This window comes from Terracoccus sp. 273MFTsu3.1 (genome assembly GCF_000383675.1).
Taxonomy (GTDB): Bacteria; Actinomycetota; Actinomycetes; order Actinomycetales; family Dermatophilaceae; genus Terrabacter.
The window spans coordinates 1-57,671 of the sequence record NZ_KB911833.1 but is presented as its reverse complement, the minus strand read 5'-3'; the positions used below and the strand labels follow the sequence as shown (position 1 = coordinate 57,671).

Below are 57,671 nucleotides of genomic sequence, written 5' to 3'. Positions count from 1 at the left end.
CGCGTTTGAGCGCACCACGACGAGCTCTGCGAAGCCTGCGAAGTCGGAGGACAAGTACACCGCAACGATGAACCTGCACTGGCTCACCCCCGCAGGGAGCAACCCTGCTCCAGCGACCAAAGTGATCTTCTATCCGCAGTATCCCGAGACTCGGCTGTCAGGCTTCCTGTCCGATGCCGTCGACGCGCCCCGCCGCCTGCTAGACCGCGACCACGTGACCAGTCACGGCATTGAGGGGCGCTCTCTCGTGCTCGGCGCTGGACCCCATGACGTCGTCTTCGCCCTGGTCGTGCCATCGACAGCGCCGGCCGCTCGCGGCCTGCAGAACATGGCGCCCCCGACGAGGCTCGTCGAATGGGCGTTCACACCCCACGAGGTCCAGGTCACGGCGTCGGAGTTGCTGGGTGAGTTGCACGGCATCCACCTGCTCCCACCGGTGAAGGGCATCACGGTGAAGGCCGGGGTGGTCGTACCGAACGGAGCCCTGAACGCCGGCGGCACCACGCTCGAAACGCTGTTCGGAATCCCGCCGAATTCGAAGGCGGCGCCTGACTTTCGAGGATGGGAGCTCAAGTCCTACAGCAAATCCAGGATAACCCTGATGACCCCCGGACCGACTGGGGGTCGGCTCAGGAGCACGAGCATCGATGAGTTCTTCGACAACTTCGGTTACTGGAACGAGGCCAAGGCTAGGTACGACTTCACCGGGGCGCACACTGCGACACGTGCACCGCGTGGTCACGCCAGCACCGAAATGGTGGTGACCTCGGACGCCGTGAGGCTGGTCGACCGCAGGACGGGAGAAGTGGCGTTGGAGTGGTCGACCGCCAAACTGCTCGACAAGTGGCGAGAGAAGCACTCCTTGGCGGCCTATGTCCTTCGCAGGGGAAACGCGGCTACCGGCTTCATGTATGGACCCACGGTGCACTTGGGAGAAGGCGCGTCTTTCGCCCACTTCCAAGCAGCCCTAGAGGACGGGACAATAGTCTTCGACCCAGCCATCTGGTTCAGCCCTGGCACGAACGAGAGCAAGGTCCGGTGCCAAATCCGCGTCAAGCTGGCGGACCTCTCAAAGCTATACGCCGCACATTCAGTCCATGACGTGCGGGTGTACCCCCACAGCAGAACGTTGGCGGAGGCCGACATACTCGCCGCGGGCCTGACTTTGCCCTGATCAAGACCGCAAGATGCCGTGATCGGCGCAGGAGGACTGCCTCGCCACTGCGGGAGCCCCAGGACTCTTCAGACCCAATAGACGAGCCCATTGCGCGTGGGCACATACACTCCGAGGCACCATACCGACGGAGGGGCAAGGCATGAGATGGCACCTGGGATCCGATGTCGACGGCTTCCGTTGGTTTCTCATCGATTCGCCGGAAGACCTATCCGGGTGGTCCGCTGTGTGGGTAGACGCTGACGAAAAGACCCAGACGGAACCACTGGTTCTGGGCGCCTCCCCCAGTCTCACCGACCAGTTGCAGGCTGGATCGGTTTCCCGATGGATGGTCCCTTGCGACCAGCGGAATCCTCTACCCGACCACTTGGCGTCGGCTGACGGGAATCGAATACCCGTGAGAGAGGTCCGATCAGAGCTCGACGCGTCCTCACCATTCCTTCCTATTGACGGAGACGGCTCGTGAATCATCAGCCCTCACGTCGGCTACGCCTGACAACATCGTGGTGGATGGCAGGCGAGCTGGTGCGTCGGCACCCGCATCTTCGGCTCATCGAGACACATCCAGCGGGGGGCACCTACGACAGGGACTGCTGCACGAACGGGTGACAGGTTGGGTCAGGCTGCCTGAGTGGCAGGTGTGGTCATGATGGTCTCGAACTCGATAGGGGTCAATCGACCCAGAGCGTCCTGACGGCGCCGGCGATGGTAGGTCCGCTCGATCCAGGTCACGATCGCGATCCGCAGCTGTTGGCGGCTGTCCCAGCCTCGACGGTCGAGCACGTTCTTCTGCAGCAGCGCGAAGAAGCTCTCCATCGCGGCGTTGTCACCGGCTGCCCGACCTTGCCCATCGAGCCGACCATGTCGTGGCGGTGCAGGGCGTGGACGAACTTCCTTGACCTGAACTGCGATCCGCGATCGGTGTGCAGGATGCAGCCGGCGACCTGACCGCGGCGGGCGACCGCGCTGGCGAGGGCGTCGATGGCCAGCCGGGAGGTCATCCGGTCGCTGATGGAGTACCCCACGATGCGGTTGGAGTAGACGTCCTTGATCGCGCAGAGGTAGAGCTTGCCTTCGCCGGTGCGGTGCTCGGTGATGTCGGAGAGCCACAGCCGATTCGGCGCATCGGCGGTGAAGTCGCGGTTGACGAGGTCGTCATGGACCGGTGGCCCTGGCTTCTTGCCGTTCTTGCTGCGCTTCTTGCCGAACGAGATCCACCACCCGTTGGCCGAGCAGACCCGCCACATGGTCCGGTCGCAGGCCTGGTGGCCGGCGTCGCGGGCCTCGTCGGCGAGGTACCGGTAGCCGAACTCGGGGTCGTCCCGGTGGGCGTCGAACAACGCGTTGGCCAGGTGGGCCTCGGCCCGCTCGGCGTTCGTGACCGGCGCGGCCAGCCACCGGTAGTACGGCTGACGGGCGATCTTCAGGACCCGGCACGTCACCGCGACGGGGATCCCGTCGGCGGCGAGCTCACGGACGAGCGGGTACGTCATTTTCCCGGCAGGTTCGCCTGCGACAGGTAGGCCGCGGCCCGTCGGAGCACCTCGTTCTCCTGCTCGAGCAGACGGATGCGTTTCCTGGCTTCACGCAGCTCGGCATTCTCCGCCGCGGTGGTCCCCTGTTTGACGCCGTCCTCGACGTCGGCGTCACGCATCCAGTTGCGCAGGCAGGATTCGGCAATGCCGAAGTCCGCTGCGATCTGCTTGAGCGACTGGCCCGGCTCGCGGCCTCGGGCGACGTTCACGACGTCATCGCGGAACTCTTTGGGGTAGGGCTTGGGCACGGTGCACATCCTTCCAGCGACGCCTCGTGGCGCCACAGATCAGATGTCACCTATCCGTGCAGCAGTCCCACATCCTCTCTCTGCGGGACAGGCGCGCCGGCGACGGCCCCGTGTGCGACATCAACCGCAACGAGGGCGGGTCGATTCATGTGCTCGGCCAGAGCACGGGAATTCTTTCCTGGACCGAGGTTCTAGCCCTCAACGATCCGCATGAGGTCATCCGCATTGTGGAAGCGGCAGCCGGCCTACGTGCTCCCGAGAGAACGCCCCCGAGTGGCCGTTCTGCCCTCACCTTCAGAGTCATCAGCCGGTTTCTGGACGCACTTCTGCACGAGCGGCATCCATGGGACGCTCGCAACGCTTTTCTGGACGCGTCGGGATGGGAATCGACTCGACAATCGCTGGCGCGTTTCCCCTTTGCGGAGGCTGCCGCCACCCCGCACGAGGACGATCTGTTGGGCGAGCCGTACTACAGGTTCTGGATTCTGACACGCAACGGTGAGGCTCGCGCCGTCATTGACACCGGGGCCAACCTCTATCTGTCCGATCGCGTTCTTGACCTCTCCGAGAGGTATGCGCTGGCTCGTCGCTCGCTCAGCAGGCTGACGGGAGAAGTGGTCGACCTCGTGGCGTCCGACGGCTGACCTGCCCCCTGTGCAGGCCCTCGCACGAATCGTCACCCGGTCAGGTTGCGCGCCGGTGAAGCGTCACTGCTGGATGTCGAAGACCGTGAACGGCCGCCTCAACCATGTCCGCCGCCTCAGCGGTCGCGACGTGCTCCCAGACGCGCAGCACCGTCCACCCCTCCAAGCGCAGCCGTCGATCGGTGTCGGCGTCACGCTCTCGGTTGCTCCTGATCTTCTCGGCCCAAAAGTCGGCGTTCGCCTTGACCGGGACATGGTGCTCCGGGCATCCATGCCAGAAGCAGCCGTCGAGGAACACAGCCAACTTCAGGCGTGGAAAGACCATGTCAGCCGTGCGGCGCAGGGAGGGGATCGGCCGGCGGCTCACGAAGAACCTGAGTCCCTTGGCGTGGACAGCACGCCGAAGCGCGAGTTCAGGAGCGGTGTCTCGACCGCGATTGCCCTGCATGGTCGCTCGCGCAGCCGGTGAACTCGCCCATGACTCGACCATAGGCTCACCGTAACGCCGCGTACGGCGCCGATCGTGCCCCTGGCGGACCGTGCCCCTGCTCCTGAGTTACCTGGACGTCTGCGGGAGTCCACTGTCGGAGGTGGCACATACGTTCGAGTACGCTGCGGCGTGGCTTCCCCCGACCGGGTCGCCTTCCGGGCAATATGTCCACGAACAGTCCCCACGAAAGGCCCTCCGTGACCCCGAAGAGCTCCCACGACATGCTTCTCGAACTCCGCCGGAAGCAGACCCTGTCGGAGGTCGCCGCACTCCTATCGGTCAACGAGCGGACGGTCCGTCGCTGGGAGAACCACGAGTCAGCCTGCCCGGCCTACTTGGGCGACGCCATTCGGATGCATCTCACCGTCGACAACAGCGAGGGGTCCTTCAAGTTCGCGGACCTGTTCGCCGGCATCGGCGGCATCAGGCAGGCGTTCGAGGACATCGGTGGCAAGTGCTCGTTCACCTCGGAGTGGAACCCCTACGCGCAACAGACCTACGCCGCGAACTTCCCGCACCGGGAGGATCACGTCTTCAACGGTGACATCACGGAGTACGACGCCTCGGCAGTGCCGGACCATGACGTGCTGCTGGCGGGCTTCCCGTGCCAGCCCTTCTCCATCGCCGGCGTCTCGAAGAAGAACGCGCTCGGACGCGCCCACGGCTTCCTGGACCCGACCCAAGGAACTCTGTTCTTCGACGTCAAGCGGATTATTGAGGCAAAGCGCCCGGCCGCATTCCTGCTCGAGAACGTGAAGAACCTCCAGACTCACGATCGACGCAGGACCTTCGCAGTCATTCGACACACCTTGGAGAAAGAGCTGGGCTATCACGTTCGGTTCGAGGTGATCAACGGCATCCACTTCCGACCGCAGAACCGCGAACGCATCATGATCGTCGGCTTCCGCGAGGAGAACGACTTCAGCTTCGAGCAGCTCGACCTTCCCGCGACGAAGCCGAAGCTCGAGTCGGTCCTGCACCGCACAGACGGAACCGAGCCGGTCCTTCCCCACGACGAGGGCAGGTACTTCGACCACGAGCGCAACGTCGTGCCCGAGCGGTTCACCCTGACCGAGAAGCTTTGGGAGTACCTGAAGAACTACGCCGCCAAGCATCGCGCGGCCGGCAACGGATTCGGTTACGGCCTGGTGCGACCGGGCATGACGACCCGCACCCTGTCGGCCCGCTACTACAAGGACGGGTCCGAGATCCTCGTCGAGCAGGTGGGCCACCGGCCGCGACGGCTCACGCCCCGCGAGTGCGCCCGCCTGATGGGCTTCGACGACTCGTTCAGGATCCCGGTGAGCGACACCCAGGCGTACAAGCAGTTCGGCAACAGCGTGGTGGTTCCCGCGGTCGGCGCAGTGGCGAGGTTGATGGAGCCCTACATCTTGGACGCAGTGACGAGGGCTCGCGCCGCGTGATGGAATACCCCCGACTTCAATCAGGGGGACCACATGGACGGCAAGCTCCGCCAGCACTTCGTCGGTGTCGGCGCAAAGCGTCTCAGCGCCACCGAAGCGGCCAAGGCAGGGGTCTCCAACGGCCATGAGCTGAGCGCCAGCGGCCCCGTGCTGGACATGCTCGGCCGGCGTCGTTCGGAGTACCCGTGCGCCTACCTCTACTTCTCCGAGGAGTTCGGAGAAGGCGGATACATCGAGGACTCCTCGACCGTGACCCTCTATGACGCGAGGGAGTACGACTCGAAGCGCTCCCCCGAGTGGCGGTTGTACTACCCCGCTGGTTGCCTCCCAATGGAGTCGATGGAACCGGGCGACTACTGCTGGGTGGCGAAGCGGACTTCAGGTGAGGTAGTGGTCGTCGTGGCGGCCGTGTCCTCGCCCATCTCCCGTCGTCTCGACCGGCTCTTCGGAACCGACATGCGCCTCGGGGCTGACGTGATTCCGTCACGGGCTCGCCAGTTCGGCATGTTCGACCTCGAGCAAGCCGGTGACGACGACATCGACCTGGCCGACGCGGATGTACTGCTGGCGCTCGGCCTCACACCCGAGATCGAGACCGTCGACCGCCTGCCCGAGATGATCGCGGCCTTCGGCGGTAGATATCCCTTCCCCACCACTGCTGCATTCACCGCGTTCGCGCGGACGGTCTGCTCGATCGAGGATCCGAGTGATGACCCGGACTCGACGCTGTTTCAGTGGGTCTCGACGACGAACGATCTGTACTTCGCCTACGAGCGCCACGTTCTTCAACCGATCCTCGACGAAGACCTCGCAAATCGACCACACGTGGACATCGATCGCTTCTTCTCCCTCGCCACCCGCTTCAAGAACGCGCGCTTCTCGCGAGCCGGGTCGTCCTTCGAGAGCCACATAGCCGCGCTGCTGCACGCGGCCGGCCTCGGGTTCTCTCAGCCGCGTCGCCTGCCCGACGGCTCCAAACCTGACTTCCTGCTGCCTTCGCTCGCCGCCTATGGCGACGCCGACGTTCCGACTGAGCTGCTCACGTTCCTCGCCGCGAAGACCACCACGAAGGAGAGGTGGCGCCAGGTCGCGACGGAGGCCACCCTCATCAAGACCAAGCACCTCATCACCATGGACCGTGAACTCAACAGCGAAGTCCTCGACGCGATGGACGAGAACCTTGTGGTCCCGGTGGTCCCCGATCCCGTCGCAGTTGCCTATCCGGCAGTTCTCCACGAACGGCTGATGAGCGTCACCGACTTCCTCACAGTCGCCAAGGACCGACAGGCCCGATTCGCCACCCTCGGCTGAGGCAGTGCGCGCTAGTCCACTTCCGGGACCAAAGGTGGCCAGATCGCTGGCCCGAAACCGCGAGCATGCAACAGATCAGCGAGTCGCACCTTGGCCTTCGACTCGATCTGGCGAACGCGCTCTCGCGTCACGCCGAGGCGCTGACCGATCTCGTCGAGGGTGCTCGGCTCACCATCGTCGAGTCCGAACCGGAGGCGGATGATCAGCGCCTCCCGCTCGGGAAGCTCATCGATCGCGTCGAGAAGCTCCGCGTGTCCCTCCACAAGGAGCAGGATGGATGCGGGGTCGGGCAGTGCCGCACGATCGTTCTCGAACAGGGCCTCCAAGGTGGTCCCGCCGTCCTCGCCGACCGGAGCGTCCAGGCTGACTATCCCCATGTTCAGACGGAGGCACTCAAGCACCTGGTCCGGTCGTATCCCGGCCATGGTTGCCATGTCGAAGAGGGGAGCCCGTCCCAGTTCGACGAGCAGCCGTTCGCGAATCGCCCGCACCTTCTGGACGCGCTCGTACATGTGAACCGGTAGTCGGACAAGGCGCCCCTCATTCGCGACGGCGCGTGACATGGACTGGTTGATCCAGTGCGTGGCGTAGGTCGAGAATTTCCAGCCCTGACTTGCGTCGAACATCTCGACGGCGCGTCGTAGGCCCGAGTACCCACTCTGCTCGAGGTCCTCCGGCTCCAAGCCCTCACCCATGTGCCTCTTGACGAGCGACCAGACCAGGCCCCGGTTGTGGAGCATCAGGGCATCGAATGCGCGGGCTCGCTCATCCCTGTGCGACAGGGACAGACGGAATCCCACGGGCAGGGCCTCATTCAACGGCTCTCCCCCTTGGCGCATCAGGGCCGCGAGCCCGACCTCCTCGCTGGCCGTGAGCAGCCTCTTCCACGGCTTCGGGTTCCAGCGATCCTCATCGAGCAGAAGGCGCGCCGCGTTGATCGAATCGGACAGCCATCCATGATCGGGTCCCTCGACCGTCCGCACAGGAGGGCCTTGGGCCCGAACAGGCTTGGGATCCGGGGGCTCGGCCGCCTCCAGCGCCGGCGCCGAATCAGAGGACGAGGGCTGAGAAGTCAGGGCCGAGGTGAGCGGCCGGCCGACCGGCACGAACTCGGTCGGAGCGCTTGCGTCAAGCGGCGCGATCACGGCGACGCCTGTGGATCGCAGCGCCTGCCGAACAGCCGTTCGGTGCGCATGATCCGCACCGAACATCCCGAACACCTCGTTGAGCGAGTCCTCCTTGACGGCGCCGTCCTCGAGGTAGGCCCCGATACGCCTGACAAGTCGCCGCATCAGTTGAGGATCGAGGCAGTCCGCAGTCACGAGGGCAGTCTCTCCCGAGCCACTGACATTTCGGGTCACTTCACCTCAATCATTGCTCCGTACCGCACACAGACGTCACCTGCAGCAGGCAAGATGCGCGGGTGCGAATGATTCCCGAGCAAGTCGACCCCAAGACCAAGAGCGACGCAGAGAAGCAACTGTTTCGCCGCCTGAATCTGCTGGAGGACGACGCGTGGTCACACGCACTGCACAGCCTGAACCTCGCCGAACACCGTTGGAAGCGCGTCGGAGAGATCGATTTCCTCCTGATCGGCGAGAAGGGGATCTTCGTCCTCGAGGTGAAGGGCGGCAAGGTTGCGTGCGAGAACGGCACGTGGAAGTACACGAACCGCTACGGGAGGACCACCACGAAGCGGGCGAGCCCGTTCTCTCAGGCACGATCCGCGATGTTCGCGATGCAGGAGAGGCTTGAGAAGTCAGTCGACGGCCGTCTGGTCGACCGGACTGTGTTCGGTCACGCAGTGGTCTTCCCCGACCAGGAGTTCGACTTGGAGAGCGTCGAGTGGGACCCAGAGATGGTGATCGACAAGCGCCAGCTCGACCGGCCGGATGGGCTCGCTCGCTCCATCAACAGGCTCGCGGCCTACTGGCGCGAGAAGCCGGGGCGCCGAGACCGCAGGCTCGGCCCGGACGACATCGATCAGTATCTTCAGGCTCTGCGGCCCGACTATGACGTCGTCCCGACGCTCCAGCGCCTGGCGGAGTCGGCCGATGAGGAGATCGCAGCGCTGACGGAACGTCAGTACGCCGCACTCGACGCCGCAGGTCGCAATGAACGTGTCGTCTACGAAGGTGGAGCCGGCACCGGGAAGACCATGCTGGCGGCCGAACTCTGCAGACGATGGACTCGGGCAGGCGAGCGGGTTCTGTTCACCTGTCAGAGCCCGGTCATCGCCGCGCATGTGTCACGCCAGCCAGGTCTGGAAGGAGTGGTCGCGCTGCCGATGTCCACAGTGACGGAGGAGGACGGCCCGTTCGACGTCCTTGTCGTCGACGAGGCCCAGGATGTGGCGAACGTCGCGGACCTGCTCCAGTTGGATGCGGTTCTCAAGGGCGGCCTCCAGGACGGCCGGTGGTACCTCTTCCTCGACAGCAACAATCAGCGTGGGCTCATAGGCTCGTATGAGCAGGAGGGCATGGACCACCTCCTGGCGACCAGGCCTGCTCTCTTCACACTCAACGACAACTGCCGCAACACCGCCACCATCGTCTCCGAGGTAACGCGCATCACCGGAGCGGACATCGGGGTCTCCACGGCCGGCGTCGGTCCCCGGGTCGAAGTTCAACAGGTGGCCGACTCGAAGGTCGCGGGCAGGGAGGCGGGCAAGTTGTTGGACCGCCTCGTCCAAGAGGGCGTCTCCCCGGACGACATCATGTTGCTGTCACCGCTTCCGCTGGGCCAATCGAGTTTCGCCCACCTTCCGGGCAAGTGGAGTCAGCGCATCGAGGCTCTCGATGTCAACAGCTGGCTGAGCCGCCCTCAGAGTCGACTCGGCTTTGCCACGATCAGCTCCTTCAAGGGTCTCGAGAGCCGTTTCGTGGTTGTGGCCGATCTCGCGCCACCCAATGACGAGGCCTCACCCTCGCCCGAGTTGTACGTCGGCATGACCAGAGCGAGGGTGGGTCTCTTCGTCTTCATGAACGCCTCCGCCTCACCTCATTCGAGTCAAGGAGACGAGTGATGCCGGTGCCGGTGACGTCGGACGACCGCGCTGCCGTCGTCGGCTACCTCCGTCGGCAGGTCCTCGGCCCGGTGGACGGAGAGGCGGAGGTGCTCAGTGAGGTACCTCATCGGCGGTACCTCACCGGGATGTTGTTTCCCACTGAAGCGGCTGTGGATGAACAATTGGACGAGGACATCGTCGACGAGGCGGCCGGGGAGGCCGGGGACGAATCGACGGAGGACCCCATAGCTCTCTCGGCGCAACAGCTTCCGAGCTCTGTCGGGCTCAGTTTCGTCGTGCCCACGTGGGAGGGGTTCCGCGTGGAGGTCCATGCGGGTCGTTACCACCACGAGGGCAAGGACTGGCGCCGCGAGGCGATCGTGCTGACCGGTGAGGAGGCGCCAGAACTCGCGCCGCCCCACGTTCCGGGGTCCGGGGGCACGGTTGCGATCCTCGATGGGTGGGCGTCCTTGGAGACGACCTGGCGTCGCCTCGGCACCGGCGCGCTCGTGACCGTTGCCCTGGTGAATCGACGGAGCCTTCCCTCGGACGGCCGCATGGATCCCCAGGACTGCCTGCTGCAGGTCCGCATGCGCTGCATCGGGTCCCAGGGCTTCGTTCCCTACCCGTCACCGATGCGTCTGCAGACCGGCGACGAAGAGGCGGAGCTCGCCCTCCAGTATCGCGATGTTCCCACCTACGCCATCGGGCACGGCTGCGCTGCCGCCTGGGAGTCGACGGCCGGGGTGCCGGCATGGGTGGAGACGTCATACCTCCCGGAGCACACGGTTCCGGCGGTCGCCTTCACCCCTCACCGAGATGCGGAGCCTGCCGAGGGTGAGCCGGACCCGCTGTTGAAGAGTGGGACGGGGTCCGTTCTCAGGCTGAGCTTCCTCGCTGGCATCAGCGAGCGTCCCAGCGAGGTCATCGCCGCATTGGACGCATTCGTCGATCGCTACGACGACTGGACACGACTCCGGGAGGACGAGGCGGCCACACTGCCCAACCGGCACTCCGGCGCGGCCAAGCGGCTCCTGTCCCGAGTCGACGTCGCGCGGCGACGGATGCGGAGAGGGGTTCGACGGCTCGAGAGGGACGAGACTGCACGCCACGCCTTCCAGATGGCCAACGAGGCAATGCTGATGCAGATGGTCCGCGGAGGTTCAGACTATGCAGGACGCTCGCGACCTCTGGATGAGCCTCTGCCACCGGCGCCGAAGTACGACGAGGCCGAGCACGACTGGCGCCCCTTCCAGCTCGCCTTCCTCCTGTTGGCCTTGGAATCCACGATCGACGAATCCGCCGACGACAGGGATCTGATCGACCTCATCTGGTTTCCGACTGGCGGCGGAAAGACGGAGGCCTACCTGGGACTCATGGCGCTGAGCATCCTTCATCGCCGGCTGATGCTCCGCGATGATGGCGCCGGAACCACCGTGCTGACGCGATACACGCTTCGGCTGCTCACGAGCCAACAGTTCCAACGCGCGTCCACCTTGATCTGCGCTCTCGAGCTCCTTCGCCGCGGTATGCCGGATCGGCTTGGTACGACTCGCATCTCGATCGGAATCTGGCTGGGGCGCAACAACAGCCCGAACAGCTACGCGGACGCGGTCGAGCTTCTGCAGAAGCTTCAGAACTCGGAGTACACCAACATCAGCTTCCAGGTGGAGGCGTGCCCGTGGTGCGGCACCGAGCTGATCCCGTCCACGAGTCACTCGCCCGAAGCATGGGGAGTGACCGCCGCCAACGACGCCTTCCGGCTGAACTGCCCGAGGGGCGACTGCGACTTCCACGAAGAACTACCGGTGTCATCCGTGGACGAGGACCTCTACGACCGCCCTCCGACCTGTCTTATCGGGACTGTCGACAAGTTCGCGCGTCTGACGTGGGAGCCGCGGGCGGGGGTGTTCCTCGGCGCGGCGAACACACCGGGCCCTTCGCTCGTGATCCAGGACGAGTTCCATCTCATCTCGGGACCACTCGGCACCATGGTGGGTCTGTACGAGGCCGCCTTCGACGTCGTCATGTCCGAGGGAGGCGCACGGCCCAAGGTCGTCGCCTCCACTGCCACCATTCGGAGGGCGGAGGCCCAAGGGCGAGGGGTCTTCGGACGCGATACGGCGCTCTTCCCGCCAGCAGGGCTGTCGGCGGACGACTCCTTCTTCGTCCGTCACGATCCTTCGAAGCCCGGCCGACGCTACGTCGGAGTCATGGCACAGGGCCACACGCCGCTGACGTCGATGGTCCACGTATCGGCTTCTCTGCTCCAGTCGTCAGAGGAACTGACACTGCAGCCTCCCTCCGACGATGCCTACTGGACACTCGTGGCCTACCACAACAGCCTTCGCGAGCTGGGCAAGAGCGTCACGCTCGCCCACGATGACATCCCTGCCCGCCTCCAGGTCATCGCGACTGCAGAGGATGCAGTTCGGCGCCTGCAGGACGACGACATCGTCGAGTTGACGGGCAACGTTCCCGCCGCTGAGATACCACGCCACCTTGAACTCCTCAAACGTCCGAGGGGTGAGAAGGGTGCGGTCTCGTTCGTCGCGTCGACCAACATGCTGTCGGTCGGGGTCGATGTCCCTCGCCTCGGGCTCATGCTCATGGTGGGACAGCCGAAGACGACCTCGGAGTACATCCAGGCCACCAGTCGTGTCGGCCGGCGCACCCCGGGCCTCGTGGTCACCCTCTACTCAGCCACCAAGCCGCGCGATCGGTCGCACTACGAGTCGTTCGTGGCGTATCACTCCGCTCTCTACCGATACGTGGAACCCACGTCGGTGACGCCGTTCAGCGTCCCAGCCCGATCGCGGGCCCTGCACGCGGGCTTGGTGATCCTGCTTCGCCACGCACTCGGATTGAGCCAGAACCCCGACGCCTCCCGCTTCGACAGAGATGACCCCGAGTTCGTAGCGCTGGTCGAGGCGTTCCTGCGCCGGGTCGAGGTCGCCGACCCCTCGGAACGGGAGGACGTGGCCCGCCACCTCGCGGAGCTCGAAGGCGAATGGGAACACCTGGCGGAGCAGGCTCATCCATCGGGCGGGCTGCGCTATGCCGGCGGGGGAAAGGAGCGGGTAGCACTTCTCAAACGCTTCACGGAACCGGGACGCGGATGGGCCACTCTGGACTCGATGCGGAGCGTGGACACCGAGGTGCGTATGCGGATCAGGGGAGAGGAATCATGAGGAACGAGCGAACGGTTCGTCGATCGCAGAGCATCACGCCGTTCGGCGTGGGAGCGGTCATCGACATCCTCGGCGAGTCCTTCGTCGCCGAGGACATCTCGCGATGGCGAGGTCGCAGGGAGCTGCTCCAAGCGCCTCGTATCGCCGCCCACTTCGGCGTGGAAGAGCTCCGCACACCTCCCGCGGCGGATGTCAGGGGATCGGGTCTCCCCTACTTTCGTTTCCCGCAATGGCTCTTCTGCGGCAGGTGCCGCAGGATGACGCGCTGGAGCGTCAAGCAGGAGGAGCCGGGGAAGGCCGCCGGGTGCAGCGCCTGTCACGGCCATCCGCAGCTCGTACCGATGCGTTTCGTCTCCGTGTGCGGTAATGGCCACCTGGACGATGTGAACTGGGTTCGTTGGGCGCACTCGGATCCCGCACGGAGAGAGCAGCGCCAATGCGGGCGATCGAACGAGCTGAAGTTCGAGCACGTCAAGGGAGTCGGCGGCGGACTCGAGTCGGTCAGGGTGCGATGTGAGTGTGGCGCCTCACGCAGTCTCAAGGACCTTCCGGCGCCCGACTCGATGAAACGTCTGGGCATCACATGCCGGGGCCGCCAACCATGGCAGTTCGACGCAGAGGCGGAGAAGTGTGCTCACACCCCTGTCGTGCTCCAGAGGGGTGCATCCAGCGTGTACTTCTCCCGCCTCGGTTCGGCGATCGACATTCCGCCTGAGAGCAACTGGTCCGTGTGGGGCGGTGCGGCCAGTCGGATACGGAACAACGACAACTTCCGTCTCATGGAGTCGGACCCGGAGCACCCCCTCCTCGGCTCGCTCATCGACATGGTCGCCGAGCAGGAGGATGTCAGTACGGGACAGGTTCGGGCCGTCCTCGAGGACCGGCTGGGCGTCAAGCTCGCCGAGCCGGTCGAGGACGTCTCCATCGGCGACATCGAGACACGAGAGTGGGTCGCCCTCACACGACCCGCCGCAGCACACGACCCGCGTGACAACTTCATCTCCAAGGAGACGCCGTTCCCGCATCCGGCAGGGCACGACGAGCTGCAACCCGTCGCCGACGAGATCAGTCGTCTTGTGGATCAGGTCGTGCTCGTGAGCCGACTCCGCGAGGTGCGCGTCCTACAGGGCTTCCAGCGCCACACGATGGATCGCGTCGTGCCCCCCGACCTGGGCAAGGGGGAACGCTTCCTTCCCGCGATCGAGGTGTTCGGAGAAGGTGTCTTCCTGAGCTTCAACGAGAAGGCGCTCGCGGACTGGGAGGCGGGTGGCGAGGTTCGTGGACGGGCGACGACTCTGAGGTCACGCCTGGCAGGCAGCATGCACGCGCGTTGGCTGGACGCCGAGGTCACACCCCGATTCCTGATGCTGCACACACTGGCACACGTTCTCATGCGAGCCATGGCGTTCGAGGCGGGATACTCGTCCTCGTCGCTACGCGAGCGCCTCTACTGCAGCACGGGAGCGGAGGCGAAGGCCGGAATCCTCATCTACACAGCGGCCGGCGATTCCGAGGGAACTATGGGCGGCCTGGCGCGGCTCGGCGAAGCGGACCGACTGCTTCCCATCATCACGTCGGCCCTTGTCGCAAGCGACTGGTGCTCGCTCGACCCCGTGTGCAGGGAGTCGAGGGCGCAGGGGATCGACGGGCTCTCGTTGGCAGCCTGTCACGCCTGCTCGCTCGCCAGTGAGACGAGTTGCGTATACGGGAACGTGCTGTTGGACAGGATGATGCTTGTGGACCCCGGCCACGGCTTCTTCAGCGACTGCCTCGGAGCGCTACTCGATGTTCAGGGCCACGAGGTCGACGATGCTCCACCTGCCTGACTTCAGCGCGCTATCCGAGGAACAGGACGACGTCCTGGATCTCCCTTTGGACTCCTCCGTGATCGTCACGGGGCCGCCCGGCACCGGCAAGACCATCATCGCCATCTGGCGTGCCAACATGCTGCACCGCTCCGAACGTCCGACGTTGCTCCTCATGTACGGCAAGCTGCTCTCGAGCTATACCCAAGCTGCGGTCAAGACCTCCGGCACCGATGGAGTGGTCAGCACGTACCACCGCTGGTTTCCGCAGTTCTTCAAGGAGGCCTACGGGGTCAGTCCGCCCAAGGTTGACCGCTACAACTTCGACTGGGGCGAGTGCAAGAAGGTCATCATGACATCCCCGGTCCCGCCGGCCGAGCGCCGCCACATCATCGTTGACGAGGGACAGGACCTGCCTCAGGACTTCTTCCTCGTCCTGCGCTTGGTGAGTCGTTCGATGACCATCCTCGCCGACGAGAACCAACGGATAACGTCGGATCAGTCGACGATCGCCGAGATCAAGGCTGCGACCGGCATTCGAGAGGTGCGCTGCCTGACGACGAACTACAGGAACACGCGCGCCATCGCGGAGTTCGCGGCAGAGTTCTATACGGGGTTGGCGTCGGGCCGGCCGCGACTGCCTCCGCCGTCGCGGAACGGCGAACGGCCCTCCCTTCACGCCCATAGCAACCTGTACGACACGGTGTCCCAGATCGTCTCCTACGAACGCACCTTCCCGGACAAGAGCATCGGCGTGATGGTGCCCTACAGCGCGCAGGTGAAGAGCTTCTACAACAGGTTGAGTGGCAAGACTCGCGTCCCCGTTCAGGGCTACCTCAGCAGTCAGCCCGGCCTTGGCATGCCGCAACTCGACTTCTCCAAGCCGGGGGTCAAGCTCGTCACCTGGGCGAGCGCGAAGGGACTGGAGTTCGACACGGTCTTCCTTCCCGAACTCCAGACGTTCAAGGGCGACCCCCGCAGTGATGACTTCCGCATGAAGATGTACGTCCTCGCCTCACGCGCGAAGAGTCAGTTGTTCCTGCAGTACTCCGGCGAGGGAGTTCCCGCCATCGTCAACGAACTCCCCTCCAGCCTCTTCGAGGACCGGCGTTGAGCAGCCGTCGATTCCTCCCGGTGGACCGCCGCAATGCCGTCGCGTGGCTGAGCCGTGGCCTCATCACGCCGAGTTCGGTGATGCCGAAGTATCGGCACGATGTCCTCGAGTCGGCCCCCGACCTCCTTCCGCTCGCCTCCGAGGAGGCTGTGGGAGTGCTTGCCTCAAGCGCGCGTTTTCCACTGGCCGTGGAAGTGGACGCCGGCGTTGCGAGACAACTGGACGAATTGGAAACGACGCCGTCCGTCCTCTGGTTTCGAGGCGCCATTCCCGCCACCCGGATCCTCCGGATCCACGTGCCCTCGGCCGCGGATCTGGAGGAGCTTCTGGCGCGGGCGTATCGGGGTTTCGCGTGGACCGAGCTCAAGGCACACGTGAGTCCCGACCTCTTCGAGGCGCGCTCGGTGGTGGAACCACCACCAACCGTCACCCCACTTCCTGACGGGCGGAGGCTGCGGCTGCGTGAGGCCATTTCGGGCGCGCTGGTCTCTGCTGCTTCCGCAGAGCTCATCGATCGGTTTCTCGGAGTCCAGGGCGAGAGCGCCGAAGTCGATGAGCTTGCCCTGCTTGTGGACACGGCACTGTCGTTCGGCCTTGTAGAGGGGGGCGACGACCGGGCCCTTCTGAGTGCCTCTCTCGAGTGCATCTTCGATCAGACCGAGGCCGGCGACCTGGTGGCATCGCAACTTGTTGACCAGCTCGCGCAGAAGGCCGAATCCGCAGGGCAGGAGGCGTTGGCTCCCTACTTCGTGCGCATGCTGCAACTGCTGCACGGTGAGGACGAACTCCGCCCCTTCCATAGACGCGGGGGTCTTCTGACTCCCAAGGCGCTACTGCTCTACCTGCTGCGTCCGGATCCCAAGGCCGTCACCAGATGGTCGGACGAGGGCCTCAACGTGGAGCCGGAGGTGCAGCGCCTTGCACAACTGCTCGCCGGCTTCGGGAGTCGATACGGGGGATTGCCTACCGAGCTGAGAGGAACGGACCATTCAAACGGTCTGATGGACTGGACGGCTGATGGTCTTGTAGATCCGCATCTGGCAGCTCCCGGACACAGCACCCGAGACCTCGTGACAACTGATCTCGGACTCCGGGATGTCGCCAGCCGTTATCGGGAGTCCCTTCAGCGGGAACTCGCTGCAGAGGTTCTGGCTGGCGATAGTGCCCGAGCGCTCCGCATCTCTCAGGCTCTCCTTTGGAACGACTGCCTGACGCTGGCGGTAGTGTCGCGCTCCTTCGAGGCGTCACGCGAAGGCCATGAGATGCGCTTGACGTTTGCGCCGGGCGCCAAGGTCGAGTGGGAATTGATTCCACCAACATTCCTGGACCACTTGGCGGCCACCCACGATGCAGAACTCGCTCGCGCTCTACGTGAATGATGGGCCAGCAGCCGGCGGTCGACTCTGGGCCGACCTCGGTCCCGAAGTCAGTCCTAGGATGGGCCTCCCACCTGCCAAACCATCACCAATCCGGCGAACCGCCATCAGCGCGGTCGGCGACGAGACCGCCTCAGACACAGGAGCAGCAATGGCCCAACGGACCCAGATCATTCTCGAAGATGACATCGACGGCGGCCCAGCCGACGAGACCGTCAGGTTCAGCTTCCGAGGCGACGAGTACGAGATCGACCTCTCGAAGCAGAACGTGGCGCAACTGAGAGACGCCATGGAGCCATTCATGAGGAATGGGCGCAAGGTCTCCGGTCAGCGACGCAGCCGTTCCGACCGGCCCACTTCGACCAACAGTGACAAGGCCGCCGAGCTCCGAGCGATGCGTGAGTGGGCACGCGCGAACGGGCACACCGTCAGTGACAAGGGTCGAGTGAGCCAGTCGATTCAGGATGCCTACCGCGCTGCGCGCTGATGGACCGCGAGCCTCTCACCGGTCAGGGGGCCCACCCAGCTCGGACATCACCACGGAGCCTTCAGCGCGGTGCGCAAGGGCGACGAGTGCCTCGTCACGTAGCTGGTTGTCACGCACTGAAGCCGCGCGGCCGAGTGTCATGCACGGCATGACCCTGGGTCCGACACTGAAGCAGGCCCGCCTCACAACCGTGGCAGAGGGGCGGTGGTCGTGCGTCTCTCTGCGCCACGTCGAGCCCTCCCGAATGCCACGAGCGCGGCGCCCTCCGCCTCGATCCGTGCAGGATTCGTGCCGATGTTCCGTTCTCGAGCGCGAGTCTCAGTTGCACTCAGGTCGACGCCCGACTGCCCCAGCACCTGTTCGAGCACCGCAGCTGGGTCCACTCGTGTGGCTTTCTCATGCCCGGTGGATTCATCGGGGTCATATGCCGTGTCGACATAGAGCATGTTGCTCTCCCGGCCACGCGTGGCCATCACATACAACGGCTCGCGCATCGTCGTCGACGTGACGAACGCATGCGCGGTGTCCACCGTTCGTCCTTGAGCACGGTGCGCTGTCGTGGCGTACCCAAGTTCGACGTGGGCAGAGACGTACTCGACCGGCAGGTGCGCCACTCCCCGACCGGCCTCGCGCCGCAGGCACATCGATCCATCACGTCCAACCCCGGTGACGACCCACTGGTCGCCGTTCTTGACCCAGCCCGCCGAGCCCAGGTCACGCTGGTTCTGGCGCGTCACGACCACGTCCCCCACGCCGATCACTGAGCCGTTCGCGACCGTGACCCCTCCCTCCGCAACCCGTCCTTGAGAAACCGCGTGGGCACGGGCCCGGCGGTTCAGGTCGGCAACGGTCGTCGTATCGGCGGCGACCATCAGCGAGCGCCGGCCAGCCGAGACGTCGTCGGTCCAGTCGGCAAAGAGCTCGTCGAGCATCGACTCGCGGTCGCCACCTCGGACCCTCCCCTGCCGGGCGTACTCTCCCGCGACACCCTTGGCCCCGACCCGCAGCTTGAGCGAGGCCGCGCGCTCCCACTCGTGCCGGAACCGGCGCACATCATGCAGCTCGGGAGCGTCGTCGCGGTCGGTCGCAACCAGCTTGAACGCGCCGCCGGCCGCGACCGGGGACAGCTGCGCCCAGTCCCCGACGAGGAGCACCTTCGCGCCGGCCGTGCGGGCGTATGCCGTCAGCGAGTCGAGCTCGAACGTGCCGGACATGGACGCCTCGTCGACGATCACGAGCTGTCCCGGGCGCAGCCGCCACCGGTCGATGTCGGCGGAGAGTTGGCGCGCTCGGCTCATCAACGCGCGCGTCCGCAGCGACGGACTCGCGCGATCCAACGCAACGCGCAGCCCGTCCAGCTCGGCTAGACGAGACGGCTGACGGGCCGCCTCCGCGAGCCACTTCGCTGTGTTCTCCGTCGGCACCCCGACCGCCTCGGACAGCACCTCCGCGGCCGCCGCCGAGGGCGCCAGCCCCACCACCGACTCCGGCCCGTACTGCGACTCCCACACGGCTCGGACACCCGCCATCGCGGTCGATTTGCCTGCCCCTGCCGGTCCGACGAGCACATCGAGCGCACGCCCGGACGCAACCACACGGCATACGGCAGAGGCCTGTTCACCCGACAGCGGATGGTCCCGACCCGGCAGGTCCACCGCGCACACGGCCGCAGCCTCAGCCTCGCCCACGGCCGGCCCATCGACCGCACGGCCGGCCGCGAGGAGCCGCTCCTCCGCATCGAGCAACGGCTGGGTCGTGAAGGGCTCCGAGTCGCGAGGACGGAACCGCGACGACCCGTCCGAGCGACGCAGCTCGTCCGGGACGTAACCCATATCCGGCGGTGTCAGCACGACCGCATGGCCGATCCCGAGGGCCGCGATCCGCTCCGCCATTATGGTCCGCTCGTCTGGCGACGCGAACCGGACGCCTTGGATCTGACGCAGCGCCTCCGCGAAGACGTTGGCCCGGGTGAACGTCGAGCGCTTGCCCGACACAACGTCGAGGGACACCCGAGCGGCCTCCTCCAGCATCGCCTCGGCAAGGTCCCCGGCGCGCAGCAACGGCAGGTCGTTCCGGCCGGCCAGGGTCGCGACCCACGCCTGCGCGTCGTCCCCGACGAACGGCTGGGCCCTCGCCCGCCAGCTTGCAGCCAGCTCGCCGAGGGCCTTCAGCTCCTTCGGCGGACGGGTCTCCAGCGTGGCGCGCTGACGCATCTGCAGGACCTCCCGCGGCGTCGGCTGCCTCCCGTGGGCGGCGGCGAAGTCCGCGACCAGCACGTCCTTCGCGGCGTCGATCTCCGTCGTGCGCTGCGAGAACTCCGCCCGCAACGCCTCTCCCACGCCGGCGACCTCCCACTTCTCCACCGGAGAGTGGCGGCGCCGTCCGGGCTCCCAGCCGTACCCCAGATCGTGGGTCACGAGGTCCGCGAGGACCCCGTTGTACAGCTCCGACAGACCCACCGACGCCCGGAAGAGCGCCTTGCTATCCAGGGTCCGCCACCGCCCATCCGACACCGCCTGCACCCGGTTGAGGACCACGACATGGGTGTGCAGCTGCGGGTCACCAGCCCGCGAGTCCCAGTGGTCGAAAGCAGCTGCGACGACGCCACGGACGTCCTCCGACACCACGCCGCCACGGCCCGTCCGGGTGGCGAAGACGGTCCGTTCCGCGTAGTCGATGACGAACTCCGTCGCCGCGACGTGCGCGGCATAGATGCGCCGCCGAGTTTCCTCATCGGCCAGACCCCAGGCCACCGACACCGACTTCGGCGCACTGAACGTCAGGTCGAACCCCGCCACCGTCTTCGGCGCCTTCCGCACTCGCTTCAGCGCGTCGACGTATGCCGTCCGCTCGGCTCCCGGGACCCGGCCCAGCGGGCGCCCGGTGACCGGGTCCTGCAGCATCCCGAGCATCCGCCACAGGTGCTCCTGGCTGACCGTCGACCCCTCAGCGATGCCCCGTCCGTCGTCGAGGCCGGCGAGACCGGAGCCCACAAAGCGCCCCGGTGGGGTGCCCGGCTCGCTGTAGTACGCCGCCAGCGGCGACGACGTCGAGCGCGCGGCATCGCCTCGGGCGACGGAGGCCATGAGGTAGCGATACCCTGAGCCCAGCGTCATCCTGCGAATCGACATCGTCACCCGCTGCGAACCCGGCCAACGGGGCACCCGCGGGGCCGCGGCCACCTTGGTGCCAGACGTGTGGAGCGGAAAGGGGCGCAGTCGAGCCGGGGTGCGAATAGGGCTTCGGCGGCGTCAGGCGACATCGGGAGTCGAGTGGTCGAGGCGGAGCTAGGGGCCGATCAAGGGCGGGGAGGCGCGCCGATGGTGGCGACAACGTGCGACATCAGCGTGCCTGGTTGGCGATCGCAGACCGGAAGGGCGCCTGCGCACGGTTTGTAGTCGCCGGCGCCACGGACCCTATGCTCGTGGAGCCGGCGCTCGCTCCCCTGTGCGGGCGTGGCTTCTCCATCTGCGTCACCACCTGAAGTCGGGCGGAGTGATCGAACAGACGTTCGACAGTGCGGGATAATGGGCAGATGGCTGGTGGTTCGGGACGAGGGCATGACCACCCCATCCCGCTGCCGCCGCCGGCCCGCCGCCACTGCTGGGTCACCGGTCCCGAGGCGTCGCGCGGACCCCATCCAGGGCTGATCGTCGAGTGGTCCCGTCGCGACGACGGGTGGTGGGCGTTCGTCACCTATGTCATCGAGGCCGACGCCGCAGTCGTGCAGCAGTGGCTGCCGGCGAAACTGCTGACCCCGACCGTGTCGCACCGACGGTGACCCAATCGCTCCGTCATGCACGTACATCGAAGCGAACGGAAGGATCGCCCATGCGACACCCAGTGGACGCGGGAGCACGCCAACGCCTCCTTGAGGCTCAGCGCGCAGAGACCGAGGCGCTGCGGAAGGTCGAGACGGCTGGCAAGGGCTGTGCTCGGGCCCGAGACCGCCTTGCGGCGGCGGATGCCAAGTTGCTCGAGGCGCAGCGCAGCCTCGTGCATACGTCCGGCGTCACTCGCGCCGCACTGCTGCTCGGCACTGACGAGGCGACCCTACGGCGCGACCTTCGACGTGCCGATCAGGTCGACACCTCGGACACGCCGACTACCGCCTGACAGGCGAGCCGCTCAGACCGACGGCCACCGCACGGTCAACATCACCGAGTCCTCGATGGCGCGCCAGGCGTGCACGACGCCAGGGCCCCACATCACGTAGTCGCCTTGGCGGCTCAGCTCGACCTCACGGTCAGGCAAACGCTGGAGGAAACGTCCGGAGATCAGCAGCATCATCGAGGTGCGGGTCTCGCCCGTGGTCCAGTCGGGGCGCTCCTCCCCCGCAGCATGCGTGCCCCACTTGATCTCCACGTCACTCGTGTTTGCCACGCTGTCAGGAGGCGCGATGAAGTTCCCGACGAGCCACCCACGGTGCGCGGGGCCGTCATCGAACGCGTTGCCAGTAGCGATGCTCACGAGACTCCAATCTGAAAGGCCGGCAGTCTGACTCGCTCCGGATTGAGCTGGGCTAGCCGCTTCAAACCTAAGGCACATGCGACAAGCCCCTCATCCGTCCATTGCGGGTCGTGCAGCAGCGCAGCGAGTCCGTCAGCGTCGGCGCTCGAGTAGCGCAGCAGCCCGGAGGCCTCCCAGTTCGCCTCGATGTCGCCCCCAAAGCGCTGCCAGAAGGTCTCGTCGTGCACGGCGAGAAGGGCGGGGAACTCGAAGCTCCCAGCCACGAGGTTGTACGCGAAGCCGTTGAGGTGCACGTCGAGAGCCGAGGACTCCGTCAGCCAACGCATGGCCGGCGTCATGCGGCTCGGGTGCAGGAGGTCGGCGACCGATGACGGCCCGAGGCTGTTGTCCGTCTCCACCCGCCCAAACAGTTCCTCCTCCATCTCCCGCAGGAGAGTGAGTCGGACGTCTACTTCAGCGGCTGCCTCGTTGGTCGGCTGATGGAAGCACTTAGGGATCACGGCAATACGTCCAGCCCCGTTGAGCACTCTGCTGCTTCGCTGCTGGACGAGTAGGACATAGTCGGCCGGCCGGTTGCCCGAGGCCGGACGAGCAAAAGCCGACAGAGCGAGCGCTCCCCCGACACACTCCCTGGCGCTGGGTTCGAGCACCGCTCGTGCGGTGGGCAACAGCTGCTCTCGGAGTGGAAGCACAGAGGTACCGGCAGCGAGGGCCGTGAGGACCTCAGTCTCGAGCAGGTCCCACGTGAGCGCGTAGCGCGCGAACGTGGTCAAGGCGAACTGCGCTCGTATGCCGTCCCGCTCGGCCTCAATGTCCACGAGCCGATAGGTCGGTTGATCGGAAAAGCGCGTGCCGCCCAACAGGCAGTGCGCCAGACGTGTTTCGGCGACCGCGAGCAGGTCTGGTGAACCCAGCGTCCGCGGAGCCGCGGTACGACGAGCGAACCGGAAGGACGGCACTCCGGTCTTCGGATGGGCGAGGCCCCCCTTCGGGGTGACCAGACTCGTCATCATGTCGCCCTCGGTGGACCGAATACGCACCGCTCCCTCGAGGCCACTCTCGGTGCTGTAGAAGTCCAACAGCCGATCAGCGACCGCCCCTCTGTCGACATGACCCGTCGGCTCGTGGCCATTCAACGCGGCCGAGCGATTGGCAACTGCCGCAAGCGATATACCAGGAGCGGACCCACGCAGTTCGTCGAGGAACTCCAGAGCGGAGTGAAGGTGCGTCGCGCCGTACAGCGCAACCACGGATTCAGCCACCTGGGACGAATCCCCGGCGCCGGCAGAACGAAGCTCAGCGAAGCGTTGGCGTGCATCCTCGGTGGCTCGGCTGAGGAGCGTGTCCAGCGCGGCCTGCATCTCCGTCGTGAGCTTCATGGCTGGGTTCGCGTGCCACTTCGCGACCGTGCGAGCGGCTGAGCCCAGGGTCTCGGCAAAGGACTCGTTCGTCAGCCTCAGGGCCTGCTGGAGACAGACCGCGTCGGCAGGCTGCCAGGTCGGCACCACGACAGACGTCATGAGCTACCACCCGAGCGTCGCGGGACTCGGCTGTTCACCTGAGTGCATCGCGAGTGCATCCGCGGGTCATGGGGCGACGCCTCCCGCGCTGGCTGACTGGATCGCATGAGGACATCACCGCAAGCGGGCCCAAACACGGCCGACGTCAAGGCGATCCGCGTCTCCCGGCGGGCGCATTGTGCGCCGATCTCGACGGACCGCAACTCGTCCGCGTCACCCATGTGGACAACGTGTCGCCTTCTGAGACTTGTCCACAACTGGGTGAGACCGGGCCAGCGCCGGGTGGCGACAAGCGGGACAAATGGTAAGGAGCGGGCTGCTGCAGGGGCCCCGCTGATCTCACGAAGGAGCAGGGCATGACCACTCGCGATGTCAAGGCCGAGCAGCTCGCTGAGAGCCTGCGCCAGTGCGGGCCATTGGCCCGGGAGTCTGATGGAAGAGATGAGCTGTGGCTCACGGTTCAAGACGTGGTCTGCACCCGCAGCACGTGTCACATCGTGCCGATGGGGTCCACCTCCCCCGTGTCGGTGACGCCGGAGCACTCCACCGACGAGCTCCTTGCGGCCATGGAGTGGCTCGTTGCCCACGAGGCTCACGCGAGAGCGATGGCGCCTCGAGAGCTCTTCATCATGCTCCGCGGCGTCGCCACCCGCGGCGCGCTCGGTTCGGCACGCGCAGCGCAGGCCGACGCGCTTCACGGGATGACCCACGTGAGCCCGGGTGAACCGGTCGTGTTCGCCGACCTCGAGATGTCGGAAGTGGCGTGACCAGCATGCAGACCCCCTTCAACGACTGGACGGCGGCTCAGCTCCACCTCACGGCGGAGGAGCTCGCCGACATCAACCTGACCCCCGTCTTCGACCTCTTCATCTCCAGGATCGAGGAAGCCAGACGACGTGGCGCAGCAGACCCACTGACCACGATCACGACCAAGCGCGCCGGCGGAAACTCGCGCGCATGCACCAAGCGGATGCTCGAGCAGCTCGGCTTCACCGCCGCTCAGCGGCGCGCCGTCCACCGGCTCCTCGCCGGCTCCCCTTCGGGGTGGCCCGGACTGCTCCGGCTGTATGCCCTGTCGCAAGACCTCACGTGTGGGCAGCGCCAGTACGCGCGCCGTCAGGTGCAGACGCTGCGCAGTCACGTCGCGTCTCGCAGCTTGGCCAACGCCGGGTGCTCGACGAGTCCGGCGGTGCCGTAGAGCGCAGCGATGCCGGCCACGGCGATCGATGCCATGGCACGACTCGACATGAGCCGAGCGACTCCGTCGCCGTAGTCGAATACCGCATAGCCGTCTTCGACGCACGGCCGGAACCCGACCAGGGATCCCCACCAGAACGAAACCGACTGTCCTGTATCGAGATTGAGCAGAACGCGGCGGTCGGTCAGCAGACCCACCCCTCGCGATTCCCCCGTCCAGCGGGCCCGGTCAGCGTGACGAACCTCGACCGGAACCTGGCGCAGCGCGCGTTCGCCGGGCTCCAGGACGAGGCCCACCGACATGACATCGACATTCAGCGGCGGCGCCAGCCCAGCCAGCTCGAGCGCAAGTTGTCGAGCGTCCGCCCACTCGTCCGACATCACGTGAACGCGACGTGGCCGTGATCTCAGTCGGTTCATACGGCATACCTCCTCGACGAGGACAACTTGCCGCCGAGGGGCACCATCGGCGCACGGCGTGCCGGTAGTGCCCCGATCCCGCGGTTCGCGCAGCATGTCGCTCACTCTTGCAGCCACCGTCGTTGCCGCGGGCGGAGTCGCAGTGCTCGGTGGCCTGGGCGTCGTGACGATCGCCGCCACGCAGAGCGGTGCGCTCCCGTCCCGCCCTCCCGCCTGCGTGTCGAGCGGCCCGGTGCCAGGACTCTCGCCGACCCAGGCGCAGAACGCCCGCACGATCGTCGCGGCTGCCGAACAGCGGGCTGGCAGGGCCGGTGCCCTCATCGCTCTCACGGCTGCTCTGGCCGAGTCGGACTTGCGTGTCCTCGCCAACCCGAATGACCCGACGGGCTCAGCGTTCCCGAGCCAGGGCGTGGGCTTCGACCACGACTCCTTGGGCCTCTTCCAGCAGCGTCCGGGGTGGGGCAGCGCGGCCAAACGCATGGACGCGGCCGAGTCGACTCACCTCTTCGTCGACGCGCTCCTCCGCCTTGAGGACTGGCAGTCCATGACGCCTTGGTATGCCGCCCAGATGGTCCAGCGGTCAGCCTTCACCGGGCGCCCCAGCAGTGCGAACGGTGGCTCGAGCGTCGTCGGAGGCAACTACCAGCGGCAGACCGCACGCTCATCAGCGGTCCTCGCCTTCATCGAACGTGATGCTGCGAACCTCGACTGCGGAGGTGCGCCGCCTGACGCCCTCGCGCCGGGCGGATCCGGCACGCACGGGCTCCCAGCAGGGTTCGGGCTGCCGCCCAACAAATCTCCAGGGGCGCGTGCGGCAGTGGCCTTTGCGCTCGCCCAGCTCGGGAAGCCATACCTATGGGGTGGCAACGGACCTGGGGCCTTCGACTGTTCTGGGCTCACGCAACAGGCGTGGCGCCGCGCCGGGATCTCCATCGGACGCGTCGTCAGCCAGCAGTTGCGCGACGGCACGGCCACGACCTCGGGCGCTCTGGCCCCGGGCGACCTCGTGATGATCCCGGGGTCATCCGGGACGCTCGCTTCCCCCGGCCACGTCGGCATGTACATCGGGCGTGGACTCGTAGTGAATGCTCCTCGAACTGGCGACGTCGTGCGCGTTGTCTCCTACAAGTCCTTTGTCTCGCAGGGCGTTTCAGGTCTTCGGCACATCTCCTGACGTCGCAACCTGGGCCTCATCTGCGGTGCTTCGACCAATAGTGCCCCGACCGGTCCTCTATCGCTGCCATGTGCGGAACCGGTCCGCACGAGCTGCGAAAGGCACCACCATGAAGACTTGGATGATCCCCTCCGTCGACGTCCCACCCAACCAGAACGGCCTCCCCGGCATCGCCGCCATCGAGAAGATCGTCGGCGCGCTGCTCACCTTCGGTCTCATCGCGTCCGTGGCAGGTATCGCCATCTCGGCGATCGCCTGGGCCATCGGTTCGCACTCGTCAAACCCGCACGTGGCCGGCCGCGGCAAGACCGGCGTCCTCGTCTCCGCGGGGGCGGCGATGCTCATCGGCGCGGCGAACACACTCGTGACCTTCTTCAGCGCTGCGGGCTCTGCGGTCCAGTGACATGGACTGGAGAGCTCTCCGCCCGTACCTGGCTGCTGCGAGCGTCGTCGTCCTGCTCTTCGTGGCTGGAGTCGTCGCGCTGTCACACTCAGAGGCGCCCGTCGGTGGCTCGCCTCAGGTCTCGGGCTCGCCGACGCTAGATGCCGCACCGACGCCGGAGTCGTCGACCGCTCAGTCGCCAGCGCCGACCAAGGACCCGGTGGCGACCGAGATCGACCGCCTCCGCGCGGCGGCACGAGTCGCACCAGGGCCGCCGGGGCGACGCATCACCGGCGACTTCTCCCAACAGCCTGACCTGTATGCCGCGGAGTTCGTCCGCCGGCTCCTGACGCAGGACTACCGGACGTCGAGAGCCGAGCATCTCGCCTGGGTGCAGTCTGAGGCCGCTCAGACCTCCGAGCCCCTCGTCGTGGGTCTGGTGCCCAGGGAGCTACGCGACCACCTTGCCGTCTACTCCGTGACGGACGCTACGGGCCAGACCCCGGCTGTCCCGGTGCGGAACGCGTGGACCGCCCTTGGCCTGCAGGACGCGTACACCACCGTCCGCATCGAACGAGTGACTGAACCGCTGGCGTGGAGCACCGCCGTCTCGAGCGGGAGGATCAGCGACCCGGGCGTCACCGGGCGTGAGGTCGCCGCATCTGTCACCCTCCACTACCGGAAGCAGGGGAAGGCCGTGACCTCGACGTCGTCCGTAGCCCTGACGCTCAACGTCGAGGGACCTCCCACGCGAGGCTCGTGGGGCTTCGTCACCGCGGTCACCTACTCGTCCCTGGCGGTGAGCGCATCATGAGCTGCGACGGCATCATGGCCGCCAACCCGATGTGTCTCCTCGGCCAAGCCGCAGCGGGCACCGCCGGGGCTGCGTCCAACGTCGTCGATGGCGCCTTCAGCAGCATCGCCGGCTACTTCGGGCTCGCAGCCCAGAACGCCACCACCTGGCTGTGGCAGCAGATCGGCGAGGCGACCACGCTGGACCTGGCATCGCCGGCTCTGGCGCGGGAGATGACGATCACCGGCGCAATTGCGGCCACCCTCTGTCTGGGACTCTTCATCATTCAGGTGACCTCAGCCGCTCTCCGCGGGCATCCCGTGGCTTTGGGCCGCGCCTTCAGCGGGCTCCTCATCAGTTTCGTCGGGTCCGCGCTCGCCCTGGCAACGACGCGCGTCCTGCTCGGAGCGGTCGACGCCCTCAGCGACGGAGTCGTCCGGTACACGATGGGCACACAGATGGGCGCCCTCGGCGGCAAGCTCTCCTTCGTCGGTCTGGCGCAGATGCAGAACCCTGCCGTCATGATCCTCCTGGCGGTCGTCATCATCGTCGCGGCGGTCGTCGTGTGGGCAGCCATGATGATCCGCAAGCTGATGCTCATCGTGGCAGCGGTGCTCGCCCCATTGGCCTTTGCCGGCGCGACGGCCGACTTCACCCGCGCGTGGGTCCGCCGGTGGATCGAGTTCGTCGCAGCCATGATCGTCTCGAAGCTGCTCCTCGTGATCATCCTGAGCATCGGCGTCGCCGTCCTCAACGGCGCCGGACAGTCAGGCTCCGGCGTGGGTCAGACCGTCACGCAGCTCGCCGGCGGGTCCTTGATCCTGTTGCTGGGTGGGCTGGCTCCCTGGGTGGCGATCCGCATGTTCCACTTCGCCGGCGACACCCTTCACTCGGCACATGCCACGGCCCGGCAGGCCTCGGTCGGCGCGCAGACTCTGGTCAGCGCACCCCAGAAGGTCAGCGCGATCCAGGCCCAGGGACGGGCGCTCGCCTCCGTCGGGTCGTCTGGCCACAGCCGTGGCACCAAGGGCAGCGGCGGTCCGCCGCCGCCTCCCCCGCGCCCGGGATCTGGGCCGGTGGGCCCACCGTCGCCCGGCGTGGGATCCGGCCTTGCCGGTGGTGCCACAGGACCGGCTGGAGCAGCCAGCGGAGGGGGCGCCGCAGCCGCCGCCTCGCTGGCTGCTCCGGCTGCCGCAGTCGCCGGGGTCGCCCTCGGCGCAAAGGCCGTCGCCATGAAGGCCGGCGACGTCGCGACCAACCCGCCTGGGGTCTCCTCGCCCGGCGGCGGCGGCCCTGGCGCCGCTGTCCAGGAAACGCCCATGAAGCAGCCACTCACCCACGGCTCTAGGAGCTGACCATGACCGACGCCACGACCACCCCGATGACCGTCCGATTCGGACGCCTCCCCCGGCGCGGCCTGCTCCTCGGGCTCTCGTCATCCCGCATCCTCTGCCTCTGCGTCGCCGCGCTCGTCTTCGTGCCCGCGATCTTCCTCGGCAGCTCGACCGGCGCGGGGCTGACGGCACCCCTCTGGGGTGGACTCATCGCGCTCGCCTTTGTGCGCTGGCATGGGCGCCCCGCCGTCGAGTCGCTCCCCACGGCAGGGCATTACGCGGTGCGGAAGCTGAACGGTCAGACCAAGTTCCGAGCGCGCCCATCAGCGCCGCGACCAGGCGGCACGCTCGCCCTCCCCGGCGACGCAGCCGCGCTTCGCTTCCTCATCGACGAGGAGTCCGGGGCCGCGATGCTGCACGACCCACACGCTCACACGCTCACCGCGGTCGCTCTGGTACGCCACCCGGCATACGTGCTCCTGTCCAGCGACGAGCAGGCGAGACGCGTACACGGATGGGGTCGAGCGCTGGCCAGCCTGGCCGCGTCCGGGACCGGCTGCCGGCTACAGGTGCTCGAGGTATCGCTACCCGACGCCGGTCGCGGCATCACCGGCTGGTGGGAGGTCAACGGTGTCAAGAAGCCGGGCCAGTGGGCCGTGCAGCAGTACGAGTCCCTCATGAAGACAGCGGCGCCCGCAGCATCGACCCACCGCACGGTTCTCGCGCTCTCGCTCGACCTCCGCAGCGCGCGGGCCCACATCAAGCAGGCCGGGCGAGGACTCCGCGGGGCCGCCGCGTTCCTGCGTCAGGAGATGACGTCCCTTGAGGCGGGGCTCCGCGCGGCCGACCTGTCGCTTGCCACGTGGCTCAACGAGAGCGAGCTCGCGGCGACGCTGCGGGAAGCGTTCGAGCCCGGGCACGACACGGGTGAGGCCGGGACTCAGAAGCTAGCGAGTGCTGGCCCGGTGGCCATGGACGAGGAGTGGGACCACGTCCGCCACGACACGGCATATTCCGCCGTGCTCTGGATCAGCGAGTGGCCGCGCGTCGGCGCGCCGCCGTACTTCCTCCATTCACTGGTCTTCCAGCCGGGGATCCGCAAGACCCTCTCGGTGACGATCCAGCCGATCCCCGCGGACGCCGCGATGCGCGACATCCGGAAGGCCAAGGTGGAGTACGCCACCGAGGCGGCGCAGAAGGCCAAGATCGGCGCCATTGCCGACCTCTCGGACAGCGCCGAGCGCGACGACGTCCTCGAGCGCGAACGCGCCCTCATCAGCGGCCACGCAGACGTAAAGTTCACCGGCCTCATCTCCGTCACCGCGCCCTCACGGGATGAGCTCGAAGCATCGGTCGCGGAGATTTCGCGCGCCGCCATCCAGTGCGGATGCGAGACGCGACGGCTCTACGGGCAGCAGGCGCGAGCATTTGTGTCGGCCTCGCTTCCGCTCGCACGGAAGGTGAGCTGATGCCGACCGCTGGGGTGACAGGGACCTTCTACGCGCCGCAGGGCACCAAGCGTCGACGTGGTCGGCATGAGAAGCCACCGGCTGCTCGCTCGGGTGAAGGGGCACGGGGCAGACGCAATGGTGACGATGACTCGCCGCAGTTCCTTCCTGTCGAGGGAGAGAGCGGTCCTGAGGCTGGGCGGTCCTATCGCCGGCTTCGGCTGCCGGGACACCGCGCCACCTCCGAGGTGGTCGCCGGCGCGTACCCCTTCCTTGCGGAGGGTGGTCTTGGGAGCGAAGGCGTCTACGTCGGGCAGGACGCCTGGTCAGGAGGTGGCTTCTGCTTCGACCCCTGGGTGCTCTATCGCCAGGGCATCATCACGAATCCGAACTGCTTGCTCGCCGGGGTCGTCGGGAAGGGGAAGTCCTGCCTCGCCAAGTCGTTGGCGACTCGGTCGATCGCCTTCGGGCGGCGGGTCTACGTGCCCGGCGACCCGAAGGGTGAATGGTCCGTCGTCGCTAAGGCTGTCGGTGGGGCTGCCATCCAGCTCGGCGGCGGCTCACGCAACCGTCTGAACCCGCTGGACCCCGGGCCGCGCGACCCGGCACTCCCCGACTCCCAGTGGCAGCTACTGGTCGCCAACCGGCGACGCGCGCTTGTCGGTTCGTTGGCTCAGTCGGCGCTCGGGCGGCCTCTGGTGTCTGTTGAGCACACCGCTCTGGACGTTTCGCTGGCCGGTGCTGCCGCGGGGGCGGTCGAACCGACGTTGCCGATGGTCGTCGATCTGCTCTTGGAGCCACAGTCTGCACTTCCCGGCTCAACCGCCGCTGAGCTCGCACGCGACGGGCGCGACCTGGCCCATGCCATGCGTCGTTTGGTCGCGGGTGACCTCAGCGGCCTGTTCGACGGGCCGTCAACCCTCACCTTCGACCCCGCTCTGCCGATGGTCTCGCTGGACCTTTCGCAGATTCAGGGCTCCGATCAGCTCATCGCGATGGTGATGACGTGCGCCTCGGCATGGATGGAGTCGGCGCTGTCCACACCCGACGGAGGGCAGCGATGGGTTATCTACGACGAGGCGTGGCGCCTCATGCGCCAGCCCGCCCTGCTTGCCCGCATGCAGTCCCAATGGAAGCTGTCGCGCGGCCTGGGCATCGCGAACCTTCTCATCGTGCACCGGCTGTCGGACCTTGATGCCGTGGGCAACGCTGGCTCGGAGTCACGTGCGCTCGCTCGAGGTCTGCTCGGCGACTGCTCAACGAAGATCGTCTACCAGCAGGAGGTCAGCGAAGCACCCCAAACGGCACTCGAGCTCGGGCTGTCATCGGCGGAGCGCGCCCAACTCCCGGATCTCCAACGCGGCGAAGGGCTCTGGCGTGTTGGCCAGAGGGCATTCGTAGTACGGCACATGGCGACGGACGACGAGCTAAAGCTGTTCGACACCAACTCGCGCATGGAGCTCTCGAGGTCGACTAGATGAGTCCCGCGCGCGCCTACCTCAGACGTTCGTGATCTACCGGATCTGCCGATGAGCGCGCGTTGCCGATGGCGTCGCTAGAGGCACGAGGTCGCCGAGGCAGGCGCACACCGGGCATGTGCGCGCTCGAAGTGTGACTCCGCCGCCAACCCGATGCCCAGCGCACTCAGGGCCGGTGACAACGCCAGCACAGCGAGAGCCGCCGCGAGCAGCCGTCGCGGTCGGGGCGCTGGAAGCAGCATGGCGCGCGCCCTGGCCGCGATGGGAGATCCGTCGAGCTGGAGTACCGCACCGGCCGCAGCATTGTCGCGCTGCTGGCTGGTGGTGCGGGCTAGTGCCGCCTGCGCCAGGGCCTGAGCCACAGCGCGGCGATCTCCGACGTGCGTGGCCGCAGTCTCGTCGGCCCACCGCTCAACGGCCTCTCGCACAACATCGACAGCAGGGCGCAACAGCGGATTCGCGGCTGCAGACAGTTCCACGGCTTGGATGTAGAGCTGGTGGTGGCCGGCCAGGTGGGCGTCCTCGTGCGCGAGCAGGACGCGTCGCTGGCTCGGCGTCAATGCGCGCAGCATCCCGGTCGACACGACGGCACGGCCGGGGAGCCCGGGCAGGCCCTGGACGGCGTACGCGTCGGGCCGGTCGTCGTCGACGACGACAAGGCGGTCGGCAGCGGGGAGCCGGCGGGAGGCCAGGCTGGCGTCGGTCATGGATCGTCCGGCGACGATGAACCGCCGCACCGCGGCGCCCGCGAGCCAGGCCACGACGACACCCGCGCCGGCACCCAGCCACAGTGGGGGCGTGCCGACCGCGACGTCGGGCGACCACAGGGCGGCGCGAGCCACGGCGGGGATCGCTGCTGCGGCGGCGAAAGCGGCCACGGCAAGCACGAACCCGGTGGCCGCGGCGGTGAGGAAGCTCGCGGTGGTGACGATGACGACGGTGGCCGCCGGCGGCAGCAGAGACGCGATGTGCCGGGCGCGGCGTACGAGGAGCGTCCCGAAGACAAGGGGCATGAGCCAGAGCAAGATGGTCACCTCCGGGTTCGCCTCAGTCTCCCGCGGACTGGCCGACGGCGTCGGGCCGGATGTCAGGGGCCGTAGGTGATCCGGATAGCAGGCCGGTCAGCAGCGCCTCGTCCTCGCTGGACAGGTCAGCCACGAACCGGGCCAGGACCCCGGCGCGGTCTGCCTCGGCCTCGAGGAGCCGGTGCATCCGATGCGCCGTCAGCGACGCCTCGACATCCTCGACCCGGGTCGCCAGCTCGTATGCGAAAGCGCGGCCGCGCTTCTCGCGCCGCAACACACCCTTGTCGTGCAGCCGAGCCAGGGTGGTCATCACGGTCGTGTAGGCCAGGTTCGGGCCGAGCTGGGCGTGCACCTCGGCCGTCGACACCGGGGCGGTGGCCGCAGCCACGGTCGCGAGGACCTCCCGCTCGAGACCGCCCCGGGCGCGGGCGCCACGCTCACCGGACGTCATGGACTTGCCTTTCGTCATCGTTACTACTACAAAGAAGATAGTAGATGATCGTGGTCCACCACCATGATGCCCCCGCGCTGACGGTCTCGCCGAATCGTCATACACCGCCGGCCAGCCTGCATGGGCCGGTCCAGCTCGCCCGCGTCGCTCCGCGTTCGCTGGTTCTTGACCTTCGAGGAGACTGCACGTGCATCCCGCTGCCATCGGCTGGCTCGACCCCACCACGCTTCTGACCCAGTTCGGCGGCGCCTTCCTGTGGATCAGCATCGCCTTCGTCTTCATCGAGTGCGGACTGCTCTTCCCGTTCCTGCCCGGCGACTCCCTGCTGTTCGCGACCGGCCTGTTCATCGCCAACGGCCACCTGCACCTGCCGCTCGCCGTCGTACTGCCCGCCCTGTTCCTGGCGGCCATCGCCGGCAACGCCGCCGGCTACGAGATCGGCCGTGCGGCAGGGCCGGCCGTGTACCGGCGCGACCACCGATTCCTGAAACGCGAGCACCTGGACCGCTCCCACGCCTTCTTCGAACGACACGGCAGCAAGGCCCTCGTCCTAGGCCGGTTCGTGCCCATCGTCCGGACCTTCATCACCGTCGCAGCTGGTGCCAGCCGCATGAGCCGGCGCCACTTCCTGACCTGGTCCGCCGTCGGCGCCGCGATCTGGGTCACCGCCCTCACCCTGCTGGGCTACTACATCGGACGCGCCTTCCCCGGCCTCCAGAACCGCATCGACCTGCTCGTCGTCGGCCTCGTCGTCCTCTCCCTCGTCCCCGTGGCGATCGAGTGGCTCCGGCACCGCCGAGACCGCAACCCCCAAAGCGACCCACCTCAGGCCAACACCAACCCAACCGCAGCCCAAAGCGACGCCGGGACCCGGCTCGCGAGGCACGCCGACTACGCCGGCCAGCCCGACCAGACCGGAGCACCCCAGTGACCGCACCCACAGACGCGAACCAGACGCTCTTCAGCGACGTCAACGACCTGGCCCGCCACACCCCGTGGCTACACGGCCTCGGCGCCGGCTACGCCACCTACGGCGTCGTCCTCTTCGGCGCCCTGATCCTGCTCGCCGTCTGGCAGGCCCGGCACGCCTCGCACGCGAAGCTTGCCGCCGCCCTCTGGGCCGGCATCGCGACCGTCCTGGCCGTCGGGGTCAACCAGCCCTTCGTCTCCCTGGTGGCCGAGCCGCGCCCGTACCAGACCCACCCGGGCATGCTCGTGCTTGTCTCCCGCAGCACCGACTGGTCCTTCCCCTCCGACCACTCCGTCATGGCCGGCGCCTGCGCCGTCGGGCTGCTCATCGCCTCACGACGCCTCGGCGCTATCGCCTCGGTCGCGGCCCTGCTCATGGCCGGCGCACGTGTCTACGTCGGCGCGCACTACCCCCTCGACGTCCTCGCCGGCCTCATCCTGGGCGCGGTCGTCGCCGGCGCTGGCTGGCTGGTCCTGCGCAGGCCGCTCGTGCTCGGCGTCTCCCGGCTGCGACAGCTCTCGCCGGTCCGGGCATGGTGCGAGCCCCGGCCGGGTATCTGACCCGCATGCTCAGCAATCGCGTCGACCAGCTCCTCAATGCACCCGCGTTGTGGGTGCTGGTCGTCGTCGGTGCCATCGTCTTCGCCGAGGACGCGCTCTTCGTCGGGTTCATCCTGCCCGGTGAGACCGTCGCCATCCTCGGCGGCGTCGCCGCCAACCGCGGTCACGTCTCCTTCTGGCTCGTCCTGGCCGTCGTCATCGCCGCCGCCGTCATCGGCGACTCCGTCGGCTTCGAGGTCGGCCGCACCCTCGGCCCGCGCATCCTGAGCATGCGGGTCCTGCAACGCCACGCCGGCCGCCTCGACGACGCCCGCAACTTCCTCTCCCGCCGCGGCGGATGGGCCGTCCTCCTCGGGCGCTGGGTCGCCTTCTTCCGCGCCGTCATGCCGGCCCTGGCGGGCACCTCCGGCATGAAGTACCGCACCTTCCTGACCTTCAACCTCGCCGGCGGCGTCCTCTGGGGCAGCGCCGTAGTCACAGCCGGCTACCTCGCAGGCGCTTCCTACACCCGCGTCGAGCAGGCCATCGGCAAGGACTCCGCCCTCATCGTCCTCGCCATCGTCATCGTCGCCCTCGCGGTGTGGCACCTGCGCCGCAAGCGCGCCGAACGCTCCACCGCGAACAACTAGAGAAAGCGCTGTCTTCCCGCGCTCACCACCCACGTCCGACCATGCCGCAGGTAGCTCATCACCCCAGATCCGGTCCCACTGGCCCTAGGGTCTGGGCATGAGGTCGAGGACACGACAGCTCCGGCTTGCGGGCTGGGTCATTGCTGCAGCCCTTGTCCTCGGCGGGTGTCCGGCAGGGAGCGCGTCTCAGGACGCCTGCGCCCAGCCGACGGCAGGTCAACCGGCGGCCGATCAGTGCGACGACACAGGCGGCGGCCCGGTACTCGCGCCGTGACGGACACCGGCCGACGAACGTCCGCAACTGCCGCAGGTCGTGCGCCGCATGAGGTGCCCATTGAGACTCTGTCCTCTCCGGCCGTGACACCATCGTCTTGGCGACTGCCATGTGGGCAGGGACGAGTAGGGGTTCAGGATGAACGTTCGGCGGCAGAAGGTCCTGTCGTTATTCGGCGCGCTCGTGCTCGCCAACCTCGCGCTCGTCGGCTTGCTTGCCAAAGCAGTCACACCCCATGAGTCCGTGTCCACCCTCAACCACACCGTCACCTTCACGGATGAGCAGGTGTCGGCCCTCCGGAGCGGGCAGTCGGTGCGGGTCGCGGTCGATAGGCACGATCGCTCCGTTCGGCTTGAGTCCTACACGCGCGTGTCGCCGGTAGAAATATCCTGCGTCGTTCCGAAGGATGATGACGACTATGTCGTCGACCGCTGCGCGACGCCCCAGGACTCGTGGCTCGGTGTAGCCATCTTCGTTTTGGCGGACGTGGTTCTACTCTTGATCTGGCTGGTTCTGAGACGCCCCAGGCCTTTGGAGCTCTGGCGGCCGTCGCACCCTGCGCAACGTTGAGTCGGGCGAGCACAGCACGCTCATGCCGCCGAGCGCGAAGCCATGATCTCGGTCGATCGCCCCTAATCCCGCCTCGACAGCTGTCACGGTGGGCCGTACCGCTCCCAAAGTTCGTCACGAGCTCTGCCTTTGAGGGGCTTCGCGTCAAACACGCCGCCGCTGTCGTATCCACTCTCAAACTTGCCTTGCTCTAGCTCCTCGACGGTGTACCACTCGGGCCCGAGGTCCTCCTCGGGTGGAGAGGAGCGCCCGTCCGGCCAGCAGACCCTGCAGAACAGCCGTTCGTGGCGTTCGCGGCCGAACGGCCAGTAGCGGAAGTGCTCCACTTGAGTGACGAGGTGGGCTTCCACTTTGCCGTTTCTTCTGAGTTCCCAAACGGCGTCACGGTAGGGATCCAGTCTCGGATCGCGGGGCCCGGGATCTTCCGAGGACATGAGGTCTTGTCTACATGACCTGGGAGTCGCAAGTACGGCACCACGTCCTCAACTGCCGCTGACCGTGCGCCCTCGTGCCGAAGAGCTGACGCCTGGGTCATCGACCGCGTGCTGGCGTCAGTCCGTAGCCCAAGCGTCGTCGAGGGCTGGCCGCGCGAGCGCTAGAATCTGCGCATGGATGCAGATATGCAAGATGCCGGCCTGCCGGATGAGCAGGTCGAGCTGGCGGTCGAGATCTTCCGGATGCTCGCGGACGGCACCCGCATCCGGCTCCTGTGGGAGCTGCGGGAGTCCGAGTGTTCGGTGAACCAGCTCGCCGAGGCCGTGGGCAAGCCGGCGCCGGCGGTATCTCAGCACTTGGCCAAGCTGCGGATGGCACGCATGGTTCGAACCCGGCGCGAGGGCAACCAGGTGTTCTACCGGGTCGAGAACGACCATGTGGCGAGCCTGGTGCGCGATGCGATCCACAACGCCGAGCACGCATCCGACGGCATCCCAGCGCACCACCAGTCCACCGGCTCGACCATCACCGCGATCACCGGAAGTGGGCAGCGTCGATGAGCGCCTCTGAGCACCACCACCAGGCACGGGCCCATGACGGCCCAGATGACCACGAGCGCCACTACCGCAGTCCCGGGCTGAATCACGCGCGCGACCACGCTCATGAGCGCAACAGCGGAAGCCATGACTCTGACGGACACGTCCACGGGAGCGGCGTGTGGGCCCGGCTCCGCCACGCGGTACGGCCGCACTCGCACGACGCTGCGGACTCGATCGACTCGGCGCTCGAGTCGAGCGGGCGCGGGATCCGGGCCGTCGAGATCAGCCTCGTCGTGCTCGGGGTCACCGCCCTCGCCCAGCTCGCCGTCGTGTACGTCTCGGGGTCGGTGGCGCTGCTGGCCGACACCATCCACAACTTCTCGGACGCGTTGACCGCCGTGCCGCTCTGGATCGCTTTCGCCCTGGGACGACGTGCGGCGACCCGGCGCTACACCTACGGTTACGGCCGCGCCGAGGACCTCGCCGGCCTGTTCGTCATCGCCATGATCGCGCTGTCAGCCGTGATCGCCGGCTGGGAGGCCGTCAGCCGGCTGCTGCACCCCGCCCCGGTGGACAACCTCGGCTGGGTCGCCATCGCTGGCTTCGTCGGCTTCCTCGGCAACGAGGCGGTGGCTCTCTTCCGGATCCGTGAGGGACGGGCCATCGGCTCGGCCGCCCTCGTCGCCGACGGCCACCACGCGCGCACTGACGGGCTGACGTCCCTCGCGGTGCTCGTGGGCGCCGCCGGCGTGGCGGTCGGGTGGACCTGGGTCGACCCCGTCGTCGGCCTCGTCATCACCGTCGCGATCGTGATGGTGCTGCGCACCGCGGCCCGTGACGTGTTCCGGCGCCTCATGGACGGTATCGAGCCCGAGCTCGTCGAAGCCGCCGAGACGACGCTCGCGGATGTCCCGGGCGTCACGGGCGTGCGCAGCGTGCGGATGCGGTGGATCGGCCACGAGATCCGCGCCGAGGCCGAGCTCGATGTCGAGGCCAGCACGAGCCTCCTTGAGGCCCACGCCGTGGCTCATCGCGCCGAAGCGGAGCTCGTGCGGACGACCCAGAAACTCCGGTCTGCGGTGGTGCACGCCTACCCGGCCCACCACGCGGAGCACGCCGTGCCCCTCGCCTAGCTTCCGGCGGTCCCGACCTCGGCAAACCCCGTCCCGCCGTCCTGCGGGGTGGGCCGGGCGGAGGTCAGCCGCTGCCCATGCGGTAGCCGACGCCTCGGACGGTGTCGATGAAGCGCGGTCGGGTCGGGTCGTCGCCGAGCTTGCGTCGGAGATGGGCGACGTGGACGTCGACGATGTGCTCGTCGCCGACCCAGGCGGGGTCCCACACGGCGTCTATGATCTGCCGTCGCGTGAACGCCAGACGCGGCCGGGCGCTCATCGCGGCGAGCAGGTCGAACTCGGTCCGGGTCAGCTCCACCAGCATCCCGGCGAGGGTCACCCGTCGTGCCTCGGTGTCGATGAGGAGATCCCCGAAGGCGCGCTGCTCGTGCCCCTCTTCACGGGCGCCTGCGGCCCTCGGGCGGCGGAGGAGCACCAGCACGCGTGCGACGAGCTCGCGGGGGCTGAAGGGCTTGGTGAGGTAGTCGTCGGCACCGACGGACAGCCCGACGAGCAGGTCGACCTCTTCGGCTCTGGCGGTGAGCATGAGGACGTAGCAGTCGGAGAAGGTGCGGACCTGGCGGCAGACCTCGATGCCGTCGAGGCCGGGCAGCCCGAGGTCCAGGACGATGACCTCGGGCTCGATTGAACGGGCCTGTTCGACCGCTTCTCGTCCGTCATAGGCGACGTGCACCTCGTAGCCGGCCCGTTCCAGGTAGGCAGCAACCATTCGCGCGAGGTCCTTCTCGTCCTCGACGATCAGCACGCGCGCAGGGGCGGCCTCACTGCTGTGGCTCATGGATCCAGTTTGGTGGGCGGTGGCGGCGGAGCTCGCCGCCCGCCCGGTCGCCGTGCGCATCTTCGTCAGATCTTCATGAACGCAGTGTCAGGACTACAGGCGGCAGGCGGATCGTGGTGCACATGATGTGGAACACCGGGATGGGCTCGACTCCGTGGATGTGGCTGGTCATGGGCGGCGGCACCGTGGCCTTCTGGGCTGCCGTGGTGTTCGCGGTCCGATGGGCCTTCGGAGGTCCACGTGGCACGGTCCCCAGCCCAGGCGCGAGCCGCACCGAGGAGATCACGCGCATCGCCGGTCATGGGGAGGATCCGAGCAGGCCTGCAGGACCGCTCGAGGTGCTGCAGGCGCGGCTGGCGCGGGGCGAGATCGATGTCGACGAGTACGCGCGCACGCGCAATGCGCTCGTTGAGAGTGACCCGAGGTTGGGTCGCGATCGTTCCCGCACGACCCCTGAGTGACGCGCCCCCACGCGCCGGGCTCCCGGCAGTACTGCTCTGGCCGGTGTCCGGTGTGCGTCAGCCTGCGACCGGGAGCGAGAGGGTGAACGTGGCGCCGTGCCCACTGCCAGGGCTGGTCACGGTGAGTCGACCGCCGTGAGCCTCAGCGATGGCCTTGGCGATCGTGAGGCCGACGCCGCTGCCGCGGGCATCCCGGGTGCGCGCGGCATCACCGCGGTAGAACCGCTCGAACACGTGGGTGAGCTGGTCGGGGGCGAGTCCCTCGCCGGTGTCCTGCACGACGAGCTGCACGTCTGCGCCGGCCCGGGCAGCCGACATGATGACCTCTCCGCCGGCTGGGGTGTGTCGCAGAGCGTTGGTGAGCAGGTTGGTCAGGACCTGACCGACCCGCTCCGCGTCGGCGACCACCCGAGCATCGACGCACGAGCCGAGCTCGAGCCACACTCCCTTGGCTGTGAACCCCGGCCGCGCTTCCCGCTCGGCGGACTCGATCACCTCACGCACCGGCACGCTGCACCGCCTCAGCTCGAGATGACCCTCCTCCGCCCGTGAGACGGCCGACATGTCGTCGCACAGGCGGGTCAGCCGCTCGATGTTCGACCGGAACAGCGCGGCCGTCGACTCGTCCCATTCGACGACCTTGTCGTCGAGGCCGTCGAGATAGGCGGCGAGGGTCGCGACCGGCGTGCGCATCTCGTGCGCGACGTCACCGACGAGCCGCCGTCGGGTCCTCTCGGCGTCACCAAGGCGTCCGGCCATGCCGTTGAAGGCCTCCGCGAGGCTCGCCAGCTCCGGTCCGGCGTCCGAGACCGCGGCCCGCGCGGCGTAGTTGCCCTGCCCCATCTCATGAGCAGCCGTGGTCAGCGCCGCCAGAGGGCGTGTCAGGCGGCCAGCCACGTACCAGGTCACTCCCAGAGCGCACAGCACCGCGATGACCAGCGCCACGCCGAGCGAGACGAAGCTGGCCTCGTTGTAGGCCTGCTCGACGTGCTCGAGCTCCGATGCGGTCGCGGACATCCCCGCCCGAAGCAGGTGCTCGTGGAACAGCGGCGGACCGATCAGCGCGGCGACGGTGCTGGCTGTGAGGATGCCGGCGGTCACGACGGTGCCCTGGGCCACCATGAGCCGCGTACCCAGCGACCGGGTCGCCCACCGAGAACGCGGGGCATCAGGACGAGGGGTGCGCACCATGAACCCAGTGTGTCGCCGTCCTGAGAGGTACATGCGGGCCACGAGGCGGTCGACGTCGATCTTGACCGAACCTTCAGGAAACCGCGGTCGGGCCTGAACGTCGCCCACGCAACCTCGTACACAGGACCGCCGCCCCGCAATCATCGCTGCCCGGTCGCCCGCCGCCGGACCCACCAGCATCCACGAGGCATCAGCCGGCGTCCGTGAACCGTCGGCGCCGACCGACGTCTCCCGCCTTGCACCCACCGACGAAGGAAGCACCTGTGACCCGCACCCTGAAGACCCTTGCCGCCACGGCCGCCCTCGCCGCCGCGCTCGCCGTCGGCGCGTGCAGCTCGAACGACACGACGTCCGGACACCAGATGCCGGGCGGTGCGATGACCGCGATGGGCAGCGGGCCGGCGACAGCCTCAGCCGGCGGCTCCGCCGCGGTCCACAACCAGGCCGACATCACGTTCGCCTCGAGCATGGTGCCGCACCACCAGCAGGCCATCGAGATGGCCGACATGGCGCTCACCCAGGCCAGCAGCGCCGAGGTCAAGAACCTGGCCACCCAGATCAAGGCCGCACAGGACCCGGAGATCGCGACGATGACCGGCTGGCTCACCGCTTGGGGCGCAGCGCCCATGCCCAGCGGCGACCACGACATGGGCGGCACGAGCATGGACGGGATGATGAGTGCCCAGGCGATGGTGGCCCTCAAGGACGCCTCCGGGACGGCCTTCGACCGGATGTGGCTGCAGCTGATGATCAAGCACCACGAAGGAGCCGTCGCCATGGCCAAGACCCACCTCGCGCAGGGGCAGAGCCCGGACGCCAAGGCGCTCGCCCAGGCCGTCATCGACGGACAGACGAAGGAGATCACCACGATGACCACCCTGCTCAAGACGCCCCTGTAGTTGAGCGACGGGCGCGCGAGACCTTGCCTCTGGCAACCCAACGCCCGCAGCGGATGAACACCACCCAAGGGCCGGGCCCGTCACCGGCGCGCCCGGCCCTCGCTCAACTCCGGGAACCAGAACGGTGAGCGCCTGACCGCCCCATGAAACCCTTGCACCTATACCCCATGGGGGTATGCTGGGGGTATGGACACGCACAGCGAACACTCGATCTCGCCGACGGGCTCGTTGGTGCAGGACCCCGTCTGCGGCATGGACGTCGACCCCGCCACCACCGAGCACCACATCGAGCGGGACGGCCACGACTACTACTTCTGCTCCGCCAGTTGCCGTGCGAAGTTCGAAGCGCAGCCCGACGCATACCTCTACGGCCCGGAAGGTCATGCCGGCATCGGTCACGACCACGCCAGTCACGGCCACGCCGGGCACGACCACGCCGGGCACGAGCACACTGGCCGGTCGCACAGTCAGCACCGTTCTGGCGCAGCGGAGTCCGCAGCTGGCGTCTCGGAGTGGACGTGCCCGATGCACCCCGAGATCCGGCGGCCAGGCCCAGGCACCTGCCCCATCTGTGGCATGGCCCTCGAGCCGGTCACCGTGACCGCGGACAGCGGCCCCAACCCCGAGCTGGCCGACATGACCCGCCGGTTCAAGGTCGCGGTCGCCCTCACGATCCCCGTGCTGGTCCTGTCGATGGGCCGCGACCTCATCCCCGCCCTGCACGATGCCATCCCCGCTTCGGTGGCCACCTGGGGGCAGCTCGTCCTGGCGACCCCGGTCGTGCTGTGGGCCGGGTGGCCGTTCTTCGAGCGTGGGTGGACCTCGGTCCGGACGCTGAAGCTGAACATGTTCACCCTGATCGCGATGGGCACCGGCGTGGCCTGGTTGTTCAGCGTCGTCGCCACCGTCGCGCCGCAGGTGTTTCCGGAGGCCTTCCGGATGGACGGCACCGTCGACGTCTACTTCGAGGCCGCCGCCGTCATCACCACGCTCGTGCTGCTCGGGCAGGTCCTCGAGCTGCGCGCCCGAGAGAGCACCTCCGGCGCCATCCGCGCCCTGCTCGACCTCACCCCCAAGACCGCACATCGGATCGGCCCGGACGGGACGGAGGCCGACGTCAGCCTCGACCAGGTCCATGTCGGCGACCTGCTGCGCGTCCGGCCCGGCGAGTCCGTCCCTGTCGACGGCGCCGTCCAGGACGGTCGCTCGACGCTGGATGAGTCCATGGTGACCGGCGAGTCGATGCCGGTCACCAAGCAGGCCGGGGATGCCGTCATCGGCGGCACCGTGAACCAGACCGGGTCGATCGTCCTGCGCGCGGACAATGTCGGGCGCGACACGATGCTCGCCCGCATCGTGCAGATGGTCGCCGACGCGCAACGCTCCCGAGCTCCCATCCAAAGGCTCGCCGACAAGGTGTCGGCCGTGTTCGTGCCCGTCGTCATCGCCGCCGCCTTCGTGGCATTCATCGTCTGGGCCACCGTCGGCCCCGAACCGCGACTCGCGCACGCCCTCGTCGTCGCCGTCAGCGTCCTCATCATCGCCTGCCCCTGCGCCCTGGGCCTCGCGACTCCGGTCTCGATCATGGTCGGCGTCGGCCGCGGCGCCTCGCTCGGTGTCCTCATCAAGAACGCCGAGGCGCTCGAGCTCCTGGAGAAGGTCGACACTCTCGTCGTCGACAAGACCGGCACCCTCACCCAGGGGCGCCCCTCCGTCACGCACATCTCCGTCGCCGACGGCACGGACGAGAAGGATGTCCTCCGGCTCGCCGCGGGCGTCGAGGGCGCCAGCGAGCATCCCCTCGGGATGGCCGTCGTCCGCGCCGCCACCGATGCCGGGATGCGCATCCCTGACGTGGCGGACTTCGACGCCCCCGTCGGCAAAGGCGTAACCGGCACGGTCGAGGGGCGGCAGGTCCTCGTGGGGAGCAGGGCGTTCCTGACCGGACAGGACGTCGACACCGCCAGCGTGGACGCCGAGGCCGACCGGCTTCGCGCCGACGGCGCCAGCGCCGTCTACGTCGCGATCGAGGGTCGCGTCGCCGGCGTCCTCGCCATCGCTGACCCCGTCAAGGACACCACCGCAGCCGCGCTGCAGGCCTTGCGCGCCGACGGTATCGACGTCGTCATGCTCACCGGCGACAACAAGGTCACCGCCGACGCCGTCGCCCGCACACTCGGCATCGACCGAGTCGAGGCCGAGGTCCTCCCCGACCACAAGAGCGACGTCGTGCAGGCCCTGCGCGCCGAAGGCCGCTTAGTCGCCATGGCCGGCGACGGCGTCAACGACGCACCCGCGCTCACGGCGGCCGACGTCGGCATCGCCATGAGCACCGGCACCGACGTCGCCATCGAGAGCGCCGGCGTGACTCTCCTCAAGGGTGACCTCACCGGCATCGTCCGCGCCCGGGCACTGTCCAGGGCCACCATGTCGAACATCCGCCAGAACCTCGTCTTCGCCTTCATCTACAACGCCGCCGGCATACCCCTTGCCGCCGGCGTCCTCTACCCGACGTTCGGACTGCTGCTCTCCCCGATGATCGCGGCCGCCGCCATGGCACTGTCATCCGTCAGCGTCATCAGCAACGCCCTCAGACTCCGCAGGGAGCGCCTTTGACCAAGGTCGAAGGCGCGAACAGGATCGGAGCCCGGCTGGTCTCGCGCGCGTCGACGTGCGCTCATCATGCCGCGGACAGGTTCGTCGTGCCGATGACCGCGCGACGCCCGCGAGCACTGCCGAGAGCTGAGGCGGGCGCGCAACAATGGGGCGCATGAGCGCCCTGTCCGTCTCTGCAGGCGACCGAAACGATGGTCGGACCGCCCAGTGCTGGTGCTGCGGCACCAGCGAGGCCCCGGACCGGATGGTTCATCTTGGCGAGCACCCAGAGGTGCACCTCTGTCTCCAGTGCGCCCACTTCGTGCACCAGCGGGCATGGGCGATCGAGGATGAGGGGAAACACGGGCCGGCCCCGTTCACCCGGGAACAGTTCCGAAAGCTCCGTGCCGAGGTCGTGCGCCGAGGGTGGCATCAGAACCGGTCCATCGGCGGCAAACTGCGCTGGCTCGGCAAGTACCTTCCGTAACCATGGACATCGAACTGCTGGTCATACCGGACTGCCCGCACGCGGCCGCGGCAGCTGAACTGATCACTGCCGCCTTGGCAGACACCCGCGTGAAGGCCACCATCACCCGCACCATCATCGACAGCCAAGACGAGGCGGAGGAACGCGGCTTCACCGGCTCCCCAACGATCCTTCTCAACGGCGTCGACCCCTTCGCGCCGCCTGACGCACCCGTAGCGCTGTCCTGTCGGCTCTATTCCACCCCGGACGGGTTGCGAGGCGTCCCAGCACTTCGGGACCTGCGACAAGCGCTCAAGCAGGTCGCCGCAGGCTAGACGGATCGTGCGACCGACCGCTCATGCCGCGAGTCGCGTGGCGCCGCAGGGCCGAAGGTGGCGGACGGCAGCCATGGGGTCGCGGACAGTGCACAAGCGGCCGGCGCTTGTCGTTTAGTGGTTTGGCGCTGTCAGTCCATGCGCTTAGGTTGCGCACATGACGCCAGTCCCGTCTCCGTCGCCGCTGCCGCCCTACCGCGGGCTGCTGCGATTGATGGAGGGCGCCCCGACTTGGCAGGAGCTACTCGGAATGGGTGCGCTCTTTCTGGGGGCAGTTGTCCTCCTCCTGATCGCGCGATCGTCATTTCGCAACTACTGGCGAAGCCAAGTACACGGGCTCTCGCATTCGCCGAGACGTGTCCTCGCCACAGGTATTGCCTCCGTCGTGGCTGCCGGGGGTTTGTTCTGGTGGCTGTGGGTCCTCCTCGACGGGATCGCGGTTCGTATGGGAGTCACCGCGCTGGCGCTTCTGATCTTGATCGCTGACGAACTCCGATCGGGTGGGCGGCGCCGCCGCCGGTGAGGGTGAGGTTGCCAGCACGCAGGAACGCGCGCATCTGCCGCGACTGGCGCGTTGGTCAACGAGCAGCTCGAACAGCCGACACGCGACGTTCTTCGCCGCCGACAGGCGAGGTTCATAGGTCATAGTGACGACGTGTGGACCCACCTGCGGAACTGGATCGTGCAAGACGGGGAGATCCCCGAGCTGCACATCGGTGCCACGCTCCAGGACCATGCCCTCCGGGCGTCGTGCTGGACCATCCGGACCTCGCCCGGGCCCGAAGGGGTCACGGAGCTCCCGGGACCTGATCCGTCGGGAGACGGCGCCCCGCACTACGAGCTCACCGGCACCGTCGAGTGGCGGCAGGAGTCGAGCAGCGTTGTGCTCCGGGTCGGCGGGTTCCACGTTCTGGCCCAACCGATCACCGTCCAGCAGGTGCCCGGAACCTCCCGGGAGGACAGCGTCGTGGAACGGTTCTCACCCGACTTCTTCGTCCCCCCACTCGGCACCACGGTTACCGTCGGGTGCCGGCTCGAGGTGATGGCCGACTACGAGACCGAGGACACCGTCGGAGCCCCCGACCGTCTGCGATGTGGCTGGGTCGTACGGCATCTCAAGATCCAGCACCGCGCGCTGTCAAGGGCTCCGGGGTCCGAGGGAGAGTGGAGCGTCGGGAGGGTCGTTCGCGTGGACACCATCGAGCGGATGCATCGGTGGACCGACGAGCAGGGGCGCGACCCCATCACCTACCTGCTCGACCTGCAGCTACCGACCTAGCCAGCCATCCGGACATGCTGCGCTGCGGTCATCGCCGGGACGTCAGGGGACGGGAGCAGAGACACTGGTCGCTCGGCGAGCACACCAAACTGGGGGCCAGCATGGACACACCGACGCCGCGACTGCCATCCGAACGACCATCCAAGCGGTTCGGGACGTACGAACCCGTAGCGAACCGCTTCCCGGACCGATACGTCCGCGAGCCAGTCGGGAACTACTCGGACCTGCCCAAGGAGCTCGCCAACCTGACCCACGACGCGGCCGGACTCGACCGCATCGACCGCTTCATCACTGGGGTCGAGGCGCCTCCGGCGACAGACGCGGCAGTCGTCCACGCCCTAGCCATGTATCTCTGCGATTGGTTGGTCGTGAACAAACAGCCCGACATGGCGGCTGACACCTGAAGGCACCGCTGTACTGCTGCTCGACAGTCGCGGAGACATCGCGGATCCCACCCAAGGCGTGAGACAAGCACTCGCGAACCGCCAACCGATCGCCCATCGCTTCGTCGCACACTGCCAAGGCATGATCGACATCTGACTCCGGCTTGTCGCGTCAGCGACCCACTGAAGCACGTCGCAGAGATTCACGCTCATGCCGCGGGCCGCGCGTGATGGTTCCTCTGGCGATTCCTGCTTCGCAAGCCACTGCTCCAACCCGCGCCATGCGACACTCGCGCATGCCCACGACAACGACGGAGTCCGTTGAGCGGACAGGACGGTCGCGGCGCGGCCTACGGCTCAAGGTCGCGTTCGCCATCGCGGGCGCCGTCCTGGTCGCGGCCGCCCTGATCGGGTGGCACCTTTGGACTGATCGCCAACCCACGATCTACTCCGCGATCGACGCATACACCTCTGCCGTGGAGTCCGGGGAGCGATCCGCGCTCGAAGCGATCATTGCCGAGGGCCCCGGTAGCGGGGCGCTACTCGCACGTCACGTTGGAAAGCCGAGCACGGTCACCGGCGTCACGCTGGAGATGAGCGTCTCGGCCGTGTGGTGGCAGGTCGAGGTGCGGTATGAACTACCGGGCCAGGAGCAGGTCAGCGAGCACCTGCTGGTGCACCCACGGGGTGACTCGCCCGACCGCATGATCGACTACGCGATCAGCCCGGCTCCCTGAGGAGGAGCCCGTCGGCAGCTACGCGGCGACGCACGCACATGCCGCTCGTCGGACGACGCCCGACCATGGCCCTTCGAGTGCGACGATCGCCCGACCATGCCGCGATGGGCGCGGGCCGAAGAGTTGCGCGCGCCCTCCGTGTGCAGTTGACCTTCGATCGACTGGGACGGATGCGATGCTCACGCCATGACAGGGATCGAGCTTCTTCAGTCGTCTGCCGTGACCGTCCTTCGTGACGTCGACGCGACCACCAATCTGCACGTCGCCTTGTCGGATTGGGCCGACCCTGAGAACGGGATAGGAGCTGTCGTACACGAGGCTGGCGTCCAGCCAACCAAACCCGTGTGGGAAGCCGCCGGGTTCCAGAACGGTGGCGACTGCGTGGCCATCCACGCTCCGATGCCTCCCGACGGGATCATTCCGGGGATCGCCGGTCGCGCCGACGTCACCGTCATGGTCGCTGACGCGGCCCAAGACGTGGTTCAGATCTTGCTGTGGGCGCACGGAATCCACCCGGCTTGGCCAGCGTGCGCCGAGCACCGCGGTCGACACCCGCTGCGCGCGCGCTGTAACTCAGACGCCCCAGTGCTTGGTGGAGATGCGAGCACTGTTGCCGACTCTGTTGCGCGGTGGGAGTGTCCAACGGGCACGACGAGCATCCCCATCGGCCACCTCAAGAGATTCCAGATCTAAGCCTTCTGGCGTCCAGTCATGCCGCCGAGCAGTCGGCGCGATGAGCATGTGTAGCGACCGAGGTCGGGCACGATGAGAGCGTGACCCGTCAGCTAGAGCACCTCGCCGGCGCGTACTTCCATCAGGATTACGACCTGGAGTCCGGATCAGTCGACTCAGTCATCGACTTGTTCCGGGAGGAGGAGAGCGAGGCGTCGGTCGCCGAGTTGCTTTCGGAGATCGATCGGCTGCTGGCATCACGCGAATCCGACCGCGCGCTCCGCGAACTGTGGGTCGTCAACTGGGGGGCCTCATTCGACCCTGTCGACGGCGGCCACGACATGCGCAACTGGTTGACCGCCGTGCGCGATCGGCTGTCGAAGGGGCCGAGGTGACGACGCGAACAGGACGTCCGGACATGCCGCTGGCGGACCAAGCACCATCGGCCTCAGGACACGGTCACTCGGGGTCGAAGAAGCGCATCAGGTGGAAGTTGGTGATCGTCTCTGCAAGCGACCGAGGACTAATCCCTGAGAAGTTCTCCAGGTCTGGGTCGGCGCCGGCAGCCAGCAGTACCCTGACCACTTCGCCGTCACCATCACGTGCGTTCATGAGCGCCACCCATAGGGGCGTTCCGCCGAATCGGTTCTGCGGCTCCACCAAGGCTCCAGCAGCCAACAGATGCCGGGCGACCAGAGCGTGCTGGCCCTGCGCGGCGAAGTGCAGCGGGGTGAAGCCCGCGCCTTCTGCCAGACCGGGCGCCAGCCCCTTAACTATCAGTTCATCCGCGGCCTTCACGTCGCCTTCGAGCGCGGCGTAGTGCAGCGCGCTACGGCCGGCTCTGTCCACGCTCTCTGGCATGCCCGAATCATTGCCTACCGGACGCACGCTCATGCCGCGTTGAGCGCGTGAGCGGTCCGCGGGCCCGCGAACAGGGCTACTGCGAGGTGGTCCAACCTGGGATTGTCAACGACACCCTCTGCGGATCAAGCTTGTCGAAAGCGACCGTGTACGTAAACGAGCCAACCGGGCATGACCAGAACGGGCCGACCTCGTCTGTGCCTCTCAGGCACGACCGGATTCGGTCCAGCGAGCGCATGGCTCCTTTGGGATCGGTGACTGCGAAGGTCCGGAACAGCCCGGTGTCGTCTTGGCATCCGTCAACTTCCTGGTTCCCTCCGTGCAGCTCTGGAACGGCCGCGGCGATTTGGCTCGCTGCGGCGCCGATCGCTTTCCGTCCTTCGGTCGTGCAACTCGTGAGGCCTGACGCCCCCGCCTGGGTGCATCCGGAAACGACGACGACGAGGATCGCCGCCATCGAGAGCGAGATTGCCCCCGCCTGACCGGGTGACCGTCGAACTACGTTGAAACTCACGGAGCGCATGCTCGCATAAACCGAGTTCCGTGGTCGCGAATGCGCGGCCCCACCCTTTTGGTTCGGCGGCTGCGGAGAATCAGCTCCGTGAGGGGCGGTCCGGCCCTCCTCCGGAGTTCACCGACCGCCACGGCGCCCCAACGTGGCTCGATGTCTGGGCCGGTGACCATCGCTCGGTCGTGTTCGCCCACTGCGACGTTTCCTGGGGCAGCGCACGGGGGTAGTACGCACGCTCATGCCGCGTTGAGGGCGGGACGTCCCGAATGCAGCACCCACCATCACGACCGAAAGCTCCCTCTGACGAGCGAGCACGCAGGCCGCGACCACAGCGAATAGCCCGACCCCATCGCCGCACTTGCACGATCCACCAACGGCGGATTGGTCGGCGCGAGCCGCCGGCACTCATGCGGCCGGCGGCGACCAGGCTGACCCCATGGACGACGCCGCCCGCATTGGGGGTTGCGGCCCGGGGGGACTTGGCGGCGTCGTCACTACTCCGGACGTTACGGCTCGCACCTTCGAAGGACCTTGGGCCCAGATGGCGACGGAGCCAGGGACGTCCAAGTCGGGACCCGTGCGTGGGGCCCGGCGCCGCCTTCCTGATTCTAGAAGGGGTTTGACAAGGGCGACGCCGCCGACAGCGACGTATCCACTGCCGGGACGGCTGTCCCCGTTCAGAGCTGCCGCGCCCGGAAGGGGCGGCTCTTGCCGGGGCTGGACGCTCCGGGTGAGGATGGACGCGCCGCCGCCGGAGTTTCGCTGCTTGAGCCTCCGCGCGATGAGCGCGCCACCGCCCGAACCTCGCTGCTTGAGCCTTCGGGCGGTGGCGCTTTGCGCGTCATACCCAGCGACTCGGGTGGCACCGTCAGCCGCCCGAGACGATCGGCGACCGTGAAGACGTCGCGGCCGGGTATGTCCGTTTCGACGTCCCGGGTCGCGGGTGCTTCATGGAGGGGGTTTCCGTCCGGGGCGTCGCCCGCAACCACCACAGCGTCACTGACCACGTGAAAGAGCGAGCTGCCGAAGACCGCGCGAGCCACCAACGAGCGGTACGCGTCCATGGCCGCCCCGACCTGAGGTTTCTTCGCGCGCCAAGGAGTTGGCATCCGCTCTGAAGCTCCACCTAGGCTTTCAGGCGCGGCGATGGCCTTGAGGTCGGCGTGGTCCGAGCGGTGCTGGTGGTGGTCCACCTCATGCATCACCTATGCCGACCCACGTGGGCCCGGCGTGCCGAACGGCGAGTCCCGCTCCCTAGTTCTCGGGGAGCTCTCCGATGTCGATGATTTGCAGGGCGAGGGCGTTCATCTTGCGGTTGCGGTCCTGACTCGTCCCCTTCAACAGTCGCACCGCGCCTTCGCGGGTGAGGCTGTAGCGGCTCATCAGGATTCCGATGGCGACTCCCAAGTCGCGGCTCGTGTGCAAGGCGCGCGTCAGGTGCATGACTTGGTGCGCGCCCACGGCGCCTTGGGCGTTGCGGGCCACGGTCAGAGCGTCCATGAAGTCGTCCTCGTTGAACGTACGCCCGGCCGCGGATGCGACCGTGAGGGTGGCGCGGGTGTCTGGCAATCCGGTGGTGACCCGCATCGACAGCACTGCATCTATCCCCAGGTCGTGGATCTGGCGGGTGAGGTTCGTGCGCGGCCGGGCGTTTCGCGTTTCGGTGACGCCGGGCAACAGCGCGCTGTGGGAGCGGCCGCCGATCAGGACATCGAGTGTGGGGCCTTGGTTCAGGCGTCGTTGGACGTGCTCCAGTTGGCCGGCGAGCCGGTCGGTCGCGACCTCGACCCGGACCGTGCCGTGATGCCACAGACTGACGGACGCGCAGGTGGCGGCGCCGATCGCTGTCACCGCCGAGGCGGCGACCTCGGTCAACGACCCTGCGCTGCGTTCGGGGCGGGCGTAGAACTGGTCCAGCAGTGCAAACTTGGCCAGCAGTCGCTCCGGATCCTCGCCGGCAACACCCCCACTGCGGGCCACGACATCCGGGACATCCCGACGCGGACCATCGGGGTTCCCGACTGGTCGTCTTGCCCCCGGATCGAAGCTCGCGGTGAGGGGCAGGCGGGGGCTGGTATCGGTCATGGTTGCCTCCGTATGGATCTCGGAGAACGGGAGGCCTGATGGCTGAAGCCTCACCATGAACCGTAGCGCTACCAATCTCTAGAAACGCTCTCGGACCCGACCATCTGGAGGGCAGAGGACTCGCTCGCGAACGAGCATGTGGGTGTGCGTCAGCGTCGAGAGTGTTTGGGTCGCATTCGTCCGGATCTGGGCCGCCCGAGCGAACGACGCGCGGTGGATCGTGCTGCGCACGTTCCCCACGGGAAGGCGGCTGTGCGACGGCCGCCCACTAGGTGAAGCCCGAAGGGCCGGTGGGTGGTCCACCGGCCCTTCGGCTTTCTTGCGGCGCTTCTCAGTCCTGAGCGTGGTCCCGCACGGTGTCGGCGGAGTCGGCGGCGCTGCTGCGCACGTCATCGACCGCCTGCTGTCCGTCCTGCTTCACGTCGGCGACCGCGCTCCGGGCCGACTCGGTGACCGCCTGTGCGGCCTCCTGGGCAGGCTGCTTCAGGTGGTCTGCGGACTGGCTCGCCACGTCCTTGGCGACGTTCTGCACCTCGTCCAGGATGGGAGCAGCGCGCTCCTTGAGGTCCTGCGAGACCTCGCGTTCCTTGTCCGAGGCGGGCAGGAGCGAGCCGAGGATCCATCCGGCACCGAGCGCGATCAGCCCTGCTGCCAGCGGGTTCCCGCGCGCCCGCCGCTTCAGCGAGTCACCGGCCTGGGAGGCGGAGTCCCCGGCGCCGTGGGCGATCTGCGAGGTCTTGTCACTGGCATCGGAGGCCGTGCCCATGACGTGGTCGCGGACGGCGGCTGCGCGGTCCTTGACCTTGTCGGCCTGACGGTGCGCCAGGTGGCTGGGGCTCACCGACTCGCCGAGGGCGTTGACGTCTCGGCTCAGGCCCTCACGGGTCCGCTCGATGTTCGCGCGAATCACGTCCGGGTCGTTCGAGGTCGGGGCGGTCGCTGTGTTCACGGTCGGATCGTTCATGGTCATCGCGCTTCCTCATTTCCCATCAGCGCATCCGGGACCCGCTTGGCGGTCTCCGTCGTGCGCGGCAGTCCCTGGATCTGTTTCGTTGTCCGTCGGCCGACCATCGTCAGGATCGCAGCGGCAATCCCCCAGACGGCCATCACGACGATCGCCGCCCACCCTCGGCTCTCCATAGCGCTGGAGAGCCACTCCCAGACGGCGAGGGAGAGAAACAGCAGCGTCATCCAGCCGGCCAGGGCTGCGCCGCTGAAGATCCCGGCCGCCTTGCCCGCCCGGGTCGCCGACTCGCGGGCCTCTGCCTTGGCGAGCTCGACCTCCTGGCGTAGCAGGGTGGACAGGCCTTGGCTGATGTCCCCGACGAGCTCGCCGAGGGACGCACGCTCCGCCTTCTCGTGGGCTCCCTCACTCGCGTCGAGGGTGTCGGCGTACGCCGTCGTCTCGGGTGAGTGCGCGCCCGACGCGTCGGGCCAGGTGCTCATCAGCGAACTCCGCCGTGGCCCTCGGCGCCCAGGTCGGCCGGAACGGCCGGCGACGAGCCGAACGGCGCGGTGACGGCGTGGGTCTCGCTGTCACGCACCCCGACGGCGTAGGGCGCGTCGTCGGATGGTGTGCTGACCGGCGTGGTCGGCATCATGGCCGCGACGCCGGAGCTCGATCGATCGTTACTCGAGGTGGAGACCGGTCGAGGCTGCGCGGCGTCGGACGGGCCTGAGTCCGCAGTCAGCCCGCGCGTCACGCGCCCGCCGATGACGCCGAGCACTGCAGCCCCGAGCAGGAACGTGCCCGGACGGCGTCGGGCGAACGAGCGCAGCTCGTCGACCAGCTCGCCGGGCTGGCGGTCGGACAACCAGTCCGCGGCGGACCGGGCACGGTCGGAGGCCTGGTGGGCGACCTCTCCGGCGATGCCCTGTGTCTCACTGCTCGACGCCATCTGCTTGAGCTCGTCGGCGATCGAACGGAGTCCGCTCGCTGCCCGTTTGCCCTGCGTCGAGGCCTGCGCGTCCAGTTCGGAGCGGACCTGGTCGAAGAGCTGGCGCAGCTGCGTGCTGACCTCGGATGTGACGTCCTTGACGCCGGTGGCGGCCGTCTCAGCCACCTGGCGCCCGCTCTGGGCTGCGTCGGAGGCGACGGACTTGGCCTCGTCGCCGATGACCGCCGTCGTGCTGTCGGTGGCGCCCTGATTCGCTGCTGCCTCCGCTGCGCCGAAGTCGGCACCGGTGCCGTAGGTGGAGCGTCCGGCGCCCTCGACTGGCGTGGCCGTGTCATACGGTCGTTCGGTCATTGGGGATTCCCTTCGATGGCCGCGTAGCGGGTCCGGCCAGCTTCTCGAGCCTCAACGCCACACGGTTGTTGCACAATAGGAATACCCAAACCCTTTGTAAATCAAGCCGATTCGTTCGACTGATCGATGGCTATTCAAACCGGGTATGTATCGAGGCCTTGTCATGGAGGACTTTGTGGGCCGAGGTGGATGACCCCAGGGAGCGGGTCATGGAGTTCCAGAAGGAACCCGGGTCCAAGAGTTCCCTGCCCTGAGAGGCCGCCACCTGAACGTGCCCTGAATCCGAGTCCGACTCTGCAAGGGCTACGCATATGGGGCCAGCGCGGCCCCTGGACACACGCCAGACCGCCTCGCAAACAGAGAGTTCTGCGCTCATGGCGGTGATCGCTCACGCGCTTGGGAAGAAGCGGTGGGCTGCGCGGCACCGCCCGGCTGCCCACCGGCCCGCGTGGGATCAGAGTGGATTGCGTTCGTCGTAGGTGTCGCCGTAGTACGTCCCCAGGCGATCACAATACGAGCGGTCGTTGACGTCCTCCCCCATCTCGGGCGAGTCCTTGATCTGGTCCTTCGTGCGGTCCACGTAGACGCTGTTGTCGTCCCAGTCCACGCGCTCCACCGTCCCCGCGGGCAGCATGACCTTTCGACCGAAAATCCAAGGCCCGGTGTCGACGACGACATAGTCGGCACCGACTTCGCGAGTGGCGGCGTCGATCTTGCCGATGTCACCGTCCACGGCATGCACCTTGAAGTCCGTCAGGTCACCCTCACGGCCAGACACTCCGGCGCTCTCCCGATAGTTCCACGCGTCCCATTTGTGAGTCGACATTGGTGTTCTCCTCTCGTTCGAGTTCAGGCGGTCCTCGCAGTCAGTACCCGCTGAGAGCCGATAGCAACGAGGCGGACCAGCCACCTCAAAGTGCACTCTCCCGAACAGGTGGCGCTCAGCCGCAGTCCGACGCTTGTGGCAACGTCCTGATGTGCGGGTACGCACCAAGAAGGGTCAGGGGCCTCGTTGCGATAGCCAGCGGAAGGAGCGTCTGTCGCGATACCAGCCACAGACAAACAGATGATGAATGACGCCAACACCAGTTCAGGCCAGCCCACCTGTCCGACCTGTGGGGCCACCCGCAGCCCCACAGCCGTGCCCTACCAGGAGGCGACCGACGCCTTCGCGGTCTACACGTGCGCCTGGTGCGGAGCCCAGTTCGAGAGCTGGACCACGCACTCGCCAGCTCCCGACGGCGCCGTCGGCCCAGATCCGGTCACGGACTAGGCGTGGGGCCTAGGAGTTGGTGCAGCGTCAGATGTGATGCCAGCTCCCGGTCAGACCATGCTCTTGCTCGAGTCTCACAGCCGCGACGCGTGACCGACGATTGCCTCCGGCTCCCCCAAACGACGTATGCGTTGCTAACGCCGCGGGCGGAGGTGCTCGGGTTGTCTTCCCGCCCCGTCGACGGGTGGGGCCCCAAGCCGCCCTTCACGAAGCAGACCCGGGACCCCGCGACGCCAGACAACCCGGGGGGACAGACCGGCGTCACCATGTAGACGATCACACTCAGGATCATGACGCGTTTCCGTCGAGCAGCGTCAGAATCACCCGCAGTCGCCTGTGGCAGCATCTGTGCCACGTGCTTGGCGATCCACTCCTGTCTCGGCGGGCGCGACCGCTCCCCGAGAGGCCGGGGCAGGCGCGGGCCCGGTCCCACAAACCCATCTCCTAGGCGTCAAGGGGCGAGGTCGGTGCGCAGGTTTCTTGGCCAACTGCCAGCCGACGACCCGGCTGGAGTAGACCTCGACGACGACGCGGCGGCCCGAGCACCCCGGGCGATGAGATCGATCAGCTGCGGGCGCCCTTGACTTGAAGCTCGGAATCATCTCCACAAGCCGATGAGGGCACGTCGGTCAAAGTCGCCTGCGGGTAGGCAAGTCGCCAGTCTGCGCGAGATCGAGGGCAACGGTGTGAAGCTTCTGGTTCAGCACACTCGAAGCGCGACGCAGGACCTCGAAAGCCCCGTCGGGGGTGAGCTTGAGCCGTTCCATCAGGATCCCCTTGGCCTGGCCGATGACATCTCGAGTCAGCACTGCTTGGTGTAGCTGCTCGGCCACGTCCTGCAGGGCGTCGCGTTCGCGGACCGCACCGGCCGCCATAGAGGCGTGTGCGGCCAGGAGAAGTCCGATCTGCCGCGCCTCGTCGCTGAACGCATCCGGCTCGAGGCCATAGGTGTTCAGCGATCCGCCCGAACCGGCGCCCCCATCGCTGTCCGCTGCCAGATTGTAGGAGGCGACTGATTGCGTCCCCAGGTCGACCGGACGGGATGCGAGCGTGGGCCAGCGGGTGTCGGGAAAAGACTTCGCGTAGACGAAGGGGGTCGCGACGGCATCCAGGCTGGGACCTTCCTGAGCGTCGTACTGCGCCTGGTCCACCGCCGACGCGGCCACGTGTGTTGTTGAGGCCGTTCGGTAACCCCCGCCCTCACTGAGCGTCACGGATGCCATCGCGCAGCCTGCAACGGTGCCTACCGCTGCCTCAGCGATGCGCTGGAGGACCTGATCGTAGGAGTCAGCCGCGTACAAGTTCTCGGCGATGGCGGCAAACGCCGACGCCAGTCCCGTGCTTGGTGCAGCCTGCACCCGCCGCTGTGTTGCCTCGTCTCGCGCCCCAGCGGCGACAACGCGCTCGGCTCCGGACCGTTCACGGGTCTGTCGCGCCTGCGCGCGAGTGGCCACCGCATCGACCCGATGCGCTCCTGCCTCAGCGTGACGCGCGACGCCGAGTCGAGCTTCCCGAGCGTCGAGCTCTCGTTCCCGCTGATCCAATGCTCGTTCCCGCGCGTCGGCAGTCATGTCTCGCACGTCGCCGGCGAGGTCTCGCTCCTCGGCCAGATCGTCACGCCGGTCGCCCACGAAGTCGCGCTTCTCGGCCGCCCACTGGCGTTCCACGTCGGGTGACTCCGTGGTCATCGGGTCCCGCCTCCTAAGCGTCCGAGCCGAAAACGACTCCATGGCCAGAGTAGCCGCGGAGAGATCGTCGGCCTACCGCTCGTGCCGCCGGGCGGGCGATCGTGAGGATGCGCGGGCGATGGTTGGAGCGTGCCGATATCAGGCGGGCTGAACGGGTTCCAGAGCATGTCTTCGCTGGGCTCCTCGCGGTACGGTCACCCCGTGCCGGGTCCCATGGACTTACCTTCCGACCAGTTCGTCATCCTTGACGGCGTCCGCTTCCATTACCTGGACTGGGGCGGCAACGGTGATCCCCTGCTCCTGCTGGCCGGACTGGGATGTACGGCCCACATCTTCGCAGAGCTCTCGCCACACTTGAGCGACCAGTTCCGCGTGATCGCCCTGACCCGGCGCGGGCACGGCCTGACCGACCAGGTCCAGAGCGGTCACGGGCTCGCCGACGCCGCCGAGGACGCGCGACGCCTCCTCGACTCCTTGGGCATCGACCGAGCGCACGTCGTGGGGCACTCGATGGGAGGCGGTGAAGTCTCAGCCCTCGCCGCTCGCCATCCCGGACGCGTTGCCAAAGTCGTCTACCTGGACGGGGCCTACGACTGGGCC

Annotated in this window: 53 protein-coding genes and 1 pseudogene (1 of these 54 running past the window's edge); 35 read left to right on the top strand and 19 right to left on the bottom strand. The window is 67.5% G+C overall.

The genetic code is table 11. The annotated features are described in order from the left end of the window. Nucleotides 1-1,174, top strand: the final stretch of a protein-coding gene (locus tag H283_RS28715; protein WP_369791907.1) for an MvaI/BcnI family restriction endonuclease. 1,877 nt of this gene lie to the left of the window's left edge; the window shows 1,174 of its 3,051 coding nt (coding positions 1,878-3,051); its start codon lies off the left edge, out of view; it ends in the stop codon at nt 1,172-1,174. A 618-nt stretch (nt 1,175-1,792) separates the two neighbouring features. Here the strand turns inward: H283_RS28715 and H283_RS26305 are convergent. After that, nucleotides 1,793-2,957, bottom strand: a pseudogene (locus H283_RS26305) (IS3 family transposase). Between the two features lie 110 nt (nt 2,958-3,067). On the opposite strand from H283_RS26305, the gene H283_RS0123210 reads away from it, so the two are divergent. Continuing rightward, on the top strand, nt 3,068-3,601 hold the full coding sequence (locus tag H283_RS0123210; protein ID WP_156023420.1) for a hypothetical protein: 534 nt from the start codon (nt 3,068-3,070) through the stop codon (nt 3,599-3,601). Nucleotides 3,602-3,641: 40 nt separating this feature from the next. Here H283_RS0123210 and H283_RS26300 read toward each other — a convergent pair whose 3' ends face one another. Beyond that, a complete protein-coding gene (locus H283_RS26300; protein ID WP_081634008.1) occupies nt 3,642-4,091 on the bottom strand; it encodes a very short patch repair endonuclease in 450 nt (149 codons plus the stop codon). 197 nt (nt 4,092-4,288) lie between these two features. On the opposite strand from H283_RS26300, the gene dcm reads away from it, so the two are divergent. Together dcm and H283_RS0123195 are read left to right on the top strand one after the other, a co-directional pair. Then, nucleotides 4,289-5,515: a DNA (cytosine-5-)-methyltransferase gene (gene dcm / locus H283_RS0123200; protein WP_020145925.1), complete on the top strand. Its 1,227-nt coding sequence runs from the start codon at nt 4,289-4,291 to the stop codon at nt 5,513-5,515. Between the two features lie 33 nt (nt 5,516-5,548). Next, nucleotides 5,549-6,826: a type II restriction endonuclease gene (locus tag H283_RS0123195; RefSeq protein WP_020145924.1), complete on the top strand. Its 1,278-nt coding sequence runs from the start codon at nt 5,549-5,551 to the stop codon at nt 6,824-6,826. A gap of 11 nt (nt 6,827-6,837) precedes the next feature. On the opposite strand, the gene H283_RS26295 is transcribed toward H283_RS0123195, so the two are convergent. Beyond that, a complete protein-coding gene (locus H283_RS26295; protein WP_020145923.1) occupies nt 6,838-8,148 on the bottom strand; it encodes an RNA polymerase sigma factor RpoD/SigA in 1,311 nt (436 codons plus the stop codon). Nucleotides 8,149-8,255: 107 nt separating this feature from the next. Here H283_RS26295 and H283_RS26290 point away from each other — a divergent pair, with 107 nt between their 5' ends. From H283_RS26290 to H283_RS0123160, 6 genes are all read left to right on the top strand, one after another. After that, nucleotides 8,256-9,851 carry a nuclease-related domain-containing DEAD/DEAH box helicase gene (locus tag H283_RS26290; RefSeq protein ID WP_020145922.1) on the top strand — a complete coding sequence of 532 codons (1,596 nt, stop codon included), beginning with the start codon at nt 8,256-8,258 and terminating at the stop codon, nt 9,849-9,851. Continuing rightward, nucleotides 9,851-13,024, top strand: a complete 3,174-nt coding sequence (locus H283_RS0123180) for a helicase-related protein (protein WP_020145921.1) — start codon at nt 9,851-9,853, stop codon at nt 13,022-13,024. The genes H283_RS26290 and H283_RS0123180 overlap by 1 nt, the downstream gene beginning before the upstream one ends. Continuing rightward, nucleotides 13,021-14,850: a DUF1998 domain-containing protein gene (gene drmB / locus H283_RS26285; RefSeq protein ID WP_020145920.1), complete on the top strand. Its 1,830-nt coding sequence runs from the start codon at nt 13,021-13,023 to the stop codon at nt 14,848-14,850. The genes H283_RS0123180 and drmB overlap by 4 nt, the downstream gene beginning before the upstream one ends. Then, complete coding sequence (locus H283_RS0123170) at nt 14,834-15,943, top strand: 3'-5' exonuclease (protein WP_020145919.1); 1,110 nt, start codon at nt 14,834-14,836, stop codon at nt 15,941-15,943. Before drmB ends, H283_RS0123170 begins: the two co-directional genes overlap by 17 nt. A 20-nt stretch (nt 15,944-15,963) precedes the next feature. Next, complete coding sequence (locus tag H283_RS0123165; protein WP_020145918.1) at nt 15,964-17,322, top strand: hypothetical protein; 1,359 nt, start codon at nt 15,964-15,966, stop codon at nt 17,320-17,322. Nucleotides 17,323-17,470: 148 nt separating this feature from the next. Further along, the gene (locus H283_RS0123160) at nt 17,471-17,806 is read left to right on the top strand and encodes an Lsr2 family protein (RefSeq protein ID WP_020145917.1); all 336 of its coding nucleotides are present in this window, start codon (nt 17,471-17,473) and stop codon (nt 17,804-17,806) included. Nucleotides 17,807-17,988: 182 nt separating this feature from the next. On the opposite strand, the gene mobF is transcribed toward H283_RS0123160, so the two are convergent. After that, nucleotides 17,989-20,937, bottom strand: a complete 2,949-nt coding sequence (gene mobF, locus H283_RS0123155; RefSeq protein ID WP_156023417.1) for a MobF family relaxase — start codon at nt 20,935-20,937, stop codon at nt 17,989-17,991. A 404-nt stretch (nt 20,938-21,341) separates the two neighbouring features. Here mobF and H283_RS26280 point away from each other — a divergent pair, with 404 nt between their 5' ends. Then, complete coding sequence (locus H283_RS26280) at nt 21,342-21,587, top strand: hypothetical protein (RefSeq protein ID WP_020145915.1); 246 nt, start codon at nt 21,342-21,344, stop codon at nt 21,585-21,587. Nucleotides 21,588-21,934: 347 nt separating this feature from the next. On the opposite strand, the gene H283_RS0123140 is transcribed toward H283_RS26280, so the two are convergent. Together H283_RS0123140 and H283_RS0123135 are read right to left on the bottom strand one after the other, a co-directional pair. After that, complete coding sequence (locus H283_RS0123140; protein WP_196806062.1) at nt 21,935-22,189, bottom strand: signal peptidase I; 255 nt, start codon at nt 22,187-22,189, stop codon at nt 21,935-21,937. An 83-nt stretch (nt 22,190-22,272) separates the two neighbouring features. Next, a complete protein-coding gene (locus H283_RS0123135) occupies nt 22,273-23,796 on the bottom strand; it encodes a hypothetical protein (RefSeq protein ID WP_051103726.1) in 1,524 nt (507 codons plus the stop codon). A 356-nt stretch (nt 23,797-24,152) separates the two neighbouring features. Here H283_RS0123135 and H283_RS0123130 point away from each other — a divergent pair, with 356 nt between their 5' ends. Beyond that, nucleotides 24,153-24,563, top strand: a complete 411-nt coding sequence (locus H283_RS0123130; protein WP_020145911.1) for a hypothetical protein — start codon at nt 24,153-24,155, stop codon at nt 24,561-24,563. Between the two features lie 5 nt (nt 24,564-24,568). Continuing rightward, nucleotides 24,569-24,994 carry a hypothetical protein gene (locus H283_RS0123125; protein WP_369791906.1) on the top strand — a complete coding sequence of 142 codons (426 nt, stop codon included), beginning with the start codon at nt 24,569-24,571 and terminating at the stop codon, nt 24,992-24,994. On the opposite strand, the gene H283_RS0123120 is transcribed toward H283_RS0123125, so the two are convergent. Further along, complete coding sequence (locus tag H283_RS0123120; protein ID WP_156023416.1) at nt 24,934-25,374, bottom strand: hypothetical protein; 441 nt, start codon at nt 25,372-25,374, stop codon at nt 24,934-24,936. The genes H283_RS0123125 and H283_RS0123120 overlap by 61 nt on opposite strands. Nucleotides 25,375-25,576: 202 nt before the next feature. On the opposite strand from H283_RS0123120, the gene H283_RS0123115 reads away from it, so the two are divergent. The 6 genes from H283_RS0123115 (at nt 25,577) to H283_RS26270 (ending at nt 32,025) form a co-directional block, all read left to right on the top strand. Then, a complete protein-coding gene (locus H283_RS0123115; RefSeq protein ID WP_196806061.1) occupies nt 25,577-26,587 on the top strand; it encodes a C40 family peptidase in 1,011 nt (336 codons plus the stop codon). 109 nt (nt 26,588-26,696) lie between these two features. Then, entirely contained in the window at nt 26,697-26,990 is a 294-nt protein-coding gene (locus H283_RS0123110) for a DUF6112 family protein (RefSeq protein WP_231372357.1), read from the top strand. Nucleotide 26,991: 1 nt separating this feature from the next. Next, entirely contained in the window at nt 26,992-27,783 is a 792-nt protein-coding gene (locus tag H283_RS26275) for a hypothetical protein (protein ID WP_043650642.1), read from the top strand. After that, nucleotides 27,780-29,117 carry a type IV secretion system protein gene (locus tag H283_RS0123100; protein WP_020145905.1) on the top strand — a complete coding sequence of 446 codons (1,338 nt, stop codon included), beginning with the start codon at nt 27,780-27,782 and terminating at the stop codon, nt 29,115-29,117. The genes H283_RS26275 and H283_RS0123100 overlap by 4 nt, the downstream gene beginning before the upstream one ends. A 2-nt stretch (nt 29,118-29,119) precedes the next feature. Then, nucleotides 29,120-30,565 carry an SCO6880 family protein gene (locus H283_RS0123095; RefSeq protein ID WP_020145904.1) on the top strand — a complete coding sequence of 482 codons (1,446 nt, stop codon included), beginning with the start codon at nt 29,120-29,122 and terminating at the stop codon, nt 30,563-30,565. Next, the gene (locus H283_RS26270) at nt 30,565-32,025 is read left to right on the top strand and encodes an ATP-binding protein (protein WP_081634007.1); all 1,461 of its coding nucleotides are present in this window, start codon (nt 30,565-30,567) and stop codon (nt 32,023-32,025) included. Before H283_RS0123095 ends, H283_RS26270 begins: the two co-directional genes overlap by 1 nt. 74 nt (nt 32,026-32,099) lie before the next feature. Here the strand turns inward: H283_RS26270 and H283_RS26265 are convergent, their stop codons facing one another. After that, nucleotides 32,100-33,056, bottom strand: coding sequence for a M56 family metallopeptidase (locus H283_RS26265; protein WP_020145902.1), 957 nt, complete (start codon nt 33,054-33,056; stop codon nt 32,100-32,102). 13 nt (nt 33,057-33,069) lie between these two features. Further along, complete coding sequence (locus H283_RS26260; RefSeq protein ID WP_231372356.1) at nt 33,070-33,516, bottom strand: BlaI/MecI/CopY family transcriptional regulator; 447 nt, start codon at nt 33,514-33,516, stop codon at nt 33,070-33,072. A gap of 169 nt (nt 33,517-33,685) precedes the next feature. On the opposite strand from H283_RS26260, the gene H283_RS0123075 reads away from it, so the two are divergent. From H283_RS0123075 to H283_RS0123060, 4 genes are all read left to right on the top strand, one after another. Further along, a complete protein-coding gene (locus H283_RS0123075; RefSeq protein ID WP_020145900.1) occupies nt 33,686-34,429 on the top strand; it encodes a DedA family protein in 744 nt (247 codons plus the stop codon). After that, a complete protein-coding gene (locus tag H283_RS0123070; protein ID WP_020145899.1) occupies nt 34,426-35,028 on the top strand; it encodes a phosphatase PAP2 family protein in 603 nt (200 codons plus the stop codon). Before H283_RS0123075 ends, H283_RS0123070 begins: the two co-directional genes overlap by 4 nt. A gap of 5 nt (nt 35,029-35,033) precedes the next feature. Beyond that, the gene (locus H283_RS0123065; protein ID WP_043650655.1) at nt 35,034-35,657 is read left to right on the top strand and encodes a DedA family protein; all 624 of its coding nucleotides are present in this window, start codon (nt 35,034-35,036) and stop codon (nt 35,655-35,657) included. A 412-nt stretch (nt 35,658-36,069) separates the two neighbouring features. Next, nucleotides 36,070-36,501 (top strand): hypothetical protein, encoded by a 432-nt coding sequence (locus tag H283_RS0123060; protein WP_020145897.1) that lies wholly within the window; start codon nt 36,070-36,072, stop codon nt 36,499-36,501. Between the two features lie 83 nt (nt 36,502-36,584). Here H283_RS0123060 and H283_RS0123055 read toward each other — a convergent pair whose 3' ends face one another. Beyond that, nucleotides 36,585-36,935: a hypothetical protein gene (locus tag H283_RS0123055; protein ID WP_156023414.1), complete on the bottom strand. Its 351-nt coding sequence runs from the start codon at nt 36,933-36,935 to the stop codon at nt 36,585-36,587. Nucleotides 36,936-37,109: 174 nt separating this feature from the next. On the opposite strand from H283_RS0123055, the gene H283_RS0123050 reads away from it, so the two are divergent. Together H283_RS0123050 and H283_RS0123045 are read left to right on the top strand one after the other, a co-directional pair. Beyond that, on the top strand, nt 37,110-37,496 hold the full coding sequence (locus H283_RS0123050; RefSeq protein WP_028785863.1) for a metalloregulator ArsR/SmtB family transcription factor: 387 nt from the start codon (nt 37,110-37,112) through the stop codon (nt 37,494-37,496). A gap of 155 nt (nt 37,497-37,651) precedes the next feature. After that, nucleotides 37,652-38,608, top strand: a complete 957-nt coding sequence (locus tag H283_RS0123045; RefSeq protein WP_020145894.1) for a cation diffusion facilitator family transporter — start codon at nt 37,652-37,654, stop codon at nt 38,606-38,608. Nucleotides 38,609-38,672: 64 nt separating this feature from the next. Here the strand turns inward: H283_RS0123045 and H283_RS0123040 are convergent, their stop codons facing one another. Then, nucleotides 38,673-39,386: a response regulator transcription factor gene (locus H283_RS0123040; protein ID WP_028785862.1), complete on the bottom strand. Its 714-nt coding sequence runs from the start codon at nt 39,384-39,386 to the stop codon at nt 38,673-38,675. A 122-nt stretch (nt 39,387-39,508) separates the two neighbouring features. Here H283_RS0123040 and H283_RS26255 point away from each other — a divergent pair, with 122 nt between their 5' ends. Then, nucleotides 39,509-39,847, top strand: a complete 339-nt coding sequence (locus H283_RS26255; protein ID WP_081634009.1) for an SHOCT domain-containing protein — start codon at nt 39,509-39,511, stop codon at nt 39,845-39,847. Nucleotides 39,848-39,904: 57 nt separating this feature from the next. Here the strand turns inward: H283_RS26255 and H283_RS0123030 are convergent, their stop codons facing one another. Continuing rightward, nucleotides 39,905-41,038: a HAMP domain-containing sensor histidine kinase gene (locus tag H283_RS0123030; RefSeq protein WP_051103724.1), complete on the bottom strand. Its 1,134-nt coding sequence runs from the start codon at nt 41,036-41,038 to the stop codon at nt 39,905-39,907. Between the two features lie 263 nt (nt 41,039-41,301). Between H283_RS0123030 and H283_RS0123025 the strand changes: the two genes are divergently transcribed. The 8 genes from H283_RS0123025 (at nt 41,302) to H283_RS26245 (ending at nt 48,799) form a co-directional block, all read left to right on the top strand. Further along, entirely contained in the window at nt 41,302-41,937 is a 636-nt protein-coding gene (locus H283_RS0123025; RefSeq protein ID WP_020145890.1) for a DUF305 domain-containing protein, read from the top strand. 186 nt (nt 41,938-42,123) lie between these two features. Beyond that, nucleotides 42,124-44,553, top strand: a complete 2,430-nt coding sequence (locus H283_RS0123020) for a heavy metal translocating P-type ATPase (RefSeq protein WP_028785860.1) — start codon at nt 42,124-42,126, stop codon at nt 44,551-44,553. A 468-nt stretch (nt 44,554-45,021) separates the two neighbouring features. Further along, on the top strand, nt 45,022-45,333 hold the full coding sequence (locus H283_RS0123010) for a hypothetical protein (protein ID WP_020145887.1): 312 nt from the start codon (nt 45,022-45,024) through the stop codon (nt 45,331-45,333). Nucleotides 45,334-45,907: 574 nt separating this feature from the next. Further along, complete coding sequence (locus tag H283_RS0123000) at nt 45,908-46,612, top strand: hypothetical protein (RefSeq protein ID WP_156023413.1); 705 nt, start codon at nt 45,908-45,910, stop codon at nt 46,610-46,612. A 101-nt stretch (nt 46,613-46,713) separates the two neighbouring features. Further along, nucleotides 46,714-47,016, top strand: coding sequence for a hypothetical protein (locus tag H283_RS0122995; protein ID WP_156023412.1), 303 nt, complete (start codon nt 46,714-46,716; stop codon nt 47,014-47,016). Between the two features lie 275 nt (nt 47,017-47,291). Beyond that, nucleotides 47,292-47,732 (top strand): hypothetical protein, encoded by a 441-nt coding sequence (locus H283_RS0122990; RefSeq protein ID WP_020145883.1) that lies wholly within the window; start codon nt 47,292-47,294, stop codon nt 47,730-47,732. Between the two features lie 186 nt (nt 47,733-47,918). Beyond that, nucleotides 47,919-48,425, top strand: a complete 507-nt coding sequence (locus H283_RS0122985) for a hypothetical protein (protein ID WP_020145882.1) — start codon at nt 47,919-47,921, stop codon at nt 48,423-48,425. Between the two features lie 80 nt (nt 48,426-48,505). Further along, complete coding sequence (locus H283_RS26245; RefSeq protein ID WP_020145881.1) at nt 48,506-48,799, top strand: contact-dependent growth inhibition system immunity protein; 294 nt, start codon at nt 48,506-48,508, stop codon at nt 48,797-48,799. Between the two features lie 64 nt (nt 48,800-48,863). On the opposite strand, the gene H283_RS0122975 is transcribed toward H283_RS26245, so the two are convergent. The 7 genes from H283_RS0122975 to H283_RS26235 all read right to left on the bottom strand — a co-directional run bounded on the left by H283_RS0122975 (nt 48,864) and on the right by H283_RS26235 (nt 57,071). Next, nucleotides 48,864-49,265: an ankyrin repeat domain-containing protein gene (locus H283_RS0122975; protein ID WP_020145880.1), complete on the bottom strand. Its 402-nt coding sequence runs from the start codon at nt 49,263-49,265 to the stop codon at nt 48,864-48,866. Nucleotides 49,266-51,030: 1,765 nt separating this feature from the next. Further along, the gene (locus tag H283_RS0122970; protein ID WP_196806060.1) at nt 51,031-51,861 is read right to left on the bottom strand and encodes an ANTAR domain-containing protein; all 831 of its coding nucleotides are present in this window, start codon (nt 51,859-51,861) and stop codon (nt 51,031-51,033) included. A 331-nt stretch (nt 51,862-52,192) separates the two neighbouring features. Then, entirely contained in the window at nt 52,193-52,810 is a 618-nt protein-coding gene (locus tag H283_RS0122965; protein WP_028785859.1) for a DUF3618 domain-containing protein, read from the bottom strand. A gap of 17 nt (nt 52,811-52,827) precedes the next feature. Continuing rightward, nucleotides 52,828-53,307, bottom strand: a complete 480-nt coding sequence (locus H283_RS0122960) for a phage holin family protein (RefSeq protein WP_020145877.1) — start codon at nt 53,305-53,307, stop codon at nt 52,828-52,830. After that, nucleotides 53,307-54,110, bottom strand: coding sequence for a hypothetical protein (locus H283_RS26240; protein ID WP_020145876.1), 804 nt, complete (start codon nt 54,108-54,110; stop codon nt 53,307-53,309). Before H283_RS26240 ends, H283_RS0122960 begins: the two co-directional genes overlap by 1 nt. 454 nt (nt 54,111-54,564) lie before the next feature. Beyond that, complete coding sequence (locus tag H283_RS0122950; protein ID WP_231372355.1) at nt 54,565-54,843, bottom strand: PRC-barrel domain containing protein; 279 nt, start codon at nt 54,841-54,843, stop codon at nt 54,565-54,567. Between the two features lie 1,169 nt (nt 54,844-56,012). Beyond that, a complete protein-coding gene (locus tag H283_RS26235; RefSeq protein ID WP_196806059.1) occupies nt 56,013-57,071 on the bottom strand; it encodes an ANTAR domain-containing protein in 1,059 nt (352 codons plus the stop codon). Nucleotides 57,072-57,272: 201 nt separating this feature from the next. Here H283_RS26235 and H283_RS0122925 point away from each other — a divergent pair. Further along, a partial coding sequence (locus tag H283_RS0122925) for an alpha/beta fold hydrolase (protein WP_196806058.1) occupies nt 57,273-57,671 on the top strand: 399 nt, incomplete at its 3' end.

Excerpts from the sequence above, each read along its gene's own strand:
- H283_RS26290 (WP_020145922.1), top strand. The coding sequence starts at position 8,256 with ATGATTCCCGAGCAAGTCGACCCCAAGACCAAGAGCGACGCAGAGAAG.
- H283_RS0123095 (WP_020145904.1), top strand. The coding sequence starts at position 29,120 with ATGACCGACGCCACGACCACCCCGATGACCGTCCGATTCGGACGCCTC.
- H283_RS0123010 (WP_020145887.1), top strand. The coding sequence starts at position 45,022 with ATGGACATCGAACTGCTGGTCATACCGGACTGCCCGCACGCGGCCGCG.
- H283_RS0123135 (WP_051103726.1), bottom strand. The coding sequence starts at position 23,796 with ATGACGTCTGTCGTGGTGCCGACCTGGCAGCCTGCCGACGCGGTCTGT.
- H283_RS0123120 (WP_156023416.1), bottom strand. The coding sequence starts at position 25,374 with ATGTCGGACGAGTGGGCGGACGCTCGACAACTTGCGCTCGAGCTGGCT.
- H283_RS0123160 (WP_020145917.1), top strand. The coding sequence starts at position 17,471 with ATGGCCCAACGGACCCAGATCATTCTCGAAGATGACATCGACGGCGGC.
- drmB (WP_020145920.1), top strand. The coding sequence starts at position 13,021 with ATGAGGAACGAGCGAACGGTTCGTCGATCGCAGAGCATCACGCCGTTC.
- H283_RS0123170 (WP_020145919.1), top strand. The coding sequence starts at position 14,834 with ATGCTCCACCTGCCTGACTTCAGCGCGCTATCCGAGGAACAGGACGAC.
- H283_RS26240 (WP_020145876.1), bottom strand. The coding sequence starts at position 54,110 with ATGACCGAACGACCGTATGACACGGCCACGCCAGTCGAGGGCGCCGGA.
- H283_RS0123060 (WP_020145897.1), top strand. The coding sequence starts at position 36,070 with ATGAACGTTCGGCGGCAGAAGGTCCTGTCGTTATTCGGCGCGCTCGTG.
- H283_RS26235 (WP_196806059.1), bottom strand. The coding sequence starts at position 57,071 with ATGACCACGGAGTCACCCGACGTGGAACGCCAGTGGGCGGCCGAGAAG.
- mobF (WP_156023417.1), bottom strand. The coding sequence starts at position 20,937 with ATGTCGATTCGCAGGATGACGCTGGGCTCAGGGTATCGCTACCTCATG.
- H283_RS26275 (WP_043650642.1), top strand. The coding sequence starts at position 26,992 with ATGGACTGGAGAGCTCTCCGCCCGTACCTGGCTGCTGCGAGCGTCGTC.
- H283_RS0123195 (WP_020145924.1), top strand. The coding sequence starts at position 5,549 with ATGGACGGCAAGCTCCGCCAGCACTTCGTCGGTGTCGGCGCAAAGCGT.
- H283_RS0123065 (WP_043650655.1), top strand. The coding sequence starts at position 35,034 with ATGCTCAGCAATCGCGTCGACCAGCTCCTCAATGCACCCGCGTTGTGG.
- H283_RS0122990 (WP_020145883.1), top strand. The coding sequence starts at position 47,292 with ATGCCCACGACAACGACGGAGTCCGTTGAGCGGACAGGACGGTCGCGG.
- H283_RS0122960 (WP_020145877.1), bottom strand. The coding sequence starts at position 53,307 with ATGAGCACCTGGCCCGACGCGTCGGGCGCGCACTCACCCGAGACGACG.
- H283_RS0123100 (WP_020145905.1), top strand. The coding sequence starts at position 27,780 with ATGAGCTGCGACGGCATCATGGCCGCCAACCCGATGTGTCTCCTCGGC.
- H283_RS0123125 (WP_369791906.1), top strand. The coding sequence starts at position 24,569 with ATGCAGACCCCCTTCAACGACTGGACGGCGGCTCAGCTCCACCTCACG.
- H283_RS26270 (WP_081634007.1), top strand. The coding sequence starts at position 30,565 with ATGCCGACCGCTGGGGTGACAGGGACCTTCTACGCGCCGCAGGGCACC.
- H283_RS0123020 (WP_028785860.1), top strand. The coding sequence starts at position 42,124 with ATGGACACGCACAGCGAACACTCGATCTCGCCGACGGGCTCGTTGGTG.
- H283_RS0123130 (WP_020145911.1), top strand. The coding sequence starts at position 24,153 with ATGACCACTCGCGATGTCAAGGCCGAGCAGCTCGCTGAGAGCCTGCGC.
- H283_RS0123050 (WP_028785863.1), top strand. The coding sequence starts at position 37,110 with ATGGATGCAGATATGCAAGATGCCGGCCTGCCGGATGAGCAGGTCGAG.
- H283_RS26300 (WP_081634008.1), bottom strand. The coding sequence starts at position 4,091 with ATGGTCGAGTCATGGGCGAGTTCACCGGCTGCGCGAGCGACCATGCAG.
- H283_RS0122975 (WP_020145880.1), bottom strand. The coding sequence starts at position 49,265 with ATGCCAGAGAGCGTGGACAGAGCCGGCCGTAGCGCGCTGCACTACGCC.
- H283_RS0122995 (WP_156023412.1), top strand. The coding sequence starts at position 46,714 with ATGGACACACCGACGCCGCGACTGCCATCCGAACGACCATCCAAGCGG.
- H283_RS0123040 (WP_028785862.1), bottom strand. The coding sequence starts at position 39,386 with ATGAGCCACAGCAGTGAGGCCGCCCCTGCGCGCGTGCTGATCGTCGAG.
- H283_RS26260 (WP_231372356.1), bottom strand. The coding sequence starts at position 33,516 with ATGACGAAAGGCAAGTCCATGACGTCCGGTGAGCGTGGCGCCCGCGCC.
- H283_RS0122970 (WP_196806060.1), bottom strand. The coding sequence starts at position 51,861 with ATGACCGATACCAGCCCCCGCCTGCCCCTCACCGCGAGCTTCGATCCG.
- H283_RS0123110 (WP_231372357.1), top strand. The coding sequence starts at position 26,697 with ATGAAGACTTGGATGATCCCCTCCGTCGACGTCCCACCCAACCAGAAC.
- H283_RS0123030 (WP_051103724.1), bottom strand. The coding sequence starts at position 41,038 with ATGGTGCGCACCCCTCGTCCTGATGCCCCGCGTTCTCGGTGGGCGACC.
- H283_RS0123055 (WP_156023414.1), bottom strand. The coding sequence starts at position 36,935 with ATGTCCTCGGAAGATCCCGGGCCCCGCGATCCGAGACTGGATCCCTAC.
- H283_RS26255 (WP_081634009.1), top strand. The coding sequence starts at position 39,509 with ATGATGTGGAACACCGGGATGGGCTCGACTCCGTGGATGTGGCTGGTC.
- H283_RS26280 (WP_020145915.1), top strand. The coding sequence starts at position 21,342 with ATGGCTGGTGGTTCGGGACGAGGGCATGACCACCCCATCCCGCTGCCG.
- H283_RS0122985 (WP_020145882.1), top strand. The coding sequence starts at position 47,919 with ATGACAGGGATCGAGCTTCTTCAGTCGTCTGCCGTGACCGTCCTTCGT.
- H283_RS0123180 (WP_020145921.1), top strand. The coding sequence starts at position 9,851 with ATGCCGGTGCCGGTGACGTCGGACGACCGCGCTGCCGTCGTCGGCTAC.